The following is a 52056-nucleotide window of genomic DNA, read 5'->3' as shown; positions in this document are numbered from 1 at the left end:
CCAATAATGAATCCGTTAATTTCTGGAGTTACATCAACAGTTTAACCCTAAACGGATCGGTAATTATTACTGTTTTTGGTGTTAGCGAGGATATTGTAGCTCTTGATGCTTATCGACAAGCTATGCCAAATTATAAGATAATTGGAATTAATTTTAGTAAGTACCCGGTTGGCTCAGTGCATTGTCAAACAAAAGAGATGTTTAAGTAGATGTTTTTTTGGAGAACTTTGACTTATTATCTGATTTAATAATTAACTTGGGTATTGCTTTTGATTCAGCTAAAAGATCCATCTTTTATTTTAAAATAGTTGATAAACTAGAAGGAGAAAATGATACGTATTACAGTCTGTTTCTTACTACCAAAAAGAAAACCAGCCCATAATAGCACCTGTAAGAAATTGGGGGTTCAGTGGTTAAAACGATTTTTGTAATTCTAATAAATTTTGAGCTTGATTGAAAGTGAAGTGCTCCGAAATCGCCATCTTCGCCAAGCCCGTAAAAGTTGTAGGTAGTGTTTTTTTGTTTTTAGTTTTGTAAGTATCCTTTCGACAGCGGTGCTTCTTATTTTGTTAAATTTGTAACAAGGGTTACATCATAACTCCGCACAACCTTGTAGTTTTACAGCAAATTAGTTTACCCTATGAAAATAGAACAAATTTACACCGGATGCCTCGCCCAAGGCGCCTATTATATCGAAAGTAACGGCGAAGTAGCCATAATCGATCCGTTGCGTGAAGTACAATCGTATATCGATCGTGCGTTCCATGAAGGAGCAAGCATTAAGTATATTTTTGAAACCCATTTCCATGCCGATTTCGTAAGTGGTCACGTCACGTTGGCCGAAAAAACAGGTGCTCCTATTGTGTTTGGACCCAATGCCAATCCCACATTTAAAGCCCATATTGCGGCCGATGGGGACGTTTTTACTATCGGCAACATTACGCTAACCGTTTTACATACACCAGGGCATACGATGGAAAGTACCTGCTATTTGTTGAAAGACGAAAACGGGAAAGATCATGCACTTTTCAGTGGCGATACCTTGTTTTTAGGCGATGTGGGCCGCCCTGATTTGGCGCAAAAAGCTGCCGATATGACCCAAGAGGATTTGGCTGGAATTTTATACGATAGCCTCCGCACCAAAATTATGCCGCTGGCCGACGACGTCATCGTATACCCGGCTCATGGCGCGGGTAGTGCTTGTGGAAAAAATTTGAGTAAAGAGACCGTTGGCACTATTGGGGAACAAAAAGCAACCAATTATGCGCTTCGTGCCGACATGACGAAAGAAGAATTTATCAAAGAAGTTACCGACGGTTTGTTGCCACCACCGGCCTATTTCCCGATGAATGTGCGTTTGAATAAAGAAGGGTATGAAAATGTTGAAAATATCATTGCCGACGCCCAAGCGCTTGATGCAAACGCTTTTGAAGCCGCAGCCCAAGAAACCGAGGCGCTGATTTTGGATGTACGTCACCAAGACGATTTTTCCAACGGCCATATTCCCGGTTCGATATTTATTGGAATTGATGGACAATTCGCTCCATGGGTGGGTGCGTTGATTCTAGATTACAAGCAACCTATTCTGCTGGTAACCCCCGAAGGACGTGAAAAAGAAACCATTACCCGATTGGCGCGCGTGGGGTATGATCAAACGTTGGGCTACTTAAACGGCGGTTTTGAGGCTTGGAAAAAAGCAGGCAAAGCGAACGATACCTTGAATTCCGTTACGGCTGCCCAACTAGAGACCTTACTGCCCGAAGGTATTCACGTTTTTGATGTACGTAAACCGGGTGAATATGCTTCCGAGCATATTGACAATGTACCGTCAACGCCCTTGGATTTTATCAACGAACATTGGGCAGAATTTCCTAAACACGACTCGTTCTACGTGCATTGTGCCGGAGGATACCGTTCCGTTATCGCAGCTTCTATTTTGAAGGCACGCGGTTATCACAACGTAATTGATATCAAAGGCGGATTTGCAGCTGTGCGACAAACGGGAATTAAACTACCGCCTACGTATGTCCCTCAACGTTAAAATAATGAAAGAGCGACTTTTTACGCGTTGGCATGTAATGCGTGTAGTGCGATTGGCTTTTGCCGGATTTTTATTCGCCAATGCGTATGAAACGCGCCAATGGATTTTTGTACCCATGGGATTATTTTTCCTGCTTCAAGCGGTATTCAATTGGGGGTGCGGAATCCAAGGCAATTGTACGGTGAATTTAAAAAAAGAACATCATGAATAGTAGTTTTGGCGAACTCATTAACGCTGATAAACCGGTGTTAATTGACTTTTATGCTACCTGGTGTGGTCCCTGTCAAATGCTGGCTCCCATTTTAAAAGAAGTTAAAGATGCGCTTGGGGATTCCGTTTCTATTGTAAAAGTCGATGTTGATAAAAACCAAGATTTAGCGGCCATGCAACAGGTTCGGGGCGTCCCCACTTTAATGTTGTATCAAAAAGGACAACTGTTGTGGCGGCAGTCAGGGGTGGTTTCCAAAGAGCAACTCGTTCAAACGATTGAGGCTAAACGCTTTCCATAAGCGAAGTACGTTTTCATAGGGCTGTTATTTTTTAAGTTTTCAAAGCCCCAAATTAAGTAAGAAATAAGAGTGGAGGTCAACCATTTCCACTCGTTATTTACTATCTTTGAACTAGAAACGAATTAAAATAAATAAAGTATGAAGAGAATGATTTCCCTATTTGCCGCTGCAGCCTTTCTTATTGCGGTAAGTGGCCAAGCCCAAGAGCAAGAAAAGAAAGAAAAGAAAAAAGCGAAAACCGAAAAATCTTGTTCGACAGAAGAAAAGAAAGCCTGTGGAACAGAGAAAAAAGGCGGGTGTTGCGCTAGCAAAAAAGCCGATAAAAAAGCAGAAACAAAAGCTTAATTTTGTTTTCAAATCCAAAAGCGTTTCCTCACCGAGACGCTTTTTTATTTCCTATTTCACCATTGCCCCATTGTCACATAGACACATTGTCTCATTGCCACATTAACTTGGGCGCGCCCCCTCGGAATCTCCTCCCTCTTCGAAATGAAATTACCCTCCTCGGGGTCGGGTCGTTCGTTGCAATCTTGTCTCCGCTGCGCTGCGTCAAGGATTTCCACTGCCACCCCTCGCGCGGGAGAGCATTATGAATTTTGTTATTCTAAATTTTAAATTAGCCTACCTAGGAACTAAGCATTACGAGATTTATCATGGCTACACCTTGTGAAACATCGTGAAAACATCCTGCCACTTTGTGCTACAAAAATTTAAACCATTAAAAAAAAGCGACTCAGTTTGTGAGACGGCTTCATTTTTAAGTCACTTTTTTAATCACACGTAAACGATGGGTGTGTCGATTTTCCTCAGCGTTGTAAATGCCTAAATGGTCTAATCGATCGACGCGAACTTTACCACTGGCGTGGATGATGAAATTGTTTTCTAAAATGATCCCAACGTGGATGATCTTGCCTTCTTCATTATCAAAAAATGCCAAATCACCCGGCTCACTTTCTTCAATAAAACTCAACACCTCGCCCTGGGTAGCTTGTTGCGATGCATCGCGTAAAAGAGCGTATCCATTGAGTTTGTAAACCATTTGTGTAAAACCAGAGCAATCAATACCAAAAGGTGATTTTCCTCCCCACAAATAAGGTGCATTCAAGTACATAAATGCCGTGGGAATCAATTCCGATTTCGGTTTTTTTCCTGTAATTTTCAAGCCTTCAAATCCGAATTGCCCCCGATTGATGTCCGCATGGTTTAGAAAAGTCAATGATGCCCCCAATAATAATGGAATTAAATGATTCTCGGGGGTAAACGCATATTCAACCAAATCTGCATTCAAGATTAACGCATCTTGCGATAATTTTTCAAATTGGTCTTGTGTAATTTCTAGACATTGTTTTCGGTCAATCCATCCTTCGTAGTGGTCGAAATGAAGTTTGATTTTTAGCCATTGTTTTTCTTTGTCTATAATTTCAAAATGTTCCCCAAACATGACTTGTGACACCATTTCACTTCGGTCACTCGGTTCGGCGCGCAGCGGAATTACAGAAAGGGTACAAAGGGCAAACTTCATTCTAATTAGGCAATTCGTTCAATTACTAAAGCAGATGCACCACCACCACCATTGCAAATGGCCGCAGCCCCAATTTTTGCATTATTTTGTTGCAAGACATGGAGTAGCGTAACGATTATACGCGCTCCTGAACATCCAAGAGGGTGACCCAATGAAACAGCACCGCCATTCACATTGACTTTATCATTTGGTAAATTTAAAATCTTTGCATTCGCAAGACCCACCACTGAGAACGCTTCATTGAACTCAAAAAAGTCCACTTCATCGATAGCCAATCCCGCTTTTGCAAGGGCTTTAGGTAAGGCTTTTGCAGGTGCTGTAGTAAACCATTTTGGTTCTTGTGCTGCATCGGCATACCCACGGATGACTGCTAAGGGTTGCAATCCCAATTCTTCAGCTTTCTCAGCACTCATTAAGACTAAGGCTGCAGCCCCGTCATTAATGGTTGATGCATTGGCTGCGGTAACCGTTCCATCTTTAGTAAAAACTGCATTAAGAGTTGGGATTTTGTCCAAACGAACATTGGTATACTCTTCATCTTTTATGACCATGATTGGATCCCCTTTACGTTGAGGAACTGCAACAGGAACAACTTCTGAATCAAATTTACCCGCTTCCCAAGCTTGAGCTGAACGCTGATAGGATTGTATTGCAAAATTGTCTTGCTCTTCACGACTAATGTTGTATTCGGTAGCACATAAGTCGGCACAAACACCCATGGCATTGTGGTCGTAGGCATCGGTTAACCCATCTTTTTGCATCCCATCGACTAGGGAAGTAGGTCCAAATTTAATACCATTGCGCAGGTGAACGTAGTGGGGAATCATACTCATATTTTCCATACCTCCAGCAACAACAATTTCGGCATCACCAGCCATAATCGCTTGCGCACCTTGCATGATAGCTTTCATCCCAGAAGCGCACACTTTGTTGACCGTTGTGCACGCAACATTTTCAGACAATCCAGCAAATAAAGCCGCTTGACGTGCGGGAGCTTGTCCAACACCTGCTTGAACAACATTGCCCATCAATACTTCATCGACAAGATTGGGGTCGAGTTGAATTTTTGCTAAAGCACCTTTAATAGCAGCTGCTCCTAAATGGGGCGCAGCAACCGAGGATAGGGCACCCATAAAACTTCCGATGGGAGTTCGAGCTGCCGAAACGATGACCACTTTTTTACTCATATTAATTTTAAAATTTCAATTGGTTTGTTTGTAGTGCAAATCTACTATTTTTTAGGAAATAGCCTGATTTTCCCCTTGTATTTTCAAGGTTATTTTACTTTTTTAAACGCTATTGAATTGATAACTAATGGATTTATTTTGGGATAGCATAAATTCGTAAAAAATACGTGCAAATAGTTGTATTTTTTACTTTGTTGCGTTACATTTGCAACCGCTTAAAGCGAAAGTTCTTTCTTTTTTAAGAATCAGGAGAGGTGCCGGAGTGGTAACGGAGCAGATTGCTAATCTGTCGACGGGTAACCGTCGCCAGGGTTCGAGTCCCTGTCTCTCCGCTTCTTTTCGGGGTGTAGCGTAGCCCGGTTATCGCGCCTGCTTTGGGAGCAGGAGGCCGCAGGTTCGAATCCTGCCACCCCGACAAAGGTCCAGTAGCTCAGCTGGATAGAGCAACTGCCTTCTAAGCAGTAGGTCTCAGGTTCGAATCCTGACTGGATCACAGTAAAGCCTCTGTTTTGGGGCTTTTTTTGTTTCAAAAATATGCGGTTTCAAGTTCCAAAAAATTCACTTCCTGTTAGAAACAAGAACCATAAAAACATTTTTTCATTTTACCCCAAAAAAGAACAAGGGCATTTTCGAAAAAACACCCCTGTTCCAACAGAAAACCAAAAAAAACAATTCAATCTATTGCGAGGTCTCAAGACTTCCTCCCAATGCTTTAAACAATACAATCGTATTTAATGTTGTATCCAATTCGAAATGCAATAAATCCAAATCGGCTGTAAGTTTATTTTTTTGCGTATTAATCAATTCCATATAATTGGCATATCCTGTGATATACAAATCGTTGGCTACTTCCACCGCACGTTTCAAATGCCCGACCTCTTGCGCTTTCAATGCCAATGTTTTTTGATAGATTTCGCGTTTTCCCAATAATGTTTGCAACTCCGTATAGGCTTGAATTACGCTTTTTTGGTAGCCCCAAAAGGCAATTTCTTGTTCTTTGGAAGCCACATTAAATTCCAATTTCAATTGAGAACGATTTAACAAAGGCGTAAACAAACCGCCTAGAAGTTGGTAGGTTAATGATCCGGGAAGGAAAAGGGTTTCGGCAGAAAAAGCATTATATCCAAAACGGGAGCCCAGAACTAATCGGGGGAGAAAGGCCGCTTTGGCTGCTTTGGCATCGGCCTGACTCGCTTGTAACTCAAAATAGTGTTGCAACACATCGGGACGATTGAAAAGCATACGTACATAATGTTCTTTTGCTTTGGAATCTTCATTATTGACCGTCATTAACGTATTGCCACGATCAATACGATACGTATATTTTCCGAGAAGGGCATTGAGCGCATTTTCGACTTCGAGCACTTCAATTTTCAACAACGAAATTTCAGTTTCCAGATTTTTACTTTGGGCTTGAAATTGTTGAACGGCCAATTCAGTGGCTTTTCCTACGGTTCGTTGTGCGGCAATGATTTCATACGCTTTTTGTTGTAACGCATAGTTTTCTTCATAAATCGTAAGCTTCTTGTCTAAAGCAATCAATTCAAAATACAGTACAGCGATATCGGTAAAAAGCGCCGCTCTTACTAAACGTTCTCCTTCACGTGTGGCCAAATAACGATTCCTAGCCGCTTCTGAAAGTTTCTTGAGTTTTCCCCAAATATCGGCTTCCCAAGCACTTTGTAAGCCTACAAAAAAGTTTGGGGTAAGATTCGTATTAATGATTTGTCGCTCACTAATATTGGACGACAAGTTGGTGTCAAAGTTGCCTACACCTTCCATCGTATAGTCTCCAAAACGGGTACCACTCGCCGAAAGTTCAAGATCTAAATTGGGTAATCGAACTTTCTTACTGCGCACCAAATAACTATTAGCAATGGCAATACGCTCTTTTGCTATTTGTATATCGGGATTGGAGGCCAACGCTATTTCAAACAATTGTACCAACTTTTTATCACTAAAGTAGATTGAAAGTTTGGGGGTTTCTTTTAATGTGACACTATCTGGAACGATGGCCATCTCACCTTCAGGTAGTGGAGCAATGGTCTTCGTGGGTGCTAATTTTGGACTAGCACATGAAGCCAAGCAGCCGCATACTAAAATAAATATGACCTTACGCAGTTGTTGTTTCATTTTTGAATTTTTTTTCTAAGGTTGCAAAAAAGATATAAAGCCCAGGAATGATCAGTAACCCAAAAACAGTACCGAGTAGCATTCCACCAGCCGCCGCCACACCGATGGATTGATTTCCAACAGCACCCGCGCCAGAAGCGATACACAACGGAATCAAACCAGCGATAAAGGCAAAAGAGGTCATAAGAATAGGACGTAATCGTTGTCGGGAGCCTTCAATGGCAGCCGAAATAATCGATTCTCCCTCTTGGTTGCGCGCCATTGCAAATTCTACAATCAGAATCGCATTTTTAGCAAGCAAACCAATCAGCATGACCAACGCCACTTGCGCATAAATGTTATTTTGAAGTCCCGCGAGATTCAACGCAAAATACGATCCGAAAATCCCTGTAGGCAAACTCAACAAAACGGGTAGGGGAAGTAAAAAACTTTCGTATTGCGCAGCTAACAAAAGATATACAAAAAGCAAACAAATCATGAAGATAATCGTCGTTTGATTTCCGGATAAAATTTCTTCCCGCGTCATTCCCGACCATTCAATAGTGTATCCTCGAGGAAGTTGTTTTTCGGCTACGCTTTCTACCGCTTTAATTGCATCTCCCGAACTGTATCCAGGTGCTGGTTCACCATTAATCATTGCCGACATATACATATTGTAGCGGGTGAGGATTTCAGGACCATACACGCGTTCCAAACGCACAAATGTCGAAAACGGAACCATCTGACCTTGATCGTTTTTCAAGTAAAGATTTAAAATACTCTCTGGGGCATTCCGGAATTCGGGTCCGGCTTGAACCATCACTTTATACATTTGCGTAAAGCGGATAAAGTTGGTTGCATAATACGAACCCAGCAAAGTCTGTAAGGTTTCCATTGCGTTTTCTACCGAAACTCCTTTTTTGGTAGCCATATCATAATCCATGTGGACAAGATATTGGGGATAGGTCGCATCAAATCCCGTGAAGTTGTTTTGTAATTCGGGTGCTTCATTTAAGGCTTTGATAAATGCTTTTGTAGTTTTATCCGTATCGGTTAACGTTCGTCCTGACTTATCCAACAACCGCAATTCATATCCACTCGCGTTTCCGAAGCCCGGTACGGTTGGAGGAGCAAACACTTCAATGTCGGCATCGGCAATCTTATCTGTTTCAGCGGTCAATCGTGCAATTAGTTCATCGGCTGAGATATCGCGTTCTGACCAATCTTTCATGTTGATCATCGCCATTCCGTAGGATGCACCCGCAATTTCGGTTACGATACTGTACCCCGCCAACGTAGTTACGTTCTCTACACCTTCCATTTCTTTGGCCAATTGTGTAATCTGCGTCAGTACTTTTTCTGTACGTTCAACGGTGGCGCCTTGGGGTGTGGTTACACTCACATACACCATCCCTTGGTCTTCAAGCGGAATAAAGCCGGTAGGAAGAAGTTTGCTATTGACCACCATTAATCCAATGAAGGCGATGAGCAAACCGAATGTTATCGCAGTTCTAGTGGCAAATCGGGACAACAAATTCGTATACCGCTGCGTCAAACGATCAAAACCGGAATTGAATTTTGTAAAAAAGCGTTGCAACCCTCCTTTGTGCGTGCCATGCTGGTGCGGTTTCAATAAAATAGCGCACAATGCTGGCGTAAGTGTCAATGCATTAACCCCTGAAATTACGATACTTATGGCTAAGGTCAGTGAAAATTGTCGGTAGAAAACGCCAACGGGGCCACTCAAAAAGGCTACGGGAATAAATACCGCCGACATTACCAAAGTAATAGCCACAACAGCTCCAGCAATTTCTTTCATCGACGCAACAGTCGCTTCATAGGGCGCTAAGCCTTCTTCCATCTTTACGTGAACGGCTTCTACCACCACAATCGCATTATCGACCACAATTCCGATGGCTAACACCAAGGCAAAAAAAGTCAATAAGTTGATCGAAAACCCGAGCATTTGCATAAACGCAAAGGTTCCAATTAAAGCCACAGGTACCGCCATGACAGGAATTAAGGTGGAACGCCAATCTTGTAAAAACAAAAAGACAACAATACCTACCAGCAAGAATGCTTCCAACAACGTTTTGATTACGGCACTAATCGAAGCGTCCAAAAATCGGGAAACATCGTAAGCCAGGTTGTAATTCATCCCGGGAGGAAAGGAAGTGCCTTTTAATTCGGCCATTTTGGCTTTCACCCGTTCGATTACTTCGGAAGCATTTGAGCCTGGACGCTGTTTCATCATGATAGAAGCCGAGGGTTTTCCATCTGTTTTTGAAACCATCCCGTAACTCATTGCTCCAAATTCAACTTTGGCGACGTCTTTGAGTTTTAAAATAGTCCCCGAAGCATCCGCGCGCAAGGGAATTTCTTCATATTGTTCGGGGGTGGCAAATTTACCCGTGTATTTGACCACATATTGCAACTGACTGGAGGTTTTTCCTGAAGTTTCTCCCACTTTACCAGGAGCTGCTGCAATGTTTTGTGCCCGTAAGGCAGCAATAACTTCTTGCGCCGAAATCGAGTATGCATTTAGTTTTTGGGGATCTAACCACACCCGCATGGAGTATTCTTTTTGCCCCATGATTTCGGCACGTCCCACACCGTCGATGCGTTTTAACTCTTGTAAAACGTTGATATCGGTAAAGTTGTAGATAAACTGCTCGTCCATGTTTTTGTCCTCACTCGTAATATTGAGGTACATCAACATACTATTCACCTCTTTTTCGGTGGTAACCCCAGCACGGATTACTTCTTCTGGCAATTCATCCAATACAGTGGTTACCCGGTTTTGAACGTTTACCGCTGCCACATCAGGATCGGTTCCTACTTCAAAAAACACCTGAATCATGGTCAACCCGTCGTTGGAAGTTACGGTCGACATGTAGGTCATTCCAGGTACACCATTGATGGCGCGTTCGAGAGGTAAGGCTACGGCATTGGCCGAAACTTCAGCATTCGCTCCCGTATATTTTGCCGTTACCGTTACCGAGGGAGGGACAATGTCGGGGAATTGGGTAATGGGCAATTGCAGCAAGGCCATCACACCCAACAAAACAAGAAATATAGAGATAACCAAGGATAACACCTTGCGTCGTATAAATAGCTCGATCATGAAAAAAGATTTTGTCGTGGATCCTTAGATTTTGGAACTGATTTGAATGCGGTCCCCGTCACGAAGCGATTGCGTGCCTTCGTAGATGATACGATCGCCTTCTTCAATACCGCGACTCACCAAATAATTGGAGGAAAGCACGGCTCCGATTTGAATCGTACGCATTCGAACTTTTTGGTTGGAATCTACCACAAAAACATAGGTTTTATCCTGAATCGAAAAGGTAGATTTTTTTGGAATGGTAATGACGTCTTTTCGTGTTTCTGAAATGACCAATTTACCCGATGTTCCGTGTTTAATCAAGTGTTCAGGATTGGGGAAGGCTGCCTTAAAACGGATAGACCCCGTACTTCGGTCAATTTCGCTTTCGGCCGATTTTAAGGTGCCTTTATAGTCGTAATGTACCCCGTTGGGCAACACTAATTCAATTTTTTGATGCTTCCCAAGCTTGTCTTCTGCAATGAGTTGAAAGTAAAGACTTTCGGGAATGGAGAAGTAGGCATACACTTCTTCCAGTTGTGAAAACGTGGTCAGTAAGGCTCCGTTTTCAATTAAACTCCCTTCTTTAAAAGGAATCACGTCAATCACTCCATCAAAAGGGGCAGTGATTTTAGTGAAAGCAATTTTTTGCAACACGGTATTTCGTTCCGCTTCCATAAAGGAACGTTGTGCTTTTTTGGCTTCCAATTTGGCTTTGATCATGTCCAATTCATTCTTGGCAATGATGGCTTTGTTGAAAAGACTTTGGTGTTGGTTGAGTTCAATTTCAGCCATACGAACATCGGCCTTCGCTTGCTGTAAGCCCGCAGTAGCTTTGGAGAGTTCCATCCGCAATTCGGCATCATTGATTTTAAACAAAGGTTGTCCTTTTTTGACATATTGTCCTTCGTTGACATAGATATGGTGGAGGATACCCGAAATACGCGAACGAATTTCAATATTCTTTTTGGCTTGAATATCCGTCACAAAATCGTTAGAAATTAAGGTGTCTTTTTCGACAACTTCCAAAACAGGGTATGCTTTATTTTCTTTATTTTCAACAGAATTTGAACGTTGACAGGCACTTACAAGCCCCAAGGCTAGAAGTCCCAAAACGAGATTTTTCATAGGTCATTTTTTGATTACAATTGATTTTCTGTTTAAAACGGGTACGAAAATCGGAATCAAAAAAGGTGAAAAATGTGTAAAAACCGTTGCGTACGATGCAACAGTGAAGGGGTGTTTTTGGCAAAAAGGGTCGAAGGGAGAAATACCAATCGCTCCTTTTGAGCAGGAGCGCAAGATTGCTTTTGGGTAACTTTTTGCTGTTGTAAACGAAATTGTTGTTGTGCTGTGGAAATCGGATTCTCTTCCGCGGTGTCTTGAACAGATTCAATCGCTTTTTTGACGCTCATGTCCAAAACTTCATCACAGTGCTTTAACCCGACTGACAAGGCCATCATCGCACTGAAGATGAAAATTAAAAACGAACGAAACAATTGCATCGGTTGCATTTCTTTGTTTTAAGTGGAGCAAAATTAATAGATAAAATAGGGGGGACTTGCGACTTTGTAATTAATTTAACATTTGAAAAAGTTCAAATACTCTTGGTTTTTTTTGTATTTTTCAACAGCTTATAAAGCCTATAATTTACTACCGTAGTACTATGAAAATCAGTTGTTTTTTGGGATTTCTTGGTTTGCTATTGATGGGTTGCTCGTCGACGGATAAAGCTTTTTCCAATCGTGATTTTTTAAAAAATAATTATCTGAATTCAAAATCGTTAGCCATTTACGAGGGCATCCATGATACGGCTTTTGTTAGGGTGCGCAATTATGAAGGTTTTTTTGTGTTTGACATGAAATATGCTTCCTCCGATAATTTTTTGAAAACGGCAGTCTATGACTGTTCCGAATGTTATTTACGCATGAAAACAGTTCGAAACTTAATTGAGGCCAACAATGAGTTTTTGGAAAAAGGGTATCGGATTAAAATTTATGATTGCTACCGTCCTTTGGACATTCAAAAGAAAATGTGGGCAATTTTACCCGATGCAGACTATGTCGCCGACCCTAAACGCGGTTCCATTCACAATCGAGGGGGAGCCGTTGATATCACACTGGTAGACAAAGATGGAAACGAATTGGATATGGGAACTTCCTTTGATCATTTTGGTCCTGAAGCTGCGCACACCCATGCAAATTTACCGGCCAAAGTCAAAGCCAATCGCGCCTTTCTAAAAGAAGTGATGTTGCGCCATAATTTTAGAGCCTTCAAGTCGGAATGGTGGCATTACAATCTAGCGGGTTCCCTCAAGGATCCGTTAGCCAACTTTAAATGGGATTGTCCTTAATCGCTGATTTTCGCTGTTTCAAGGACGGCTTTCTCTCCTTTTTCTAAAGTTACAAAAAACCAATAGCTTGTACCTCCGTCAGCTATTTTCCATTTTTTGCGTAAATCAGCGACACTTTCTGGAAAGTTCCGTGTGGCCACATGACCTTTCTTTCCTATTAGCGATTTCATTGCTGCTTTTTGGTAGGGAAAAACACGGCGTATTTGAAAGCGTCGCCCCGGATAGTCGATAAGCGCTGTAGAGGTAAATAAATGCGTGTGGACATGTAGTTTTTTTAGCTCCAATTGATGCGCCAAGACATCATAGCCTCCCGATTTCATTAAGGCTGCATTGGGTTCATACAAATAACTTTGTGGAGCCGCAAGTTCGACGGGAACACGCAACCCAAATTCATGGGTAAACAAAGAGGCGTTATCTGTTTTAAACAAAGTAACGGCAGTAATTTGTAGGGGTGTAGCAGTGTTTTTTCGCAGGTAAAACAACAACTCTTTTACTTCATTTTGAACCGCAATCACTTGTACTTCCGACACATACTTTAGTTCGTGAAGTGCAGCGGTAATATCCAAAAGAGGCGCTGTTTTAATCAGTATTTGATCGGTATACTTAAAATATTCATCTACGAGTTCGGGCACATTGGGCGTACAATCGCTCAAGAAAAATACTTTTCCTTTTTCCTCATGGCGTCGCGACGGGTCGAGGTAAAGCCAATCAAAACGGGTATTGTTTTGTCGTAAAAAGTCCAAACCATCGCCTGAAACTAAGGTAAGATTATGGACCCCCATGGTGCTACTATTATGCGCTACCATTGCTGACAATTGGGCATCGTGTTCGCAATGAACCACCGATTGAAAATGTTGTGCAAAATAGTAAGCATCTACGCCAAAACCTCCCGTAAGGTCGATAAGGCTTGCTCCATGAATCGTTTGCGCTTTGTAAGAAGCCGTTATTTCGGAGGAGGTTTGTTCTATCGAAATTTTAGACGGATACAAGCACATGGGGGTGGTAAACCATGTAGGTAATTTTTGTGCCGCTTTGGCTTTGGATTCAATTTGTTGTAAAATGCGTTTGTAATCGAGGTGTGGGAACGGATTTTTTTGCAACGCCAATACCGAAACGGGGGTGCTTAAATGGGCATTGATGAAGTCTTGTACTTCGGGTTCCAAAAGCGAATGATCGATCATCGTTATAGGTTCTTGGTCATTTGACGCACGATGTTGGCCTCGGGGAAAAAGGTTTTGGCAATGACTTTCACTATGGTAAAAGTAGGAACCGCAATAATCATCCCCATGATGCCGAATAGAATACCCGCAATCAAAACCACCAAGAATATTTCTAGCGGATGCGATTTAACACTTTTCGAAAAAATGATGGGCGAGGTGATGTTGTTATCAATTATTTGTACAATTGAAAATCCGATTAAAACGTAAAGGGTGGTGGGTAAGGTCACCGTTGAAAAATCGGCATTGATGTTGGAAAGCATCGTCAATACGCCTGCAATACCGGTTCCAATCATTGGCCCAACATACGGGATAATATTGAGTAATGCACACAAAAACGCAATAACAAAGGCATTTTCTACATCAAAAATAAGGAGTACAATCAAGTATAAAATGCAGACAATGGTCAGCTGAATGATGAGTCCAATAAAATACCGACTAAGCAATTCACGTATTTTATCCACCGATTCTAAAATGGGTTCTTGATGTTTTTCGGGCAAAACATATTTGGCGCCTACTAAAAATTGCACCTTATCTTTTAAAAAGAAAAACGTGATGAAAAACACCGATACTAGACCAATACTGAGACTACTTACCGTATTGATGATTTCATTAAGGAAATCGGTTATTGAATTAAACTTCAGTTTGGAGGTAATTTCAGATTGTTTTATCAATCCATCCAAATCCATATTGTGTTGATGTAAATACGTATCCACTTGTTGGTAAAGCGCCATCAAGCGTATCTCAATGGCATGAGCATCCAATAAGGAGAGTTTATTGCCTTGGGTGACGATAAGGGGAATAAATAAAGAAATTAACCCCACGAGTAAAAGCACAAACAACGTCAAGGTGAAGGCTACCGCAAAAGTATTTCCAAACTTTAATCTTCGGCGTAAAAACTCCACTATGGGATTGGCAATCAATGCCATTACAATCGATACCAAAAGGTAAACAATTACGGCTTGAATGCAATAGATGAAATACAATCCCAAGCCCACCAATACAATAACAGCGAGAGCCTGAAGAATACCGAGAGCGATAGTTTTGGAAGGGGTCATAGGATTACGATTTTGTCAGTGAATATTAGTTATTGAAAACGTAGTGAATTAGATTCGCCCCCATTTTCAGTGCTTTTTCGCGAACCTCTTTGGGGTCGTTGTGCACATCGGCATCTTCCCATCCGTCGCCTAAATCACATTCAAAGGTATACAACAGCACCAAACGATTGTTTTCAAATATTCCAAATGCTTGTGGACGTTTACCGTCATGTTCGTGTATTTTGGGCAATCCGGAGGCAAATACATTAGGGCCTTGAAAAATCGGGTGATTGGCGGGCATTTCTACCAAGTTTTTTTCAGGAAACAAACGCTTGATCTCTTTCCGTACAAACTCATCCATCCCGTAATTGTCATCGATGTGTAAAAATCCACCAGAAAGCAAATAATTACGAAGATTTGCAATATCTGCGGCACTAAACACCACATTGCCATGCCCTGTCATGTGTACAAAAGGATAGGAAAATAAATCGGGACTCGAGGGTTCTACAGTTGCCGGTTTGGTTTTTATTTTGGTGTTCAACGAACTGTTGCAATACCGAATTAAATTGGGTAAAGCGGTTGGATTGGCATACCAGTCTCCTCCGCCACTGTATTTTAACAAGGCAATTTCTTGTGCGGGGCTACTTAAAGTGGCAAGTAAACACAAACCTAGTATTAGATATTTCATAGTTTGGCAGCTTTTATTTCCTTGATGATGGTATCGCTTTCTGAACTGCTCCAACCCATTTGTTCCGACCATTTTTTGGCGGTTTCGGCAGCTTGAAGCGCTTGAGTTCTATCTTTCAATTTGAGGTATAATTTGGCTTTCACCAAATGTTTTTCGGCGTTTTCACTCAGCGCAATGGCTTTGTCGACCCAAGTAATTGCCTTTCGTAACGCATCGGGCTGTTGGATGTAATTCAAATACACCGAAGCATTTTCGATCAATTGGTTGGCATCTTTGGTGGCAAAGGTATCTGTTTTTTCTAGTGTAACCTGTTGGTAGCGTTTCCAATCTTGTACACTGGCATACAATTGTGTATCGTATTTGTACAATAACGAATCGGTTTTTCGCCACTGAATTTTCTCAACAAAAACTCTTTTTTTACGATAATTTAGGGTGTCCAACGCGTCGGCTGCACTTCGTAGGTTGTCTTGCACGGTGAAAATAATTTTTTTCTCGACCCGTTGTGGATTCGCAGCTTGCCCAAATTCTTTTTGATAGTCGATGATCCACTGAAATTCGGGGGCTTCTACCATATTGATTCCATTAGCTACAATGCGCCAATTCAATTCGGTAAATAAATTTTCTTTGGGAACTGTTTTGAGGTAGCGTTGTGTAATCGAAGTCGCATCAAATCCGGCTTTTCGAATGGAAGCGATGTATTTTAAACACGCCTCGGGATTATTCACATTGGCTTCGAACGCTGCTTTGAGTTGGGGCAATTGATTTTCGGTTTGCAACAATTTAGTGCCTTCATCAATAAAACTTTCCTTTTTCATTTCGCCTGAAAATCCTCCCCAATAGACTTCTTTAGAAGAAAAATACGCAAAGGTAGGATAGGAGCGCACCTTACAATCATTTTTAAATTTTTGCTTCAAAGCACTTCCCGCATCACTCTCGGCGTCAATGGCTACGGTAATATAATTTTGCGCGTAAAATAGCACTACATCGGTATCCTGTAAAACCGTATTTTTCATTTTTTTGCAATGTTCGCACCAATTGGCATAAAACATCACTACTAGCGGCTTGTTCTTTTCACGGGCTTCATTTTGTGCTTCAAAATAATTCCGATCTTTAAAAATAACGTTGGCTTGCGACCACCCCAAGGCACTAATCAAAAAGCAAAAAAGGAAACTATTTATTCTCATCCCATTCATTTTTAAACACCACACTATGACAGGCGACAATTGCAGCCGTTTCTGTTCGAAGTCGTGTATTACCCAAAGTTATTGGAACAAAACCTTTTGCACAAGCACTTTCAATTTCTTTAACAGAAAAATCGCCTTCGGGTCCGATTAAAATCAGCACATCCTCTTGTGTTTTCAGGGCCTCTTGCAACGATTGACGTTGGCTTTCCTCGCAATGGGCTATGAATTTTTGACCTGAAAAAGGAGCTTGTATAAAGGTAGAAAAGTGGATAGGCGCTTGCAATTCAGGGATATACAATTGATTGGACTGCTTCATGGCGGCCACTATGATTTTTTCCATCCGCTCGGTTTTGAATACGGTTCGTTCCGAATGATCGCAAAGAATAGGCGTGATGGTATGGATGCCAATTTCGGTTGCTTTTTCCAAAAACCATTCGTAACGTTCATTCATTTTGGTAGGCGCTACGGCCAAATGCAATCGGTAGGAGGCTGGTTTTTGATATGTACATTCCACAATTTCAACCGTGCATTTATGGTCAGAGGCCAATGTTATTTTGGTGTGAAATAAATTGCCTAAACCGTTGGTAACATGAATACTATCGCCTTCTTTTTTTCGAAGAACTTTAATGATATGCCGACTTTCTTCACGGTCAAACGTAAAGTTTTTTGTTTCGGGAGTAAGCGTTGAATTATAAAACAATTGCATAGTTAAAACGGAATGCGTGCTTTGGCTACCACATCGCGTGATGCGTAGTGTTGATTCAAATAACGATAATATCCAACAATGCCAATCATAGCGGCGTTGTCGGTGGTGTATTCAAACTTGGGACTGAATGTTTTCCAACCTTTCTGCGTACGCGCCTCCACCAAAGCTTGACGAATTCCGGAGTTGGCCGAAACCCCGCCTCCAATAGCAATTTGAAAAATTCCCGTTTGTGCCACGGCCATTTCCAATTTTTCCATAAGGATGGCAATGATGATATGTTGTATAGAAGCACAGATATCAGCCTTGTTTTCCTCAATAAAGTTGGGGTTGGTGGCTGTATTTTTTTGAATAAAATACAAAATTTGCGTTTTTAATCCCGAGAAACTAAAGTTCAGTCCGTCTACTTTGGGGCGTGTAAATGGAAAACGTTTTGGATTACCTTCTTTAGCCCATTGGTCAATCAAAGGACCTCCAGGATAAGGTAAACCTAGTATTTTTGCCGATTTATCAAAGGCTTCACCCACAGCGTCATCGGTGGTTTCGCCAATTACTTTTAAATCAAAAAAGTCATTCACCTGCACAATCTGTGTATGTCCTCCCGAAATGGTTAAAGCTAAAAAGGGAAACTCGGGTGTGTCATATCCTTCTTCGGTGATGAAATGCGCCAAAATATGGGCATGCATGTGGTTTACCGCCAGTAATGGAATTTGCAAACCCATGGCCATCGATTTGGCAAAGGACGTTCCCACCAAAAGCGACCCCATCAATCCGGGACCTTGCGTAAAAGCAATGGCATGCAATTGTTCGCGGGTGATGCCTGCTTTTTTGAGCGCAACATCAACGACAGGAACAATGTTTTGCTGGTGGGCACGAGACGCTAATTCAGGCACAACGCCTCCATATTCCTCATGGATGTGTTGCCGCGCGACAACATTCGAAAGCACCGTGGTATCACGCAATACAGCCGCTGCCGTATCATCGCACGAACTCTCTAGAGCTAAAATATAAATAGGACCTTGAGACATCAGGCACAATTTTTGTTTAAATTTGGTTTCAACAGCGTAAATCCTGTATTTTTACACCTTTGCAAAGGTACGCTTTTTCATATTTAGACCATTCGTAACCCTCATTTTGGAAGAGAAAAAAACAAATACACGCAGAAAAAAGATTCGGAAGATTGTACTTCGTACACTTTTGGCGTTGCTCCTTTTGTTGATTTTTGCGGCTATTGCACTCTCACTTCCGGTGGTACAAACGCTTATTGCTCAGTATTTTACCGAACAAATTAATCGTGATTACGGAACCAACATCCAGGTAAATCGCGTAGAGATTACCGTTTTTGGCGGTGTACAACTCAAAGAAGTGATTGTTCGTGACAGTACCCAAGACACCTTGATTTTTGCCCAACGTATTCGCACGACCTTATCGGATGTTAAATCCTTGATGGATGGCAATCTTTATTTTGGCAAAATGGAGGTAGATCAACTGCTATTAGATGTTAAAACGCCCAAAGGAAAGCGCGATACCAATTTGGATGATTTTGTAGCCGCCTTTGATGATGGGAAGCCTTCATCGGGCAAATTTCGCATGGTAGCGGAAGCGATTACCTTAAAAAACAGTACCTTCCGAATGACGGATTACAATCGAAAAGTTCCTAAAGACGTTGACTTTACACGAATTAATGCGGTGTTGTCCGATTTTAAAATTAAAGGTCCAAACGTATATACCCATGTCAATCGGATGGCTTTTCATGACCACCGTGGCTTGGATGTCACCCAAATGGAGACGCAGTTTACCTATACGAAGCAAAATATTCGGTTAGAAAAAACAGACTTAAAAACGGCAGAGTCGCATTTTAAAGGCGATGTCATTCTTCGGTATGAGCGAAAAGATTTTGCCGATTTTAATAACAAAGTTCGCTTCGACATCAATACCCAGTTGGCCTCCATTGCGACCAATGATATTCGCTTTTTTTACAGCGAAATGGGAAAAAACAACCGCATCAATTTTTCGGGTAAATTGGATGGAACGCTCAATAATTTTACCGCTCGGCGTTTGGTGTTGCGCGATCTATTGAATTCTGAAATTGTAGGTACGGTAAATTTTAGAAATTTATTTGCCACACGCAACGAGGGTGATTTTTACATGAAAGGAAAATTCAAAAAAGTTTCCTCCAATTATGACGATCTTACCGCATTGCTTCCCAATGTTCTAGGAAAAAAATTACCCTCTTCACTTCAAAAACTTGGTCAATTTCAATTGGATGGTACCGCCGAGATTACGCCCAAAACCATTGAGGCCGATTTTAATTTAGTGACATTACTAGGACAATTAAGTAGCAATTTGACGATGTCCAACATAGACCATATCGACAATGCTTCTTATTCGGGTGTTTTGGCCATGAATCAGTTTGATTTGGGTCGGTTTTTAGGGCGTTCTGACTTGGGTAAAGTAAGTCTTAATGTAACCGTGGATGGGAAAGGATTTGTTCAAAAATACTTGGATATTCGTTTTTCGGGAGGGGTTCAAAGTATGGACTACAATGGGTATACCTACCAAAACATTCTCGCTAACGGAAATTTCAAAAAGCCGTATTTCAAAGGGAAAATCAATATTAATGATCCCAATTTATTTTTTGATTTTGATGGTATCGTATACTTAAGTAAGAAAGAAAATGTGTATGATTTTCACGCAAGAGTGGATTATGCCAATTTGAAGCGTTTGAATTTTTCTAGTGATGAAGTCGCTGTTTTTCGTGGAGATATTGTGACCAAAATAACAGGGAACTCTGTCAATAACATGAAAGGGGATTTGATGCTGACCAACGCTTCATATATCAATCGTAAAGACCAATACTTTTTTGATTACCTCACGCTAAACTCGTCTTTCAATAGTGATAACGAGCATGTGGTCACTTTATATTCGCCCAACGAAGTCAATGGAAAAATTCAAGGCAAATTTGAATTTGAACAAATCGCCAAAATGGTCGAAAATTCCTTGGGAAGTTTATATGCCAATTACCGACCTAATACGCTCAAAAAAGGGCAGTATGTGAAGTTTGATTTTGTAGAGTTTCACAAAATAATTGAAATCATCAACCCAGAGATTTCGTTCAGTGAAGATGCGCGTTTGAGCGGGGTTATTCGCAGTGATGAGAACGATTTTAAAATGGATTTAACCTCCAAAACGGTTGATGTCTTTGGCAATCATTTGGATAATTTTTTACTGGAAATCGATAATAAAAATCCGTTGTACAACACCTATGTTCAATTAGATTCACTAAAAACTAAGTATTACAAGATTCGTGATTTTTCATTGATTAACACAACCGCCAAAGACACTCTTGCTTTTCGAACCGAGTTTAAAGGCGGCGAAAAAGGAAACGACTTTTACAATTTAAACCTCTACCACACCATAGATGCCCAAAAAAATAACGTGATTGGTTTTAGAAAATCAGAAGTCATGTTCAAAGACTATTTGTGGTATATCAATAGCAACGATGACGAAAAAAATCGGATTGTTTTTGATAAAAATTTAAACAACTTCCGCTTTGACGACTTGCTCATTTCGCATGAAAATGAATTCATGTCCCTCAGTGGATTGATCAATGATGGGCAAAAAAGTAAGGATTTAAAACTCACTTTTCATAATGTTAATTTGAATAAAATTACGCCTGATGTTCCGCAGTTTGTTTTTGAAGGAAAGGTAAACGGTGCCGTCAATATCAAACAAAAAGATGCGATTTATCAACCCATTGTACAAGTATCCATTGATGAGTTACTGGTCAACGATAATGTTTTAGGAGATCTTGGTTTGCAAATCAAAGGAAACAAGGATTTTAGTCGCTTTGACATTCATTCTACCATAGAAAACGAGCTTTTCCGATCGTTTACCGCCGATGGAAATTTGAGAACACAATCGGGAGAAACTTTTCTGGATTTGGATCTCAACTTCCAGAAATTCAATTTGGGCGTTCTGGATCATTTGGGAGGGGAGGTTTTGTCCAAGATAAGAGGTTTTGTCTCAGGAAATGCCCGTATCGATGGAAACATCAACAATGTGGATTACAACGGACGCTTGTTTGTGGATGAAGCCGGGGTTACCATTCCGTATTTGAATGTCGATTACCAAATGCAACCTAATTCGATTGTCGATGTAACGCAAGATCGATTTATCATTCAACGCACCCGAATTTTAGATTCGAAGTACAATACCGAAGGTACTTTACAAGGTTTTGTACGCCACAAACATTTTGGGAATTGGGAATTAGATTTGAACATTGCCTCCAATAGAATTTTGGCTTTAGATACTCGAGATAAAGAAGACGCTGCGTATTTTGGAACCGCCTTCATCGATGGATCGGCCACAATCAAAGGACCTACCGACGGTTTAGAGATTGATGTGGTGGCCACTTCACAAAAAGGAACCGATATTAAAATTCCTATCAATGATGCCGATGCGGTCTCGGAGAACAATTACATTCATTTTTTAACAAGCCAAGAAAAAAATGGCGAAATACCAAGAGATGCTGAGTTCATTCGTAATTACAACGGCTTGCAAATGAATTTTGAGTTCAATATCACCCCCGTAGCCAACATTGAAGTGATTTTGAATCGCGAATCCAAACATGGGATGCGCGGAACCGGGGTAGGGACCTTATTCATGAATATCAATACGCTAGGTAAGTTCGAAATGACGGGCGACTTTCAAGTATGGGATGGCTACTATAATTTTAAATATGGTGGTTTGATTGATAAAAAATTCAAGGTAAAACGATTTGGCTCCATTGTGTGGGAAGGCAATCCGTATCGCGCTCAATTGAATTTGGAAGCCGTGTCGCAAAATATAACCGCTAATCCCGCTGTTTTAGTCGAAAATGCTTCGTTCAATCGCAAGATTCCCGTAGATGTTGTAATTTCATTGAAAGGAACGGTTTTGGCTCCTGAACCCGATTTTGCCATCAATTTTCCCAATGTGAGTTCGGTGATGCGCTCCGAAATCGAAACCAAACTCAGCGACCGTGATACGCGACAAACGCAAGCGCTTTACCTTTTGTCTACAGGCGGATTTTTGAGTCCCGAGGGTTTAAGTCAATCCCAAATCACCAACAGTTTTTATGAAAAAGCAGGCGCCTTGTTTGGCGATTTGTTCAATGATAAAGAAGGAAAATTTATCCTCGATGTGACCTACAGTCAAGCCGATCGTACCGCTTTGACTCCTACCGACGGTCGTTTGGTAGCCAATATTACAACCCAAATCAATGACCGAATAACCATCAACGGTCGAGTCGGTGTACCTACAGGCGGCGTTTCGCAAACGGCGATCGTGGGTAATTTTGAAGCGCTGTATCGTGTCAATGAAGATGGAACCTTGAATTTACGTGTCTTCAACCGTGAAAATGACATCAATTATATCGGTCAAGGCGTTGGGTATACGCAAGGCGCAGGGGTGTCGTATGAAGTGGACTTTGACACGTTTAATGAATTGATTAAAAAAATCTTCGGTAAAAAAGCAGTGCAAGTCCAATCGGCTTCCCATGATTTACCTTCTGATTCGAGACATTTACCCGACTATATCGATATGGAAACGGGTAAGGAGAAAAAAGAAAAATCGCAAGAATTCCCCAAACCCAATCAAGAGGCAGTCCCTCACGATGATTAACGAGGCATTGATAAATTCGCTCTCTTTTATTTAAAAAACAATAAACTTATCAACGAAATCGTTTGAAGTTTACCGATTTTGTGAAATCGGTAAAAACCTACTATTCTATATCCTGTAGGTTTGCTAATTTTACAATATTAAAGTGAGGATTATGTCAAAAAGATTAAAAAAGATTGGAGTGCTAACTTCCGGAGGTGACTCCCCTGGAATGAATGCAGCCATTCGCTCGGTAGTGCGTGCTTGTGCCTATTACAATGTAGATTGTATGGGGATTTACCGCGGTTATCAAGGAATGATTGAAGGCGATTTTAAAGAAATGGGACCGCGTTCGGTGCACAATATCGTTAACAAAGGCGGTACAATTTTGAAGTCGGCCCGTTCCAAAGAATTTATGACGGTTGAGGGGAGAGCCAAAGCGTATGAAAATTTGAAAGAAGCGGGAATTGAAGCTTTGGTTGTCATCGGGGGAGACGGTTCGTTTACAGGGGCTGAAGTTTTTAATAAAGAATATAAAATTCCTGTGATCGGAATTCCAGGTACGATTGATAACGATATTTTCGGAACCAGTCACACGCTAGGTTACGATACAGCATTAAATACCGTAGTCGAAGTAATTGACAAAATTCGCGATACAGCCAGTTCCCACAACCGTTTATTTTTTGTGGAAGTAATGGGCCGTGATGCCGGTCATATTGCTTTAAATGCGGGAATCGGTGCGGGTGCCGAAGAAATTCTTATTCCCGAAGAAGATTTGGGATTGGAGCGTCTGCTCGAATCATTACGACGCAGTAAATTATCGGGCAAATCTTCTTCTATCGTAGTGGTAGCGGAAGGCGATAAAATCGGTAAAAATGTCTTTGAATTAAAAGATTATGTCGAACAAAACATGCCCGAATATGATGTTCGAGTATCTGTACTAGGACACATGCAACGCGGCGGTTCACCTTCTTGTTTTGACCGGGTACTTGCCTCGCGATTAGGAGTAAAAGCAGTCGAATCACTTTTGGAAGGCAAGTCCAATTTCATGGTTGGCTTACTCAACGATAAAGTAGCGCTCACCCCTTTGGATCAAGCGATTAAGGGACATACCGAAATCGATTTGGAATTGGTACGCGTGTCCGATATCATGACAATCTAAGTTGTAAATAATCAAGTTTAAATCATAAATAAAGAGAAAATGTCTAAAGTGAAATTGGGAATAAACGGTTTCGGTCGTATTGGTCGTATCGTTTTTAGAGAAACCTATAATAGAGATAATGTAGAAGTTGTAGCCATCAACGATCTTTTAGATGTTGATCATTTGGCGTATTTGTTAAAATATGACTCAGTACACGGACGTTTCAATGGAACGGTGGACGTAAGAGACGGAAAATTGTATGTCAACGATAAGTATATTCGTGTAACTGCGCAAAAGGATCCTGCGTTTATTCAGTGGGATGAATTAGGGGTCGATGTTGTTGCGGAATGTACCGGATTCTTTACTACGGTAGAAACGGCGAGTGCGCACTTGAAAGGGGGCGCCAAAAAAGTAATCATTTCAGCACCTTCAGCCGATGCTCCCATGTTTGTTATGGGCGTAAACCATACAGAAGTTAAATCTACCGATTTGGTGGTTTCAAATGCTTCCTGTACAACCAACTGCTTGGCACCTTTAGCCAAAGTAATTCATGACAATTTCGGTATTGTCGAAGGGTTAATGACGACTGTACACGCGACAACGTCAACACAAATGACTGCTGACGGACCCTCACGTAAAGATTGGCGCGGAGGACGTGCAGCTAGTGTAAACATTATTCCTTCGTCGACAGGTGCGGCCAAAGCGGTTGGAAAAGTCATTCCTTCGTTGAATGGTAAGCTTACCGGAATGTCGTTCCGTGTTCCAACGGTAGACGTTTCAGTTGTCGATTTGACTGTAAAAGTAGCCAAAGAAACTTCGTATGAGGAAATCATGGCGGTCTTGAAGAAAGCTTCTGAAAATGAAATGAAAGGCATCCTTGGTTTTACTGAAGATGATGTGGTATCGCAGGATTTTGTTGGCGATGCACGTACATCGGTAGTTGATGCGAAAGCGGGTATCGGATTGAATTCGACCTTCTTCAAATTGGTGTCTTGGTATGATAATGAATACGGATACTCTAGCAAGTTGATTGATTTAGCAGTACATATTGCTGCGCTATAAATATAAAATCCCGAAAGTGTTTGCGTGATAAACCTTTCGGGATTTTTTGTGACTAACCAAACCCAAACCTATGAAATTATTAGTAGATAGTGGATCAACCAAAGCCGATTGGATTGCTATTGATGAAAGTGGTAAAGTTTTGTTTACTACACAATCGTTGGGATTAAATCCTGAAGTTTTGGACAAGGCCGAAATTATAGATCGTTTAGATGATAAGTTCGACATTTCCCACAACAAAGACAAAGCCACTCATTTGTACTTTTATGGTGCTGGCTGTGGCACCGACCGTATGAAAGATTTTTTAACGGAGGTTTTTCAAGAATACTTTACCCAAGCCATCGTGTCGGTTTATGAAGATACCTATGCCGCCGTTTATGCAACCACTCCCAAAGATGAAGAAGCCATTGTATGCATCTTGGGAACAGGGTCAAATTGCAGCTATTTTGATGGTAAAGTCTTGCATCAAAAAGTGCAATCCCTAGGTTATATCGCTATGGACGACTGTTCTGGGAATCGTTTTGGACGCCATTTGATTCGCGGGTACTATTTTAACAAAATGCCCAAAGAATTGGCATTAGATTTTGAAGAAGAGTACAATGTTGATCCTGATTATATCAAACATAATTTGTACAAAGAACCCAATCCGAATGCGTATTTGGCTACATTTGCTAAGTTTTTAATCAAACATAAAGATCACCCGTTCTGTCAAAAGTATATTGAGATGGAAATGGTTGATTTTGTTGAAAATTATATCAAGCAATACCCGCAACATACCTCAATTCCGGTTCACTTTGTAGGTTCAATCGCCTTCTATTTAAAAGAAGAACTCACCGCCATTTTAAGTCGTTACAATATTCAAATTGGAAATGTTTTGCGACGCCCTATTGACGGATTAATTGCCTATCACATTTTAAACAAATAACAATTCACTTTAAAACTCCATTTATTTGGAGTTTTTTTATGCAAAAAAAATACCTATGGAAATTGCCATTATTGCCCACGACGGGAAGAAAGCCGATATGGTTCAGTTTTTAAACGAAAACAAAGCCTTATTGCAACAAGAAGGTGTCAAAATCATTGCTACGGGAACTACAGGAAGTAAAGCAATGGCAGCTGGATTCAAGGTGAAACGCTATTTGTCGGGACCCATGGGGGGTGATGCACAAATTGCTGCTCGTGTCGCCGAGGGGAAAACACAAATGGTGCTGTTTTTTAAAGACCCTGCATCCAGTCACGCACATGAAGCCGATATCAACATGCTTATTCGCATTTGCGACGTTCATAATGTTCCCCTTGCCACCAATGAAGCTACAGCAAAACGATTGGTTGAAACGTTACGGAAATAATGTTATTTGATGGCAATCATGGAGATTTCCACATTGACATTTTTGGGCAAACAAGCGACTTGAACGGTTTCTCGAGCAGGCGCTGTTTTTTCGTCAAAATAACGCCCATACACAGCATTGATACGCGCAAAATCTCCCATATTCATGATGAAAATGGTAGTTTTTACCACGTGTGAAAAATCCATTTCCGCAGCAGCCAAAACGGCTTTCATGTTTTCCATAACTTGTTGGGTCTCTGTTTCGATATCCTTGAGGACTAATTCGCCTGATGCGGGGTGAAGCGCAATTTGCCCTGAAGTATAAAGTGTATTGCCTACCAACACCGCTTGATTATAAGGGCCAATAGGAGCAGGAGCGTTTTCTGTAAAAATGATTTTTTTCATATTAACGTAAGGTTCGGTCCGGTTGTGAATTTTTATCCCACTTGATGTCACTCAACATCCCTGACTTGATTCCGATGAAAAAGCCCCAGAATTGATTCAAGCCAAAAGGACTCCAATTGAAGTTCATACTCCAACTGTCTAAGTCTCTGTTGATGCGTAAGTTCGTGGCGACAATACCATTATTCTTGAAGTCATACCCTGTTGAAACTCCCAAAGTCCATTTGGAGGTTAGGGTAGTATTGGCTGCAATCATTAGCGAATTTCCAACAATCTCATTTTGACCGCGATCATTGGCATAGGTAAGGGCGTAAGCTAAGTTAATATCCCAGGGAATAATCGACTTGTAAAAGCCCGCAAAGGTATCCTCTTTTTCCTCTTTATCCTCCATACGATTGATTTCTTCATTGGCCCCAAACAAATTGTCTGCGCGTCCTCCGTTGCGCAACCCTTGCACATTTTCTTTAGGTGCCTCACCCGTGCTGTTGAAGGTGTAATTAATGGTTACATTGGCACTTGTCATGCGCAAAAAGCCTCCATTGTCCCAAACAAATTTTTCGACCCGAACATTGGACTCATTCAATTGGTAGGGGTCAAATACAGCTGCGAAATTGACACTCATTTTTTCTTTAAACAATGAAGTACCTCCAGTCATATTGAACGTTCCCAAACGAAAAGTAGGTGCTGCAAAATTATAGCGCGTACCTACCGTAAGATTGTTCAATAAAAATATTTTTTTTAATTCCGTCTTGGTAGTATCCCGGTCGCGAACTTTTGCTTCCAAAACATTTACAATGGATAAATCTAAGGCGTTTGACAATGCATTGGAAGGAGCACCATAAATGCCACTTTCAAATCGGGTATACCGCAATACCGTTCCCGCACTATTGGAAACATAATTGTCAAAATATTGATCAAATCCGGGGGTATACGAGTGAGTCAGCGTGGGTCGGATGGTATGGCGAATGGCTTTGAGACGACCCTCGCCTTTAAATTTAAAATTTCCATAAATAGTGGTTCCCACAGAATTATTGATGGAATAGGTTCGAAAGGCATCAATCCCGCTAACTTGAGTGGTAACTACTTCATCGGCTGCTGCATCGTAGCCTTTACGAATGGTTTTGTTGACCCAAACTTCATTGTAATTGAGGGATGTAGTCACGCTAAAAAACTGAAACAACTTGAAATTTGTTTGTAGCGGTATCGAATGTTGCATACCGATTTGTGCCGTGTCAAACATTTCTTTTCGGAAGAAAAATTCTTCTTGAACTCGAAATTGATTTCGTCCGTTGACATTGTATTGAAAGTTGATGTTCTGAATAATACCTTTTTTGACACCACTTTTAGGAGCAAAAGGAAAAATTCGGTCCACACTTCCCTGTAACGTGGGCAAGGTCATGTCAATTTGTTGCGTTTGGTTGTTTTGGGTATGCGTTGCAGAAGCTGTAATGTTTATTTGCGGTTCGGTATTGAACGTTTTGGAATACGTAATCGACGAACTCAAGGTGTTGTTCAACTGCGAACCCAAGTTGTTAATATTTAATGATTGTTGAAAATAGCGGCTACTTCCCAAGTTGACCGAAGCTGAAAACCGTGAACTTGGATTTGATTTGGCATCTTTCGAGTGGTTCCACTGAATGTTGTATATGTTCTGTTTGGCATACCCCGGAAATCCGCGTTCACCGGAGATTTGATTTTCAAAACGCAAATTAAACGTACCGTTAAAATGATACCGTTTGGCATAATTGGTCTCGGCCCGTAAAGCATAACTTCCGTTGGTGAAATAATCACCCAACAAAGCCAAATCATAATGGTCACTTAAAGCAAAGTAGTATCCTCCATTTTGTAAAAAGAAGCCACGGGAATTACTTTGTCCATAGGCAGGAATGATAATTCCAGAGCGGGCTTTAGTTGTAATCGGGAAAAAGGCAAAAGGCACCGCAATAGGAGTGGGGACATTATAAATGTACATGTTGGTAAATCCCACCACAACTTTTTTATTGGGAACAAATTTTACCTTTCGGGCCAAAAAATAGTACTCAGGATCTTCCACATTTTCAGAAGTCGTAAACCGCGCTCCCTTCATAAAATACACCGAATCATTTTCTTTTTTGGAGATTTCAGCGAGGATGTTTAATTCTTGTTGTTTGGTGCGCGAATTCCAAACTTTGGCTTTTTTGGTTTTAAAATTAAACCGAATCGAGTCGGGTTCAACCACTGTAGCACCTTGTTTGAAAACGGGATATTGAATGTAATTTCCCGCAGTATCTTTCAAACGACCGGCATATACTTCATCATTTTTATAATCAAAAACAATAATTCCCGCCTTCAATTCGTAATCCATGTACTTCAAAACAGCCTCATCCATCATGGTGATGATTTGCTTTTTTTGGTCAAACTTTACATAGGATTTTCCGTAATATTCGACGATACTTTCCAGGTACTTCTTGCTTTTAAGATTCGAATCGGTTGGGGTAACTTTGATTAATTTTTCGTTGGGAGTCGATGAATTTGAAGTAGTTACCTGACTATAGCTGCTTGAGATCCCCAATGTTAGGAAAACGGCTAATAAAACGATATAAAATATCTTGGTACGCAACAGGATTAATACTATTTTTGTAAAAATGTGGTCCGATTTTTGACGGGCAAACTTACATATTATTTCGTCAAAAATAGCTAATAAATTATTTTATCCCTTTACGGATTTAATTTAAATTAACGATTAGAATTATGAGTCAACCCTTTGCGAGAGCGATATTGGTATTTTTTTGTTTTAGTTTAACCCTTAGTGGACTGGTGGCACAAACGTCAAAATTTAAAGTAGCCCTTGATGCAGGGCATGGCGAACACGATTTTGGAGCCGTTTATAATGGACATATAGAGAAAAATATCAATTTGGCAATTGTACTCAAAGTAGGAAAATTGTTGGAGAAACACAATGGTATTGAGGTGATTTACACCCGAAAAACAGATGTGTTTATTGATTTGATTGAACGCGCAAACATTGCCAACCGTGCAGACGCTAGTATATTCGTGTCAATCCACTGTAATGCAAATAAGAATCCCGCAGCCGATGGTACCGAAACGTATGTGATGGGTATGTCCAAAAATGCTTCTAACTTGGAAGCGGCCAAACGGGAGAACGCAGTAATTACCCTAGAAAAGGATTACAAACAAAAGTACGAAGGATACGATCCGCGAAAACCCGAAACAATGCTAGGCATGATGCTAATGCAAGAAGAGTTTTTGGAGAATAGTATCGCTCTTGCGGCAAAAATTCAGGATAATTTCGTGAAAATGTTAGGTAAAAAAAGCCGTGGTGGTGGCGTAAAACAAGCCCCTTACATGGTGTTACACAAAGCCTATATGCCTCGAGTGTTGATTGAAACGGGATTTGTTTCCAATCCGGTTGAAGGCGCGCGATTGGATTCAGAAGAAGGACAAAATGAAATTGCAGAGGCGATTTACAAAGCGATTCTAAGTTATAAAAAGGATCATTTTGACGGGGAAGATAATTCCGATTCCGTAAAACCTTCCCAACGGGTAGAGGAATTGCCTGTGCCGCCATCGCCCTCCAAAAAAGACACCGTTATTAAGAAAACAGAACCAAAAATGGTGGATAAACCTGTCACAAAAGGGGTTGTTTTTAAAGTTCAAATCTCAGCAAGTGCCAAGAAATTGGAAACGGTTCCGTCTAATTTTAATGGGTTGAAAAATATTGAAGTGACGCAAACCCCTGCGGGAATGTACAAATACACCTATGGACAAACGGCCAATTATGAAGAAGCCAAAAAGTTATTGCAAGAAGCAAAATCCAAAGGATATACCCAAGCATTTGTAATTGCATTTAAAGACGGAAAGAGCGTTTCGGTGCAAGAAGCTATGAAATAAAATTATAAATTTGCAGCTTAAAAATAGTAGATTTTGAAACTAACACGGGAACTAAAAACTGCCATACTCGTCATTGCCTCCATACTACTTTTTATATGGGGCTACAGCTTTTTGAAGGGGAAAGATATACTGAGTAAACAACGCGTTTTATATGTAGTTTATGATAATGTGGAAGGTTTAGAAAAATCGGCCGCTGTTACTATCAATGGGTTGACTATCGGAAAAGTGAGTGCAGTGACTTTAGACAATGATACGGCAAAAATCACAGTGGAATTGCAAATCAACACCGATTTTCCCATCAAAGAGGGAAGCATAGCCGAAATCTATGCTCCGAGTCCGATTGGGGGAAAACAAATTGCAATTATACCCGCTACTTCTGGGAATTTAGTGCCCGATGGAGGACAGTTAGTTGCGGCAACGAAATTGGGTCTTACCGAAGAAATTGCCCGTCAAATTGAACCGTTGAAGGTTAAAGTGTTGAAGTTATTAGACAACACCAATGCGATGATGGAAAACATTAATCAAGTTATGGACGCTTCGACCAAAGAAAATTTACGTCAAAGTTTGGCCCACCTTGATGCAATGCTAATCGAATTTCAAAAAGCAGGGGCACTAACCAATGCAATGTTGGCAGAAAACCAAAAAAACATTAAAGGAACGCTCGCCAATGCGGATAAAGCTTCGGCTAACTTTGTTAAAATCTCTGAGGATTTAGCCAAAGCGAATTGGACAGAAACCGTGGCTAAATTGGATGAAACCCTTAAAAATGTCAATCTTCTTTTGCAACAAATGGAAGCGGGTAAAGGGACAATGGGTAAATTAATGAAAGATGAGCAATTATATGCTAATTTCACGAAAACGTCCAAAGAATTGGAATTGTTGTTGCAAGATTTACGTTTAAATCCGACGCGTTATGTAAACGTGTCCCTTTTTGGTAAAAAAAATAAACCGTATGTGGCTCCTGTGGCCGATACGATAAAAAAATAAGAGACGATGGAATATTTGGATAATATTTTCTTTACGGTTGTACTGGCCATTGGCGTGGGGTATTTTGCGATCAATGTCAAAAAGTTAATGCATAACATCAAATTAGGACAAGCGGTCAATCGAACCGATAATCCTAAAGCGCGCTGGAACAACATGTTGATGATAGCCTTGGGACAGTCCAAAATGGTGAAACGCCCTGTTTCGGGAATCATGCACATTTTGGTTTACGTGGGTTTTGTGATCATCAACATTGAAATGCTCGAGATTGTTATCGACGGACTCTTTGGAACCCACCGTGTATTTGCCTTTATGGGCGGATTTTATAGTTTCCTAATCGGTTCTTTTGAAGTATTGGCAGTGCTCGTTTTAGTTGCTGTGGTGGTGTTTTGGGCACGACGAAATGTACTGAAGCTCGGGCGATTTGCGAGTACAGATTTGAATGGAAAACCGAGAGGTGACGCCAATATTATCTTGTATTTTGAAATTGTATTAATGTCGCTGTTCCTGTTGATGAATGCTTCCGATTTTTGGTTGCAACAAGCAGGCGTTTCGCATTATGTCAGTGCAGGCTCGTTTCCGGTAAGTCATTTTATCAGTCCCATTTTCGACGGAATAAATGAAGGTACGGTAGTGTTGTTGGAGCGAACATTCTGGTGGATGCACATTGTAGGTATTTTGATTTTCTTAAACTATTTATACTACTCCAAACATTTACACATTTTGTTGGCTTTCCCCAATACCTATTATGCAGATCTGAATGCTAAAGGTAAGATTGATAATCTGGAGAGCGTTACCCGTGAAGTGCAATTGATGATGGATCCCAATGCCGATCCTTTTGCTGCTCCAGCTACAACCGATGCGGTTCCTGCAAAATTTGGTGCGAGCGATGTCATGGATTTGAACTGGGTACAGTTGCTGAATGCCTATACCTGCACCGAATGTGGACGTTGTACCTCTTCTTGTCCAGCGAATCAAACGGGTAAAAAATTGTCTCCCCGAAAAATCATGATGGATACCCGCGATCGTTTGGAAGAAGTAAGTCGTAACATCGATACCAACAAAGGGGTATTTATTCCCGATAACAAATCGTTGTTGAATGATTATATCACCACCGAAGAACTTTGGGCTTGTACTTCTTGCAATGCTTGTGTAGAAGAGTGCCCCGTAAATATAAGTCCGTTATCAATCATCATGGACATGCGGCGCTATTTGGTCATGGAGCAAAGTGCCGCACCACAATCGCTCAACGCAATGATGACGAATATTGAAAACAACGGCGCTCCATGGCAATACAACCAGATGGATCGTTTGAATTGGAAAAGTGAGTAACGCGATGCAAGGCATCAAACAATATCCGAACTATTCCTAATGTGAGGGCGGGAATGGAACGGAAAAAATGCAACTAATCAAAAATTTGAAATCATGAAATCAGAAGACATTGAAAAGTCTTTACAGTCTGTTACTGAAAATGGACAGCACCTTAGCCCTATTTTACCGGAAGGTATCAAAAATTACCTCATCGATATTGATGGAACCATTTGCGATGACATTCCGAATGAAGAACCCGAGCGTATGTTGACTGCAGAAGTTTATCCCGATGCCTTGATTACGCTCAACAAATGGTACGACGAAGGTCATGTGATTTTTTTCTTTACCTCCCGTACCGAAGCGCATCGTGCGTATACCGAAACCTGGTTAAAACAACACGGTTTCAAGTACCACGGAATTTTATTTGGGAAACCCCGTGGAGGAAACTACCACTGGATTGATAACCACTTGGTAAAAGCGACCCGATACCGTGGGAAGTTTACCGATTTAATTGAAAAAGAAGTCACCATCCAAGTTTTTGACGATGGGAAACATGAATAGTTAGAATATTTTCAAACGAATTGAACTATGGCTGAAATTTTAAATGTACCGACAATGGCCGAGATGATGGCGCAAGGACAACAACCTGAAGTAGTTTTTTGGGTGGGTTGCGCTGGGAGCTTTGACGATCGTGCCAAACGAATTACCAAAGCTTTTGTCAAAATTTTAAATCAAGCCAAGGTCTCCTTCGCGGTTTTGGGTACGGAAGAATCCTGTACAGGCGATCCAGCGAAGCGCGCAGGGAATGAGTTTTTGTTTCAAATGCAAGCCATGATGAATATTCAGGTTTTGAATGCGTATGAGGCAAAAAAAATCGTTACCGCTTGTCCCCATTGTTTCAATACGCTGAAAAATGAATATCCTGAATTGGGGGGACAATATGAAGTTATTCACCACACCCAATTTCTCAAATCCTTATTGGATGAAGGACGATTAAAAATTGAAGGAGGTACCTATAAAGGAAAACGCATTACATTTCACGACCCTTGTTACTTGGGTCGCGCCAATAATGTGTATGAGGCGCCTCGGGCTTTAATTGAAAAATTAGATGCCGAATTGGTCGAAATGAAACGTTCGCGTGCCAACGGTTTATGCTGTGGCGCCGGTGGTGCTCAAATGTTTAAAGAACCTGAACAAGGAAACAAAGACGTCAATATTGAACGCACCGAAGATGCTTTGGAGACCAAGCCAGAAGTGATTGCTGCGGGTTGTCCTTTCTGCAATACCATGATGACCGATGGCGTAAAGCATTTCGAGAAAGAAAGTGAAGTCAAAGTATTGGATATTGCTGAGTTAATAGCCAACGCCCAAGATTTGTAAGTAACAAAGTCGATAAATTTTATGGTGAGCCCTATTTTTCACCCTTCAATTTTTCACAAAAACCCAACAAATCGATGTTTCAATAAAATTTAACGTGATCCCACCACGGCCCTAAAAGAAGAATATATGTACATTCCTTTTGAACAATTACCCGAGGAATCCCGAATATGGATTTACCCCGCCAATCGCAAACTTTCGGAGGAAGAAGTGACCGAAATCGAGCAGTTATTGCTGCATTTTGTAGACCAATGGTCGGCTCACGGTACGGCTTTGGAAGCTTCGTTTAAAGTCGTTTATCAGCGATTCATTGTTTTGGCAGTAAATACGTCTGTGCAAGCGCCAACGGGCTGTTCTATAGATGCTTCCGTGGCTTTGATTCAACAAATTGAACAACATTTTCAAATTGATTTGTTGGATAAAATGAATGTCACCTTCCGTCAGGGAGAATTTATTACGCACAAAACCTTGCTTGATTTCAAAAGAATGGTCAAAGAAAAATCGGTAGGTCCCAACACCATTGTATTTAATAATTTGGTAAATACAGTAGAAGAGTGGCAATCCCATTGGGAAGTCCCCGCCACTGAAAGTTGGCATGCTCGTTTTTTCTAATTTAAACCCATGCAACACTACGCTAAATTTTTGTTTTTGCTTTTCGCGGTTGCTTTTGCGGTTCAATGTAGTTCCGTAAAAAACAGCCATTCGAAAACTCATTCAAAATCACTTCCAAAGCCTAAAACGGTCTCTGGAGAGGAGGATGATGTGTATATTCCTGTGGCCAAAGCCGATCGCATAACATTTTTCAAAGATACTCCCGCTGAACTACGTTGGGCCGATAGTGTGTACAACCAAATGACGTTGAAAGAACGGATTGGGCAATTGTTTATGGTGGCCGCGTATTCCAACAAAGATAGTGCTCATGTGAACAGTTTGGACCGTTTGATAAAAAACGAATCGATTGGAGGCTTGATTTTTTTTCAAGGCGGACCTGTGCGTCAAGCAAAACTGACCAATCGTTTTCAAAAACAGTCCAAAATACCTTTATTCATTGGGATTGATGCCGAGTGGGGACTGAATATGCGTTTGGATTCTACCTATAAATACCCTTGGAATATGACCTTGGGTGCTGTTAAAAATTATGCCTTATTGGAAGAAGTTGGACGTCAAATGGCGCTTGAAGCAAAACGTATTGGATGTCATTTTAATTTTGTTCCGGTATTAGATATCAATACCAATCCCAAAAATCCCATCATTGGTCATCGCTCTTTTGGTGAAGAAAAACACAATGTCACCGACCATGCAGTAGCTGTAATGAAAGGGGTTCAAAGTACAGGTGTCTTTTGTACGGGGAAACATTTTCCAGGGCATGGCGACACCGCTACCGACTCGCATCATGCTTTGCCTCAATTGTTGTTTGATAAAGAGCGCATTGAGCGCGTAGAATTGTATCCTTACAAGAAGATGTTTGATGAAGGACTGGTCTCGGTGATGGTGGCTCACTTAAATATTCCGAGTTTGGAACACCGCGACGGTTGGCCAACTTCGGTGTCTCATTCGGTGGTAACCAATCTCCTGCAAGAAGATTTAGGTTTTGAAGGATTGATTTTTACCGATGCACTTAACATGAAAGGCGCCAGCAAGTTTATGGCACCCGGAGAATTGGATTTGGAAGCTTTTTTAGCCGGAAACGACATTTTACTATTTCCCGAAAATGTTCCTTTAGCGAGTGAAAAAATTACCACGGCCTACCAAAATGGTTTGATTTCTGAAAACCGTTTGGCCCATTCGGTAAAAAAAATATTGCGCTACAAATACAAAATTGGACTGCAGAAGCCCCAAATCGTTGAAGAAAAAGGGATTTCAGAGGCCATGTTTACGCCATTTAAAGAAGCGTTGCATTATCAAATCTATGAAAATGCTATAACGTTGGTCAAAAACCAAGACGATATACTTCCCATTAAAGATTTACGTCAAAAAATTGCCTATGTCAAATTAGGAGACGATCAAAGCAGTCCTTTTTTACAAACCCTTCGCAAGTATACCGACGTTACCGAAGTGGTTGAAAGTCACCCTGACTCCTTAAATGTTCGGTTGAAAGCCTATGATTTAGTCATTGTCGGGTTTCATAAGTCCGATCGGGCATGGAGAAAACATGATTTTTCGGAAACAGAACTCCAATTGTTGGATAAAATCGCCCAATCCAACAAAGTGATTTTGGATGGTTTTGTCAAACCCTATGCGCTATCTGCGGTTCCTTCCTATGAAAATATTGAAGCCGTAGTGGTGTCGTATCAAAATAGTGAAATTGCACAAGTGGTTTCGGCGCAAGTGTTGTTTGGAGCCGTTGAACCCAAGGGAAAACTGCCCGTTACTATCAATGCTGAATTTCATGAAGGACATGGATTTAATTTTACCCCGCTCAATCGTTTAGGATTTACGGCACCTGAAAACGTGGGTATGAGTCCGAAAACCCTAGCGCGCATCGATCAAGTAGCTCAAAAAGCTATCGACGGGGCAATGACTCCAGGAATGCAAGTGTTAGTAGCCCGTCGTGGTAAGGTGATTTTTCACAAAGCCTATGGGAATCAAACCTATGAAGCGCAAACTAAAATTCAAGCTTCAGACCTGTATGATGTGGCTTCAGTGACCAAAATCGCTGCGACCTTACCGTTAGTGATGCAATTATATGATCAGGGTAAATTGCGACTCGATCAAACGTTGGGTGAACTCTTACCAGAGACGAAAGGAACCAATAAAGAATCCATTACCTTAAAAGAGCTATTGTCGCATTACGCCCGACTTCAAGCGTGGATTCCTTTTTACAAAGCAACGTTAGATGCCGAAAAATGCCCGCTGCCCCAATATTATAGTTTGGGTCAAAAGCCCGGTTTTGAAGTTCAAGTTTCTGAAAATCTGTATCTAAAAAATGAGTACAAAGAATCGATGTTTACTCAAATTCTTGACAGCAAATTACTGGACCAAAAAGAATACAAATACTCAGATTTTACCTTTATCATTTTACAACGCATTGTAGAGAAATTGATAGGTAAACCTTTGGATGAAGCCATTCAATCCTATTTCTACCAGTCTATGGGGCTGTCCAATAGTCGTTTTAATCCGCTGCATAAATTTGATGCCACCAGTATTGCACCCACCGAAATTGACAATTATTTTCGTCATACTTGGATTCAAGGGTATGTGCACGATATGGCCGCGGCTATGATGGGAGGCGTGGCAGGACATGCGGGTTTATTTTCAAATAGTTTAGACATGGCCAAAATGATGCAATTATATTTGCAACAAGGGAATTATGGGGGGATTCAATATTTTTCACCCGAAACCTTTACTACCTTTAATACGTGCCATTTCTGCGCCGAAGGAAATCGCAGAGGACTAGGTTTTGACAAACCCCAATTGGGAAAAGAAGGGCCAACGTGTGGATGTGTTTCCATGCAAAGCTTTGGCCACACGGGATTTACAGGCACCATGGTTTGGGCCGATCCGGAAAGCGAAATCGTTTATGTGTTTCTTTCCAACCGTACTTTTCCCGATAGTAATGCTCCCAATAAATTGTCGAAAGAAAACATCCGTGAGGAAATTCAAAAGATTATCCAAGAAGCCATCTTGGATCGATAATTTTATTTATTGGTTTCGCGTTTTTTCGCTTGATATTTTTGGTAAATTCGTTTAGCGGATTGAATTCCTTGATAAAAAGTAAGTCGCTGATTTAGTCAGTTTTGCTTTTTTTGGGAAAAGTTTATTCTGCACTTCAATGATATGAAAATTGCTATTGTTTGTTATCCAACCTTTGGGGGCAGTGGAGTAGTTGCCACAGAACTGGGATTAGAATTGGCCCGAAGAGGTCATGAAATTCATTTTATCACTTACCGACAACCCGTTCGTTTAGCTTTACTTAACCCCAATGTGCATTATCATGAAGTTAATGTGCCTGAATACCCGCTGTTTCATTACCAACCCTACGAATTGGCGTTGTCCAGTAAGTTGGTCGACATGGTAAAGCTACACAAAATCGAATTATTGCATGTGCATTATGCCATTCCGCACGCGTATGCAGGATATATGGCACAACAAATGTTGCGCGACCAAGGGATTCATATTCCTATGGTTACCACGCTTCACGGTACAGATATCACTTTGGTAGGTAAGCATCCTAATTATAAAACGGCGGTGAGTTTTAGTATTAATAAATCGGATATTGTGACCGCTGTTTCCCAAGATTTGAAAGAGGAGACTTACCGGCTCTTTGATGTGAAAAATGAAATTCATGTGATTCCCAATTTTATTGAATTGGAAAAACATCGCAATGAAAATCATATTGCCTGCCAACGTTCGGTAATGGCAAAAAAAGAAGAGCGAATTATTACCCATATCAGTAATTTTAGAAAGGTAAAGCGCATTCCTGATGTCGTTAAAATTTTTTATAAAATTCAACAAACGATACCTTCCAAGTTAATGTTAGTAGGGGATGGTCCCGAGCGACTTCCGGCAGAACGATTGTGTGAGGAATTGGGCATTGTCGACAAGGTGATTTTCTTTGGGAATAGCAACGAAATCGACAGTATTTTGGCCTATTCCGATTTGTTTTTACTTCCTTCCGAAACCGAAAGTTTTGGTTTGGCGGCCCTTGAAGCGATGGCTTGGAGTGTGCCGGTGATTTCCAGTAATACGGGAGGATTGCCTGAAGTCAATGTGCAAGGTGTATCTGGATATTTGGCTCCAGTAGGCGATATAGACGCTATGGCCAAAGACGCGATTTCCATACTCAACAATAATGAGACGTTGGCGACGTTTAAGAAACAAGCACTCGAAGTGGCCCAGCAATTCGACATTGCGCTGATTTTACCCCAATACGAAAAGTTATACCATGAAGCCATCAATAAACCATGAAAAAAAGCGTAGTTTTATTTTTTAGTGTACTCTTTTTAACCGCTTGTAAATCGACATTGCCTCCGGAGTCTAGCTATGTAACGTATGATATTTTATTTGGCAGGGACTATGATGGTGCTTCTTTTCAGTTTTTTGAATTTATCACTGAGGAAAGTGAATACCAAATGTTACTGAAGGATCCAATTATTAGTCCTTATCTAAAGCCCAATGATATTCAAGATAACAATTTTATTTTGGTCAATTTAGGTGAAAAACCCACAGGAGGTTGGTCCATTAAGGTGGAAAAAGTAAAAATATTGAAAGACAAAGTCGAAGTAGTTATTCGCGAAATTTCCCCAAAAGGGATGGCTACTACCGCGATAACGACTCCTAATTTTGTGTTGAAAATAAAAAGTAAAAAACCGATTGACCTACAAATAATAAATCCCGGCAAGTAACTGGGATTTAGTGTTTATCGTTAGAATCGGTAACGGATCCCTAAAGCGATATCGGGACCAAAACTTTCGTCTCGGAAATCACTTGAATTTGAATAAATTTCTGGACGGAAATCCAAAGACAATTGCAACGGAATGTCAAAATTGTATTCTATACCAATATTCCCCGCCGCAAATAAAAATGTTCCATTATCGGAAACGCCATTTTTATCATAGCTCCAACTTCCTAAACCACCACCAACACCGGCATACCAATTGAATCCGTTATCAATTTCCCACACCCACTGGTAAAGCCCTGTCAATTTAAACGCATCAACATTATTGCTGTTACGCCATCCCAGGTCAAATTCTAGACGGTTGTTTTTGGACAATCCTCTTTGGTAAGAGATTTCTCCACCAAATCCGTCGTTGTCTCCCAAACGAAGACCCAAAGCGTGTTTAGAAATGTCTTGTGCTTGAGCAAAATAGGCGCCTCCCAGCAAAGCGAACATTAACAGTATTTTTTTCATAGTTACAAAGTTTAGTTAAATAATTTAGAGCGTGTTCTTTAACAAACCGTAAAATAAAGACTTTAGTATGTTTAATCACTCGATTTTAAGAAAATTTTTAAGGCTTTGTGGTGAGGAGCGTTTTGAGGGGATCCTTAATTTTTTCCTGTGGGAAATATCCAAAAAAAGGCATCCCAAAAAGGAATGCCATAATTAATTGTTTAAAATAAAAGTAGTTTTTGAAAATCATTCGATGCGCTCAATATAATTTTTCTTGTTCGCGTTCGTATTTAATCTTGGAGAATTTTGTTGCTGACCTTGAACAATTATTTCAGGAATCGCAGCTTCATCACGATTAGAATACTTAATTTTTTCATTAATGGTCATTTCGCTAAACTTTTTTCGAATCTTATAAAATTCATCCTTGTTGATGCTTTCAAAGGGTTTTCCCCCGTCTTTTATAAAATAGTCTTCAATTTTTGAATCAAAAACGAAATGCCCTTTTTTAACTTCATTAGCGATAAAACTAAAAACATGCTCACGGTCGTTTATGGCCATGATTAAACCGGGTAGCCCATGAAATTTATAGGGTCCAACAGAAACTGGAATCTCTGGTGCATACCATGCATTCCACTCACGCCCCGCATAGTTTAATATTGCTTTTTTACAAACAAAGCCATGAATAAGGGTATCCCTATCGATTAATTTCCAGGAGTGATTGACCTTTTCTTTAAACGAATACGAATCACTTCCAATCGTTTCAAAATGTTCAACCTGATCCCCTTTGCTCTTTATCAAAAAATGAACAGGGACTTTATTCATAAGAACATCAGCCGTAGTAAGCGCCCGCTCTTTCTGTATTTGATTAAAATTCATCATACCCTCAAAAGTAAACAACGACTCTTGGTCCTTTACAATTAATGTTGTATTGGCGGTTTGTGTTGACTTTGAAGTGATGTGTTTTTTATAAAACATAGTGTAGGACACCGACAAATCAGTGCTATTGGTAGTAATTTCATGGGAAAATCCATGCGAACAAGTAATTAATAAAAAGAGAACAATAATTTTTTTCATAATACAACATTTCAATTTTGAGTATGAGCGTATACTGTACTAAACATTTTTTACAACCTATATTTGAAAGGATCACATTAATTAAACGTAAACTTACAGTATTCATTTTACACCAATTCCATTGAAAAGAAAAATTTAACAAAGATGTTGGCTCGGGTACGTTTTATTGAGGGGGAGAATGAAAAAAAATTGTTCTTGAATCAAAAGACCATGCCAAAATTAAGTTTTATATTTGTTCAAATTGCATGTATGGCTGGAAATACTTTTGGAACTTTATTAACGCTGACTACATTTGGCGAATCGCACGGTACTGCTTTAGGAGGTATTATTGAAGGTTTTCCTGCGGGAATTGCCCTAGATTTTGAGGCTATTCAAAACGAAATGCAGCGAAGAAAGCCCGGACAATCGGCTATCGTTACCCAACGAAAAGAAGCCGATGAAGTACAATTTTTATCGGGTATTTTTGAGGGAAAAACCTCGGGAACTCCTATCGGCTTTATAATTCCCAATACGAATCAAAAATCGGCAGACTACAATCATTTGGAGAATTCTTTTCGTCCGAGTCATGCCGATTATGTCTATGAAAAAAAATATGGAATTCGCGATTACAGAGGGGGAGGGCGTAGTTCAGCTCGTGAAACAGCTTGCCGCGTTGTGGCAGGTGCGCTAGCCAAACAAATGCTTCCGCAGGTAAAAATAAATGCTTTTGTCTCCTCTGTAGGCGATATATTTTTGGAAAAACCTTACCAAGCCTTGGATTTTTCACTTACCGAATCCAATCCTGTGCGTTGTCCCGACCCGGAAACAGCAGCCCAAATGGAAGCCCTAATCAAAGAAATTCGTAAAGAAGGCGATACGATTGGCGGTACCGTTACTTGTGTCATTCAGAATGTACCCGTAGGGTGGGGAGAACCTGTTTTTGACAAATTACATGCGCAACTTGGAAAAGCCATGCTGTCGATTAATGCCGTAAAAGGGTTTGAATACGGTAGTGGATTTTGTGGAGCGCGAATGAAAGGAAGTGCGCACAACGACCGTTATGCTAGTGATGGGACAACGTTGACGAATTTGTCTGGAGGTATTCAGGGGGGTATTTCCAACGGAATGGATATTTATTTTAGAGTTGCTTTTAAGCCGGTTGCTACTTTGATTCAAGAGCAAGAGGTGCTTACCGCCGATGGTCGTATCGAAATCCAACAGGGTAAAGGACGCCATGATCCTTGTGTGGTGCCTCGTGCAGTTCCTATCGTTGAGGCAATGGCAGCCTTAGTTTTAGCCGATTTTTCTTTAATTCATAATGCCTATCAAGGCAAATAATTTTGCATGGAAACAGTAAAAAAATCTTGGTTATCCAACCTCACGGTTCAAATTTTTATCGCCTTAATTCTCGGAATGGGACTAGGGGTTTATATTCACGATAACACGAGCACAAGCTTTGCAACGTCTTTCAGTGGTTACATAAAAATGTTGGCAACCATATTTATTCGTCTGGTACAAATGATTATTGCGCCGTTGGTATTTACAACTTTGGTGGTGGGTATCGCGAAGTTAGGCGACTTAAAATCGGTGGGACGAATCGGTGGAAGAGCCATGGGTTGGTTTTTTTCTGCCTCATTGATTTCGTTGCTTATTGGGATGTTTTGGGTGAATTTTTTTGAACCCGGAGTCGGCATCCAATTGATCGATGTTGATCACGAAGCGGCGCTAGAAGTTACCCAAAAAACCCAAGATTTCTCGGCGCAACATTTTATTGAACACATCATACCCAAAAGTGTTTTTGAAGCGATGGCAACTAATGAAATTTTGCAAATCGTTGTTTTTTCAATCTTTTTTGGACTCGCTGCTGCCTCTATGGGGTCCTATACGGAACCTGTAATTAAGGTTTTGGATAAAATCGCTCACATCATTTTGAAAATGGTTAACTATGTGATGAAGTTTGCTCCTTTTGGTGTTTTTGGTGCGATTGCTGCCGTATTTGCTACGAAAGATTTGGGAGATTTGTTGTTTACCTATACCAAGTTTTTGGCTGCTTTTCTCGTCGGTATTGGGTCGCTTTGGGTATTGTTGTTGTTTGTAGGATATCTCTTTTTACGCCATAGATTACGGGAGCTATTACAACGCATTACCTCTCCTTTGGCTATTGCCTTTGGGACTACAAGTTCGGAAGCGGTTTTTCCTAAATTGACAGAAGAGTTAGAACGTTTTGGGGTGAAAGATAAAATAGTGTCTTTCATGCTTCCGTTAGGCTATTCGTTTAATTTGGATGGCAGTATGATGTATATGACTTTTGCCAGTTTGTTTATTGCCCAAGCCTCGGGTATGCATATTGATTTACCCACACAAATGACGATGCTTTTGGTGTTGATGCTTACGAGTAAAGGGATTGCAGGGGTACCTCGTGCCAGTTTGGTAGTGGTGGCTGCTACTTGTGGCATGTTTGATATTCCGGTGGAGGGAATTGCTTTAATTCTACCTGTCGACCATTTTTGTGATATGTTTCGTAGTGCGACCAATGTGTTGGGTAATGCGCTAGCCACAAGCGTTGTAGGGAAGTGGGAAAAATTATAGAAAAATATAAATTTGAAGTTTACATGATTAACTCAAAGCCTGAAACTTGAAACCTTAAACTTGAAACTTGACACGAGGCTTTAGCCGACTGATGTAGCGAAGCGAAATAAACTTCAAACCTGAAACCTTAAACTTGAAACATGAAACTTGAAACCTTAAACTTGAAACTTGACACGAGGCTTTAGCCGATTGATGTAGCGAAGTGAAATAAACCTGAAACTTGAAACCTGAAACTTGAAACCCAAAACCCCTTGCCCAAACCTCAGAATTTCGTTTTCTTTGTAAATATTAAAATAAATCCAAACGCGTTATGGAAACTGAAATGTGGATTGAATTGGCTTTGTATACTCTACCCGCAGTTGTCACTGGTAGCGTCTCATATCTCATTATCCAAAAATTTGTCAAATTGGACGAAAATCGCCGCAAGTTCCAACTGCTACGAGACAACCAAAAACAATCCCTGCCCATTCGTCTCCAAGCCTATGAACGGATGGCCTTGTTTCTCGAACGCATCAATCCGCTCAAACTCATGATTCGCGTGGCACCTTTAAGCAACGACACCCCCGATTATATGAACCTTTTGATTCAGAATATCGAACAAGAATACGAACACAATGTCACCCAACAAATCTATCTTTCTGATAAAGCCTGGGTGATGGTAGTCAATGCTAAAAATGCGATTATCCAAAACCTCCGCAACCTAGCCGCCGATAGCGAAATCAAAGACGCCGACCAATACCGAATGAAAGTCTTGAGCTCGTTGATGGAAACCGAATCCGCTTCGCAACTGGCGTTGGAGTTTTTGAAAAGCGAAATCAAAGACTTTATTTGATTATTCTAAATTATAAATTATAAATTTAAATAGGTCGCAGCTCAATAGCTTAGCGTCTCAGAAGCTTAGAAGCTAATAAAAAATGCTTGAACAATATCTCAACCAATTGAATGAAGCGCAACGGGCGCCCGTACTGCAAAAAGACGGTCCCATGATGGTGATTGCCGGTGCCGGTTCGGGGAAAACACGCGTGCTGACCATGCGTATCGCCTACCTTATGCACCACGGGGTTGATGCCTTCAATATTTTGGCCCTCACTTTTACCAACAAAGCCGCCCGTGAAATGAAGTCGCGTATCGCGGCCATCGTGGGGAGTAACGAAGCTAAAAACCTCTGGATGGGAACATTTCACTCGGTTTTTGCTAAAATTCTTCGCATTGAAGCCGATAAATTGGGATACCCTTCCAACTTCACGATCTATGATACCCAAGATGCCGTGCGGTTGATTTCGGCTATCATCAAAGAGATGCAGTTGGACAAGGATATTTACAAACCCAAGCAAATTTTGGGACGCATTTCGTCGTACAAAAACTCACTCATTACCGTAAAAGCCTATTTCAACAACCCCGAACTACAAGAAGCCGATGCCATGAGCAAAAGGCCGCGAATGGGTGAAATTTATCAAAACTATGTCGACCGTTGTTTCAAAGCGGGTGCCATGGATTTTGATGATTTGTTGTTGAAAACCAACGAATTGCTTAACCGTTTTCCCGATGTGCTTGCCAAATACCAAGACCGTTTTCGCTACATCATGGTCGATGAGTACCAAGATACCAACCATTCGCAATACTTGATCGTTCGGGCATTGTCCGATCGATTCCAAAATATCTGTGTGGTAGGCGATGATGCCCAAAGTATCTATGCCTTTCGCGGAGCCAACATCAACAACATTCTCAATTTCCAAAAGGATTACGATCGGGTGCAAACCTACCGTTTGGAGCAAAATTACCGTTCGACCAAAAATATCGTAGAGGCAGCCAACACCATCATCGATAAAAATAAAACCAAATTGGATAAAGTCGTTTGGACGGCCAATGAACTCGGACCCAAAATTAAGGTGCACCGCAGTTTAACCGATAGCGAGGAAGGGCGTTATGTGGCCGGAGAAATTTTTGAAATGAAAATGCGCGAGCAACTCACCAATGGAAAGTTCGCTGTGTTATACCGTACCAATGCCCAATCCCGAGCTATCGAAGATGCGTTACGCAAACGCGATATTCCGTACCGTATTTATGGCGGTTTATCGTTTTACCAACGCAAAGAAATAAAAGACGTATTGTGTTACTTACGCTTGATTATCAATCCTAAAGACGAAGAAGCATTGATTCGGGTTATCAATTATCCCCACCGCGGAATTGGCGATACAACCGTTGAAAAATTGACCATTGCAGCCAACCATTACAAGCGTTCCATTTTTGAAGTGATGGAGCATATCGATAAAATTGATTTAAAATTGAATTCGGGAACCAAAAACAAGCTTCACGATTTTGTGAACATGATCAAGAGTTTCCAAATTATTAATGAAAATCAAGACGCGTTCTATTTGGCCGAACATGTGACCAAAAAAACAGGCTTAATCCAGGAATTGAAGAAAGATGGTACCCCCGAAGGTGTCGCCCGTGTTGAAAATATCGAGGAATTGCTCAACGGGATTAAAGATTTTACCGAAGGGCAAAAAGAAGTCGATGGGGCCCGCGGTGCCTTGGCCGAATTTCTTGAAGATGTTGCTCTCGCCACCGATTTGGACAACGATACCGGCGACGACGATCGCGTGGCATTGATGACCATCCACTTGGCGAAAGGGCTTGAATTTCCCTACGTTTTCATTGTGGGATTGGAGGAAGATTTGTTTCCCAGTGCATTGAGTTTGAATACACGCAGCGAACTCGAAGAAGAACGCCGCTTGTTTTATGTGGCGTTGACCCGCGCCGAACACCAAGCCTATCTTACCTATGCCCAATCGCGGTACCGTTGGGGGAAACTCACCGATGCTGAACCTTCGCGTTTTATTGAAGAAATCGATGCACAATACCTTGAATTTGTTAATCCAGCCGAAACGTCTGGCTACCGCTACAAACCCATGATTGATATGGATATTTTTGGGGATGTGGATAAAAACAAATTGCGTTTGCAAAAACCCGTTTCCGGAACACCGCCCCGTCGTATGCAGGAAGACGAACCCGAGCCAAGTGCCAACATTCGTCGTTTGAAGCCCGTAAATACTAGTGCGCCATCTTCTTCAAGTGGTCAAGGAGATAGCAAAATCGCCATCGGAAATATCGTACTCCACGAACGCTTCGGGAAAGGGGAGGTGCTAAACCTAGAAGGAATCGGCGGCGACCGTAAAGCGGAAATCAAATTTGACGTAGGCGGTATCAAAAAACTTCTGTTGCGTTTTGCCAAACTGGATGTCATTGGTTAATTTAAGTACCTAATTTCCAAGCTATGGCACAATTTGTAAAAATCTATAACGACAATCCCAACGAAGCGGCTCTCAAAAAGGTCGTCGAGGTATTGCGCAACGGCGGAATCATCATTTATCCCACGGATACAGTTTATGGATTGGGCTGCGATATTACCAATACCAAAGCCCTGGAACGGGTGGCCAAACTAAAAGGGATTAAGTTGGAAAAAGCCAATTTGTCGTTTATTTGTTACGATTTAAGTCATATTTCTGATTATGTGAAGCAAATTGACACGTCTACTTTTAAGTTGTTAAAACGTGCCTTGCCAGGACCATATACCTTTATTTTACCCGGGAATAATGATTTACCTAAAGTTTTTAAAAACAAAAAGACGGTCGGAATTCGCGTCCCAGACAACAACATCATTCGCACCATTGTCAATAGCTTGGGAAATCCTATTATTTCGACTTCCATCTACGATGAAGATGAAGTGTTGGAATATTCCACCGATCCGGAATTGATTTTTGAGAAATGGCAAAATCTTGTCGACTTGGTAATTGATGGCGGTTATGGCGATAATACACCTTCTACCGTTATTGATTTGTCGGGCTACGAACCTGTTGTGGTGCGTGAAGGCAAGGGTTCGCTCGATATTTTATAAAAAAAAAGCGCCTCATAAAGAGACGCTTGATTGTGACGCAAGCGATTACTTGCTTAGATTTTTCATTTCTTTTTCAATCATATCATAAAACTGGTCGATTTTAGGTAAAATCACAATGCGCGTTCTGCGATTGGTCGCCCGATTCTCAGCCGTGTTGTTGTCCACCAAGGGAATAAATTCACTGCGTCCAGCCGCAATAATTTGCTTCGGATTTACCCCTAAATCTTTGGTCAATACGCGAACAATGGCCGTAGCGCGTTTCACACTCAAATCCCAGTTGTCAAGCAATATCGCATTTCCAGTAAAAGGAACATTGTCGGTGTGTCCCTCCACCATACATTCAAAATCAGGTTTGTCGTTAATCACCTTGGCCACTTTGTCTAACACGGATTTGGCCTTGTCGGTAACTACATAACTACCGCTTTTGAATAACATTTTATCGGAGATGTTGATAAAAACCACACCTTTTTCCACACTGATATTGACATCCTGATCATCTAGTCCTACATTTTTCTTCAAACTCGTCACTAAAGCCAAAGTTACCGAATCTTTCTTGGTCAAAGCATCTTGTAAACGATTGATTTTTAAGTCTTTTTCTTTCAAACTTTCTAAAGAACGCTGTAAATTTTCAGCGCCTTTGGTCGTCAGCATGGTTAATTCTTTGGAACTGTTGATTAAGTCGCTGTTGTTCTTTTTCAAATAATCATTCTGCTGACTCAAGGCTTCTTTTTCTGTCAAACAAACATTCAATTTCATGGTTGTTGAGTTCAACAAATCCTGGCATTCTTTGTTTTTTTGCTCCAATTCGGCAATTTTCTTTTTACTGCCGCAAGAAGCTAAAGTTAACGCTACTAAAGAAAGAAACAATACTTTTCTCATGGGATATCTTTTTTTGTTTTTTACAAAATTAACGCTTGTAAAGTGAAATAGAACTACAAAAAGGTTAAGATTTGTTAATTATCGTTCGAAATACTTCTTTCCTTTCACAAAATAATTCCAAACAATACTGTTCAAGGTATAATAACTCTTGCGTTGCGGTGCCTTTCGTAAAGCGAGGGTAGCCCTAATTTTTCCGTAAAATGAAAAATGCGCTTGAACAATGGCCCAAGTGTGCGCTCCTTTTCCTTGTATTAAAAACTGAATTCCAGCAATGCCGTCCAGCACCAAGCGTGCAAAAAGAATGGGAACCAAGGCACCGGCAGGCAAATTTTTGAGCATCATCGAGAGCGAATTCCGAAAATTCAAAAAAGTTTTACGTGGAGTTCCTGTTTTTAAGGTAGCGCCACCCACATGATACACGACCGAATCGGGAAGGTAATAACAATCATACCCTTGATTGAAAGCGCGCCAACATAAATCGATTTCCTCTTGATGTGCAAAAAACGTCGCATCCAAGCCGCCCAACGGATGATAGACGTCGCGCCGAATAAAAAAACAAGCGCCTGTGGCCCAGAAGATTTTTGCCGGGTGCGGATATTGATGTTCATCTTTTTCTAGCGTTTCAAACACACGGCCACGGCAATACGCAAAGCCAAAACGATCGATAAATCCGCCTGCCGCCCCGGCGTATTCAAAATAACTTTTGTTTTTATAATCCAATAACTTGGGTTGAGCAATCGCTGTATTGGGATGCGACTCAAAATGGGTAAGAATCGGTTGTAACCAATTTTCGGTTACTTCAATATCCGAATTCACCAAGGCATAAATAGACTCTTCAACCTGTTGCAATGCCTCATTATATCCTTGTGCAAATCCATAATTACCAGCATTTTGTATGATTTTTACAGAGGGAAATGTTGCCTTCACAAAGGGCACAGAATCATCGGTAGAGGCATTGTCTACGAGGTACACCTGTGCCCAATCGGAATATTGTACTACAGAAGGCAGAAACGTCTCTAGTAACGCTTTTCCATTCCAATTTAAAACAACGACAGCTATAGATTTCACGGACTATAAAGTTTTAAATTCAGGTAAATCAGGTAAAAAAACATACGTTTGCGCCTCAAAATCCATTTGACAAAAATAATGCTCCAATCCGTTGGTGACCATCAAATACTTGGCACGTAACACCAAATTGTACCGTGCAATTTGATCAAAAACAGCTTGGGTGATTTTTACCTCAGGCGCTTTACATTCGACCAAAACAGCAATGCCTCCATCACGCTGAAAAACAACCACATCGTATCGTTTAGTTAAACCATTTTGTGCAATAGATTTTTCAACATTAATATAGGAAATCGGAATTTTTTTTACCTCCTGTAAATACCGAACGGTATGTTGTCTAACCCATTCTTCGGGGGTTAAGACTACAAATTTTTTCCGGATAGCGTCAAATATTGCCGTTTTATTTTCACTATTTTTGAGGCGAAAGGAAAACGGTGGAAAATTGAGTGCTTGCATGGAGCAAAAGTACACTTTTTTCATCGCAAGCCAAGGAAACAAAAACTATGGAGGAAGCGGTAAATATCATCAATGCGATAAAAAGTGGAACGATAGCCCCAATTTATTTTTTAATGGGGGAAGAGCCGTATTACATTGATATTATTACAGACTATATTGAAGATCACTTGCTCACAGAGGATGAAAAGGGATTCAATCAGATGGTGTTGTACGGACGGGATACGACCATTGAAGATGTTATTGCACAAGCCAAACGGTATCCCATGATGGCCGAACGCCAAGTAGTGATAGTCAAGGAGGCTCAAGAATTGGTGCGGACTATCGATAAATTAGAATCCTACGCCGAAAATCCCCAGCCCACCACGGTATTGGTATTGGCCTACAAATACAAAACCTTAGATAAACGCAAAAAAGTCACCAAAGCCTTAGAGAAAAACGGTGTCGTGTTTGAAAGTAAAAAACTCTACGAAAATCAGGTCGCTACATGGATAACCCGCGTGATTAAGGGAAAAGGATTGGGTATCGAACCCAGAGCGGCGGCGATGTTGGTGGAGTTTTTGGGGAACGATTTAAGTCGTATCAGTAATGAACTCGATAAATTGAAAATCATTTTTCCGCCAGGACATACGGTGACTGCCAATGATATAGAGGTGAATATTGGGTTTAGCAAGGATTACAACAATTTTGAACTTCGAACCGCCATAGGGGAGCGAAATGAGAAAAAAGCCTATCGCATTGCCCAGTATTTTGCTCAAAATTCGAAGGACAATCCGTTAGTGGTTACTACAGCCATGGTTTTCTCCTATTTCACCCAAGTATTGCAATACCATGGATTGAAAGATAAAAGTCAGGCCAATGTTGCTAAGGTGTTGCGAATTAGTCCATTTTTTGTAAAAGATTACGAACTGGCCGCCCGTCATTATCCAATGAAAAAAGTATCGGCTATCGTTGCCAAACTCCGTGAAGTGGATGCCAAAGGAAAAGGGGTAGGAGCCAATTCTATTTCGCATGCCGATTTGTTAAAGGAATTGTTAGTGACGATTTTCAATTGAGTTTTTTTCCGATATTTGCCTTCCGATTAAAAAAATGAAAACGATGGCAATGAATAAAAATACAGTACTCGGTTGGGCAACACTCATTATGATTATCATGGGATTATTGCTCATCGGTTTGGGCGTTTTTCGCTACAATGAAATCGCAGGTTGGGGCTTTGGCGCTGTCGGGGTTGGATTTTTAGCCAATGCATGGGTGTTTAGCTCGTTGAAAGGAAGAGTATAGTGGGGTAAATTCAAATTTCAATTTCAAATTTCAATTTCAAATTTCAAATTTCAAATTCCAACCTCTAACGTCTCAATTAAAATTCCAATGTCTAACGTCCAACGACTAATGACTAAAGACTAATATCTAAAATTTAAACGCATATGTCAGACGATAAGAAAGTCATATTTTCTATGTCTCGAGTTAATAAAACTTACTCGAGTACCAACAAACAGGTGTT

Annotated in this window: 45 protein-coding genes, 3 tRNA genes and 1 pseudogene; 30 read left to right on the top strand and 19 right to left on the bottom strand. The window is 40.8% G+C overall.

The window, feature by feature from the left end; translation table 11 throughout:
• The 5 genes and pseudogenes from ABWO12_RS05180 to ABWO12_RS05160 all read left to right on the top strand — a co-directional run.
• Nucleotides 1-209: agmatine deiminase family protein (locus ABWO12_RS05180; protein WP_353087716.1), on the top strand; the 209-nt coding region annotated here is incomplete at its 5' end.
• Nucleotides 210-640: 431 nt separating this feature from the next.
• A pseudogene (locus ABWO12_RS05175) lies at nucleotides 641-2046 on the top strand (MBL fold metallo-hydrolase).
• Nucleotides 2046-2252: a hypothetical protein gene (locus tag ABWO12_RS05170; RefSeq protein WP_353087715.1), complete on the top strand. Its 207-nt coding sequence runs from the start codon at nucleotides 2046-2048 to the stop codon at nucleotides 2250-2252. Before ABWO12_RS05175 ends, ABWO12_RS05170 begins: the two are co-directional and overlap by 1 nt.
• On the top strand, nucleotides 2245-2550 hold the full coding sequence (gene trxA, locus ABWO12_RS05165; RefSeq protein ID WP_353087714.1) for a thioredoxin: 306 nt from the start codon (nucleotides 2245-2247) through the stop codon (nucleotides 2548-2550). Before ABWO12_RS05170 ends, trxA begins: the two co-directional genes overlap by 8 nt.
• A 138-nt stretch (nucleotides 2551-2688) precedes the next feature.
• The gene (locus tag ABWO12_RS05160) at nucleotides 2689-2895 is read left to right on the top strand and encodes a hypothetical protein (RefSeq protein ID WP_353087713.1); all 207 of its coding nucleotides are present in this window, start codon (nucleotides 2689-2691) and stop codon (nucleotides 2893-2895) included.
• 412 nt (nucleotides 2896-3307) lie between these two features.
• Here the strand turns inward: ABWO12_RS05160 and ABWO12_RS05155 are convergent, their stop codons facing one another.
• Nucleotides 3308-4072: a C40 family peptidase gene (locus ABWO12_RS05155; RefSeq protein WP_353087712.1), complete on the bottom strand. Its 765-nt coding sequence runs from the start codon at nucleotides 4070-4072 to the stop codon at nucleotides 3308-3310.
• Between the two features lie 5 nt (nucleotides 4073-4077).
• A complete protein-coding gene (locus ABWO12_RS05150; protein ID WP_353087711.1) occupies nucleotides 4078-5259 on the bottom strand; it encodes an acetyl-CoA C-acyltransferase in 1182 nt (393 codons plus the stop codon).
• A gap of 248 nt (nucleotides 5260-5507) precedes the next feature.
• Between ABWO12_RS05150 and ABWO12_RS05145 the strand changes: the two genes are divergently transcribed.
• The 3 genes from ABWO12_RS05145 (at nucleotide 5508) to ABWO12_RS05135 (ending at nucleotide 5752) form a co-directional block, all read left to right on the top strand.
• Nucleotides 5508-5591: transfer RNA gene (locus ABWO12_RS05145), tRNA-Ser, on the top strand.
• Between the two features lie 8 nt (nucleotides 5592-5599).
• Nucleotides 5600-5674: transfer RNA gene (locus ABWO12_RS05140), tRNA-Pro, on the top strand.
• A 4-nt stretch (nucleotides 5675-5678) separates the two neighbouring features.
• Nucleotides 5679-5752: transfer RNA gene (locus ABWO12_RS05135), tRNA-Arg, on the top strand.
• A 185-nt stretch (nucleotides 5753-5937) separates the two neighbouring features.
• On the opposite strand, the gene ABWO12_RS05130 is transcribed toward ABWO12_RS05135, so the two are convergent.
• The 4 genes from ABWO12_RS05130 to ABWO12_RS05115 are packed head-to-tail and all read right to left on the bottom strand — an operon-like array spanning nucleotide 5938 to nucleotide 11988.
• Complete coding sequence (locus ABWO12_RS05130) at nucleotides 5938-7392, bottom strand: TolC family protein (protein WP_353087710.1); 1455 nt, start codon at nucleotides 7390-7392, stop codon at nucleotides 5938-5940.
• On the bottom strand, nucleotides 7373-10495 hold the full coding sequence (locus tag ABWO12_RS05125; RefSeq protein ID WP_353087709.1) for an efflux RND transporter permease subunit: 3123 nt from the start codon (nucleotides 10493-10495) through the stop codon (nucleotides 7373-7375). The genes ABWO12_RS05130 and ABWO12_RS05125 overlap by 20 nt, the downstream gene beginning before the upstream one ends.
• Nucleotides 10496-10519: 24 nt before the next feature.
• Complete coding sequence (locus tag ABWO12_RS05120; protein WP_353087708.1) at nucleotides 10520-11602, bottom strand: efflux RND transporter periplasmic adaptor subunit; 1083 nt, start codon at nucleotides 11600-11602, stop codon at nucleotides 10520-10522.
• 56 nt (nucleotides 11603-11658) lie between these two features.
• Nucleotides 11659-11988: a hypothetical protein gene (locus ABWO12_RS05115; RefSeq protein WP_353087707.1), complete on the bottom strand. Its 330-nt coding sequence runs from the start codon at nucleotides 11986-11988 to the stop codon at nucleotides 11659-11661.
• 152 nt (nucleotides 11989-12140) lie between these two features.
• Between ABWO12_RS05115 and ABWO12_RS05110 the strand changes: the two genes are divergently transcribed.
• Nucleotides 12141-12827, top strand: a complete 687-nt coding sequence (locus tag ABWO12_RS05110; RefSeq protein WP_353087706.1) for a M15 family metallopeptidase — start codon at nucleotides 12141-12143, stop codon at nucleotides 12825-12827.
• Here ABWO12_RS05110 and ABWO12_RS05105 read toward each other — a convergent pair.
• Genes ABWO12_RS05105 through tsaD form a run of 6 tightly spaced genes read right to left on the bottom strand, consistent with a single transcriptional unit; the run spans nucleotide 12824 to nucleotide 18684 of the window.
• Nucleotides 12824-14008, bottom strand: coding sequence for a class I SAM-dependent methyltransferase (locus ABWO12_RS05105; protein ID WP_353087705.1), 1185 nt, complete (start codon nucleotides 14006-14008; stop codon nucleotides 12824-12826). The two genes, ABWO12_RS05110 and ABWO12_RS05105, sit on opposite strands and share 4 nt — an antisense overlap.
• A gap of 2 nt (nucleotides 14009-14010) precedes the next feature.
• Nucleotides 14011-15102, bottom strand: a complete 1092-nt coding sequence (locus tag ABWO12_RS05100) for an AI-2E family transporter (protein WP_353087704.1) — start codon at nucleotides 15100-15102, stop codon at nucleotides 14011-14013.
• A gap of 25 nt (nucleotides 15103-15127) precedes the next feature.
• Nucleotides 15128-15769, bottom strand: coding sequence for a DUF4159 domain-containing protein (locus tag ABWO12_RS05095; protein ID WP_353087703.1), 642 nt, complete (start codon nucleotides 15767-15769; stop codon nucleotides 15128-15130).
• Nucleotides 15766-16953: a thioredoxin family protein gene (locus tag ABWO12_RS05090; protein ID WP_353087702.1), complete on the bottom strand. Its 1188-nt coding sequence runs from the start codon at nucleotides 16951-16953 to the stop codon at nucleotides 15766-15768. Before ABWO12_RS05090 ends, ABWO12_RS05095 begins: the two co-directional genes overlap by 4 nt.
• Nucleotides 16940-17659, bottom strand: coding sequence for a 16S rRNA (uracil(1498)-N(3))-methyltransferase (locus ABWO12_RS05085; RefSeq protein WP_353087701.1), 720 nt, complete (start codon nucleotides 17657-17659; stop codon nucleotides 16940-16942). Before ABWO12_RS05085 ends, ABWO12_RS05090 begins: the two co-directional genes overlap by 14 nt.
• 2 nt (nucleotides 17660-17661) lie before the next feature.
• On the bottom strand, nucleotides 17662-18684 hold the full coding sequence (tsaD, locus tag ABWO12_RS05080; protein ID WP_353087700.1) for a tRNA (adenosine(37)-N6)-threonylcarbamoyltransferase complex transferase subunit TsaD: 1023 nt from the start codon (nucleotides 18682-18684) through the stop codon (nucleotides 17662-17664).
• Between the two features lie 106 nt (nucleotides 18685-18790).
• On the opposite strand from tsaD, the gene ABWO12_RS05075 reads away from it, so the two are divergent.
• The 5 genes from ABWO12_RS05075 to ABWO12_RS05055 all read left to right on the top strand — a co-directional run bounded on the left by ABWO12_RS05075 (nucleotide 18791) and on the right by ABWO12_RS05055 (nucleotide 26845).
• Nucleotides 18791-23320: a translocation/assembly module TamB domain-containing protein gene (locus tag ABWO12_RS05075; RefSeq protein ID WP_353087699.1), complete on the top strand. Its 4530-nt coding sequence runs from the start codon at nucleotides 18791-18793 to the stop codon at nucleotides 23318-23320.
• Nucleotides 23321-23471: 151 nt separating this feature from the next.
• A complete protein-coding gene (gene pfkA / locus ABWO12_RS05070; RefSeq protein ID WP_353087698.1) occupies nucleotides 23472-24458 on the top strand; it encodes a 6-phosphofructokinase in 987 nt (328 codons plus the stop codon).
• Between the two features lie 39 nt (nucleotides 24459-24497).
• Nucleotides 24498-25499: a type I glyceraldehyde-3-phosphate dehydrogenase gene (gene gap, locus ABWO12_RS05065; protein ID WP_353087697.1), complete on the top strand. Its 1002-nt coding sequence runs from the start codon at nucleotides 24498-24500 to the stop codon at nucleotides 25497-25499.
• Nucleotides 25500-25569: 70 nt separating this feature from the next.
• Nucleotides 25570-26421 carry an N-acetylglucosamine kinase gene (locus tag ABWO12_RS05060; RefSeq protein ID WP_353087696.1) on the top strand — a complete coding sequence of 284 codons (852 nt, stop codon included), beginning with the start codon at nucleotides 25570-25572 and terminating at the stop codon, nucleotides 26419-26421.
• A 55-nt stretch (nucleotides 26422-26476) separates the two neighbouring features.
• Nucleotides 26477-26845, top strand: a complete 369-nt coding sequence (locus ABWO12_RS05055) for a methylglyoxal synthase (protein ID WP_353087695.1) — start codon at nucleotides 26477-26479, stop codon at nucleotides 26843-26845.
• A gap of 2 nt (nucleotides 26846-26847) precedes the next feature.
• Here ABWO12_RS05055 and ABWO12_RS05050 read toward each other — a convergent pair whose 3' ends face one another.
• A complete protein-coding gene (locus tag ABWO12_RS05050; RefSeq protein ID WP_353087694.1) occupies nucleotides 26848-27228 on the bottom strand; it encodes a RidA family protein in 381 nt (126 codons plus the stop codon).
• Between the two features lies 1 nt (nucleotide 27229).
• Complete coding sequence (locus tag ABWO12_RS05045) at nucleotides 27230-29824, bottom strand: putative LPS assembly protein LptD (RefSeq protein WP_353087693.1); 2595 nt, start codon at nucleotides 29822-29824, stop codon at nucleotides 27230-27232.
• A 131-nt stretch (nucleotides 29825-29955) separates the two neighbouring features.
• Between ABWO12_RS05045 and ABWO12_RS05040 the strand changes: the two genes are divergently transcribed.
• The 9 genes from ABWO12_RS05040 (at nucleotide 29956) to ABWO12_RS05000 (ending at nucleotide 40133) form a co-directional block, all read left to right on the top strand.
• Nucleotides 29956-31116, top strand: a complete 1161-nt coding sequence (locus ABWO12_RS05040) for an N-acetylmuramoyl-L-alanine amidase family protein (RefSeq protein ID WP_353087692.1) — start codon at nucleotides 29956-29958, stop codon at nucleotides 31114-31116.
• Nucleotides 31117-31149: 33 nt separating this feature from the next.
• Nucleotides 31150-32103, top strand: coding sequence for an MlaD family protein (locus ABWO12_RS05035; RefSeq protein WP_353087691.1), 954 nt, complete (start codon nucleotides 31150-31152; stop codon nucleotides 32101-32103).
• Nucleotides 32104-32109: 6 nt separating this feature from the next.
• Nucleotides 32110-33432 carry a 4Fe-4S dicluster domain-containing protein gene (locus ABWO12_RS05030; RefSeq protein ID WP_353087690.1) on the top strand — a complete coding sequence of 441 codons (1323 nt, stop codon included), beginning with the start codon at nucleotides 32110-32112 and terminating at the stop codon, nucleotides 33430-33432.
• A gap of 93 nt (nucleotides 33433-33525) precedes the next feature.
• Nucleotides 33526-33972 (top strand): LNS2 domain-containing protein, encoded by a 447-nt coding sequence (locus ABWO12_RS05025; RefSeq protein ID WP_073362337.1) that lies wholly within the window; start codon nucleotides 33526-33528, stop codon nucleotides 33970-33972.
• A 27-nt stretch (nucleotides 33973-33999) separates the two neighbouring features.
• Nucleotides 34000-34791, top strand: a complete 792-nt coding sequence (locus tag ABWO12_RS05020; RefSeq protein ID WP_353087689.1) for a (Fe-S)-binding protein — start codon at nucleotides 34000-34002, stop codon at nucleotides 34789-34791.
• Nucleotides 34792-34917: 126 nt separating this feature from the next.
• The gene (locus ABWO12_RS05015; protein WP_353087688.1) at nucleotides 34918-35400 is read left to right on the top strand and encodes an ABC transporter ATPase; all 483 of its coding nucleotides are present in this window, start codon (nucleotides 34918-34920) and stop codon (nucleotides 35398-35400) included.
• Nucleotides 35401-35409: 9 nt separating this feature from the next.
• On the top strand, nucleotides 35410-38424 hold the full coding sequence (locus ABWO12_RS05010) for a serine hydrolase domain-containing protein (protein ID WP_353087687.1): 3015 nt from the start codon (nucleotides 35410-35412) through the stop codon (nucleotides 38422-38424).
• Between the two features lie 141 nt (nucleotides 38425-38565).
• Nucleotides 38566-39696 carry an N-acetyl-alpha-D-glucosaminyl L-malate synthase BshA gene (bshA, locus tag ABWO12_RS05005; RefSeq protein ID WP_353087686.1) on the top strand — a complete coding sequence of 377 codons (1131 nt, stop codon included), beginning with the start codon at nucleotides 38566-38568 and terminating at the stop codon, nucleotides 39694-39696.
• Complete coding sequence (locus ABWO12_RS05000; RefSeq protein WP_353087685.1) at nucleotides 39693-40133, top strand: protease complex subunit PrcB family protein; 441 nt, start codon at nucleotides 39693-39695, stop codon at nucleotides 40131-40133. The genes bshA and ABWO12_RS05000 overlap by 4 nt, the downstream gene beginning before the upstream one ends.
• Before the next feature lie 20 nt (nucleotides 40134-40153).
• On the opposite strand, the gene ABWO12_RS04995 is transcribed toward ABWO12_RS05000, so the two are convergent.
• Entirely contained in the window at nucleotides 40154-40639 is a 486-nt protein-coding gene (locus ABWO12_RS04995; RefSeq protein ID WP_353087684.1) for a putative outer membrane beta-barrel protein, read from the bottom strand.
• A gap of 225 nt (nucleotides 40640-40864) precedes the next feature.
• Nucleotides 40865-41692: a GLPGLI family protein gene (locus ABWO12_RS04990; RefSeq protein WP_353087683.1), complete on the bottom strand. Its 828-nt coding sequence runs from the start codon at nucleotides 41690-41692 to the stop codon at nucleotides 40865-40867.
• Nucleotides 41693-41941: 249 nt separating this feature from the next.
• Between ABWO12_RS04990 and aroC the strand changes: the two genes are divergently transcribed.
• The 5 genes from aroC to ABWO12_RS04965 all read left to right on the top strand — a co-directional run bounded on the left by aroC (nucleotide 41942) and on the right by ABWO12_RS04965 (nucleotide 48158).
• On the top strand, nucleotides 41942-43009 hold the full coding sequence (gene aroC / locus ABWO12_RS04985; RefSeq protein ID WP_353087682.1) for a chorismate synthase: 1068 nt from the start codon (nucleotides 41942-41944) through the stop codon (nucleotides 43007-43009).
• 6 nt (nucleotides 43010-43015) lie between these two features.
• Entirely contained in the window at nucleotides 43016-44260 is a 1245-nt protein-coding gene (locus ABWO12_RS04980; RefSeq protein WP_353087681.1) for a dicarboxylate/amino acid:cation symporter, read from the top strand.
• 310 nt (nucleotides 44261-44570) lie between these two features.
• Nucleotides 44571-45092: a DUF7935 family protein gene (locus tag ABWO12_RS04975; RefSeq protein WP_353087680.1), complete on the top strand. Its 522-nt coding sequence runs from the start codon at nucleotides 44571-44573 to the stop codon at nucleotides 45090-45092.
• An 82-nt stretch (nucleotides 45093-45174) separates the two neighbouring features.
• Nucleotides 45175-47514, top strand: coding sequence for an ATP-dependent helicase (locus tag ABWO12_RS04970; RefSeq protein ID WP_353087679.1), 2340 nt, complete (start codon nucleotides 45175-45177; stop codon nucleotides 47512-47514).
• Nucleotides 47515-47537: 23 nt separating this feature from the next.
• Nucleotides 47538-48158, top strand: a complete 621-nt coding sequence (locus tag ABWO12_RS04965; RefSeq protein ID WP_353087678.1) for an L-threonylcarbamoyladenylate synthase — start codon at nucleotides 47538-47540, stop codon at nucleotides 48156-48158.
• Between the two features lie 45 nt (nucleotides 48159-48203).
• Here the strand turns inward: ABWO12_RS04965 and ABWO12_RS04960 are convergent, their stop codons facing one another.
• The 3 genes from ABWO12_RS04960 to ABWO12_RS04950 form a co-directional block, all read right to left on the bottom strand.
• Nucleotides 48204-49037: an OmpA family protein gene (locus ABWO12_RS04960; protein ID WP_353087677.1), complete on the bottom strand. Its 834-nt coding sequence runs from the start codon at nucleotides 49035-49037 to the stop codon at nucleotides 48204-48206.
• Nucleotides 49038-49115: 78 nt separating this feature from the next.
• Nucleotides 49116-50105, bottom strand: a complete 990-nt coding sequence (locus ABWO12_RS04955) for a glycosyltransferase family 2 protein (protein WP_353087676.1) — start codon at nucleotides 50103-50105, stop codon at nucleotides 49116-49118.
• 3 nt (nucleotides 50106-50108) lie between these two features.
• A complete protein-coding gene (locus ABWO12_RS04950; protein WP_353087675.1) occupies nucleotides 50109-50558 on the bottom strand; it encodes a type I restriction enzyme HsdR N-terminal domain-containing protein in 450 nt (149 codons plus the stop codon).
• A 47-nt stretch (nucleotides 50559-50605) separates the two neighbouring features.
• Between ABWO12_RS04950 and holA the strand changes: the two genes are divergently transcribed.
• Both holA and ABWO12_RS04940 read left to right on the top strand, forming a co-directional pair.
• A complete protein-coding gene (gene holA, locus ABWO12_RS04945) occupies nucleotides 50606-51610 on the top strand; it encodes a DNA polymerase III subunit delta (RefSeq protein WP_353087674.1) in 1005 nt (334 codons plus the stop codon).
• 43 nt (nucleotides 51611-51653) lie between these two features.
• Nucleotides 51654-51836 carry a CAL67264 family membrane protein gene (locus tag ABWO12_RS04940; protein WP_073362443.1) on the top strand — a complete coding sequence of 61 codons (183 nt, stop codon included), beginning with the start codon at nucleotides 51654-51656 and terminating at the stop codon, nucleotides 51834-51836.
• Nucleotides 51837-52056 lie beyond the last annotated feature (220 nt).

It is taken from the genome of Flavobacterium sp. (assembly GCF_040379285.1).
In the GTDB taxonomy this organism is placed as follows: Bacteria; Bacteroidota; Bacteroidia; order Flavobacteriales; family Flavobacteriaceae; genus Flavobacterium.
Note: the sequence above shows the minus strand (reverse complement) of the source record. Positions and strands in the feature narration are given on the sequence as shown.

What these genes read in the sequence shown, in the direction of transcription:
- ABWO12_RS05170 (WP_353087715.1), top strand. Translation starts at nt 2,046, where the DNA reads ATGAAAGAGCGACTTTTTACGCGTTGGCATGTAATGCGTGTAGTGCGA.
- trxA (WP_353087714.1), top strand. Translation starts at nt 2,245, where the DNA reads ATGAATAGTAGTTTTGGCGAACTCATTAACGCTGATAAACCGGTGTTA.
- ABWO12_RS05160 (WP_353087713.1), top strand. Translation starts at nt 2,689, where the DNA reads ATGAAGAGAATGATTTCCCTATTTGCCGCTGCAGCCTTTCTTATTGCG.
- ABWO12_RS05155 (WP_353087712.1), bottom strand. Translation starts at nt 4,072, where the DNA reads ATGAAGTTTGCCCTTTGTACCCTTTCTGTAATTCCGCTGCGCGCCGAA.
- ABWO12_RS05150 (WP_353087711.1), bottom strand. Translation starts at nt 5,259, where the DNA reads ATGAGTAAAAAAGTGGTCATCGTTTCGGCAGCTCGAACTCCCATCGGA.
- ABWO12_RS05130 (WP_353087710.1), bottom strand. Translation starts at nt 7,392, where the DNA reads ATGAAACAACAACTGCGTAAGGTCATATTTATTTTAGTATGCGGCTGC.
- ABWO12_RS05125 (WP_353087709.1), bottom strand. Translation starts at nt 10,495, where the DNA reads ATGATCGAGCTATTTATACGACGCAAGGTGTTATCCTTGGTTATCTCT.
- ABWO12_RS05120 (WP_353087708.1), bottom strand. Translation starts at nt 11,602, where the DNA reads ATGAAAAATCTCGTTTTGGGACTTCTAGCCTTGGGGCTTGTAAGTGCC.
- ABWO12_RS05115 (WP_353087707.1), bottom strand. Translation starts at nt 11,988, where the DNA reads ATGCAACCGATGCAATTGTTTCGTTCGTTTTTAATTTTCATCTTCAGT.
- ABWO12_RS05110 (WP_353087706.1), top strand. Translation starts at nt 12,141, where the DNA reads ATGAAAATCAGTTGTTTTTTGGGATTTCTTGGTTTGCTATTGATGGGT.
- ABWO12_RS05105 (WP_353087705.1), bottom strand. Translation starts at nt 14,008, where the DNA reads ATGATCGATCATTCGCTTTTGGAACCCGAAGTACAAGACTTCATCAAT.
- ABWO12_RS05100 (WP_353087704.1), bottom strand. Translation starts at nt 15,102, where the DNA reads ATGACCCCTTCCAAAACTATCGCTCTCGGTATTCTTCAGGCTCTCGCT.
- ABWO12_RS05095 (WP_353087703.1), bottom strand. Translation starts at nt 15,769, where the DNA reads ATGAAATATCTAATACTAGGTTTGTGTTTACTTGCCACTTTAAGTAGC.
- ABWO12_RS05090 (WP_353087702.1), bottom strand. Translation starts at nt 16,953, where the DNA reads ATGAGAATAAATAGTTTCCTTTTTTGCTTTTTGATTAGTGCCTTGGGG.
- ABWO12_RS05085 (WP_353087701.1), bottom strand. Translation starts at nt 17,659, where the DNA reads ATGCAATTGTTTTATAATTCAACGCTTACTCCCGAAACAAAAAACTTT.
- tsaD (WP_353087700.1), bottom strand. Translation starts at nt 18,684, where the DNA reads ATGTCTCAAGGTCCTATTTATATTTTAGCTCTAGAGAGTTCGTGCGAT.
- pfkA (WP_353087698.1), top strand. Translation starts at nt 23,472, where the DNA reads ATGTCAAAAAGATTAAAAAAGATTGGAGTGCTAACTTCCGGAGGTGAC.
- gap (WP_353087697.1), top strand. Translation starts at nt 24,498, where the DNA reads ATGTCTAAAGTGAAATTGGGAATAAACGGTTTCGGTCGTATTGGTCGT.
- ABWO12_RS05060 (WP_353087696.1), top strand. Translation starts at nt 25,570, where the DNA reads ATGAAATTATTAGTAGATAGTGGATCAACCAAAGCCGATTGGATTGCT.
- ABWO12_RS05055 (WP_353087695.1), top strand. Translation starts at nt 26,477, where the DNA reads ATGGAAATTGCCATTATTGCCCACGACGGGAAGAAAGCCGATATGGTT.
- ABWO12_RS05050 (WP_353087694.1), bottom strand. Translation starts at nt 27,228, where the DNA reads ATGAAAAAAATCATTTTTACAGAAAACGCTCCTGCTCCTATTGGCCCT.
- ABWO12_RS05040 (WP_353087692.1), top strand. Translation starts at nt 29,956, where the DNA reads ATGAGTCAACCCTTTGCGAGAGCGATATTGGTATTTTTTTGTTTTAGT.
- ABWO12_RS05030 (WP_353087690.1), top strand. Translation starts at nt 32,110, where the DNA reads ATGGAATATTTGGATAATATTTTCTTTACGGTTGTACTGGCCATTGGC.
- ABWO12_RS05025 (WP_073362337.1), top strand. Translation starts at nt 33,526, where the DNA reads ATGAAATCAGAAGACATTGAAAAGTCTTTACAGTCTGTTACTGAAAAT.
- ABWO12_RS05020 (WP_353087689.1), top strand. Translation starts at nt 34,000, where the DNA reads ATGGCTGAAATTTTAAATGTACCGACAATGGCCGAGATGATGGCGCAA.
- ABWO12_RS05015 (WP_353087688.1), top strand. Translation starts at nt 34,918, where the DNA reads ATGTACATTCCTTTTGAACAATTACCCGAGGAATCCCGAATATGGATT.
- ABWO12_RS05010 (WP_353087687.1), top strand. Translation starts at nt 35,410, where the DNA reads ATGCAACACTACGCTAAATTTTTGTTTTTGCTTTTCGCGGTTGCTTTT.
- bshA (WP_353087686.1), top strand. Translation starts at nt 38,566, where the DNA reads ATGAAAATTGCTATTGTTTGTTATCCAACCTTTGGGGGCAGTGGAGTA.
- ABWO12_RS05000 (WP_353087685.1), top strand. Translation starts at nt 39,693, where the DNA reads ATGAAAAAAAGCGTAGTTTTATTTTTTAGTGTACTCTTTTTAACCGCT.
- ABWO12_RS04995 (WP_353087684.1), bottom strand. Translation starts at nt 40,639, where the DNA reads ATGAAAAAAATACTGTTAATGTTCGCTTTGCTGGGAGGCGCCTATTTT.
- ABWO12_RS04990 (WP_353087683.1), bottom strand. Translation starts at nt 41,692, where the DNA reads ATGAAAAAAATTATTGTTCTCTTTTTATTAATTACTTGTTCGCATGGA.
- aroC (WP_353087682.1), top strand. Translation starts at nt 41,942, where the DNA reads ATGGCTGGAAATACTTTTGGAACTTTATTAACGCTGACTACATTTGGC.
- ABWO12_RS04980 (WP_353087681.1), top strand. Translation starts at nt 43,016, where the DNA reads ATGGAAACAGTAAAAAAATCTTGGTTATCCAACCTCACGGTTCAAATT.
- ABWO12_RS04975 (WP_353087680.1), top strand. Translation starts at nt 44,571, where the DNA reads ATGGAAACTGAAATGTGGATTGAATTGGCTTTGTATACTCTACCCGCA.
- ABWO12_RS04970 (WP_353087679.1), top strand. Translation starts at nt 45,175, where the DNA reads ATGCTTGAACAATATCTCAACCAATTGAATGAAGCGCAACGGGCGCCC.
- ABWO12_RS04965 (WP_353087678.1), top strand. Translation starts at nt 47,538, where the DNA reads ATGGCACAATTTGTAAAAATCTATAACGACAATCCCAACGAAGCGGCT.
- ABWO12_RS04960 (WP_353087677.1), bottom strand. Translation starts at nt 49,037, where the DNA reads ATGAGAAAAGTATTGTTTCTTTCTTTAGTAGCGTTAACTTTAGCTTCT.
- ABWO12_RS04950 (WP_353087675.1), bottom strand. Translation starts at nt 50,558, where the DNA reads ATGCAAGCACTCAATTTTCCACCGTTTTCCTTTCGCCTCAAAAATAGT.
- holA (WP_353087674.1), top strand. Translation starts at nt 50,606, where the DNA reads ATGGAGGAAGCGGTAAATATCATCAATGCGATAAAAAGTGGAACGATA.
- ABWO12_RS04940 (WP_073362443.1), top strand. Translation starts at nt 51,654, where the DNA reads ATGGCAATGAATAAAAATACAGTACTCGGTTGGGCAACACTCATTATG.